The organism is Rhodococcus sp. NPDC019050, from assembly GCF_055664235.1.
Map to the genome: position 1 here is coordinate 1 of NZ_JBVOON010000010.1, position 57,450 is coordinate 57,450.

53 protein-coding genes, 2 pseudogenes and 1 riboswitch (1 of these 56 only partly in view) are annotated in these 57,450 nt (G+C 68.3%); of the genes and pseudogenes, 27 read left to right on the forward strand and 28 right to left on the reverse strand.

Translation table 11 applies throughout. From position 1 onward, the window contains the following. Positions 1 to 125: 125 nt before the first annotated feature. Positions 126 to 489, forward strand: a pseudogene (locus tag AC0B44_RS12250) (VOC family protein). An 8-nt stretch (positions 490 to 497) separates the two neighbouring features. Here the strand turns inward: AC0B44_RS12250 and AC0B44_RS12255 are convergent. Both AC0B44_RS12255 and AC0B44_RS12260 read right to left on the reverse strand, forming a co-directional pair. Then, the gene (locus AC0B44_RS12255) at positions 498 to 893 is read right to left on the reverse strand and encodes an MmcQ/YjbR family DNA-binding protein (RefSeq protein ID WP_471903154.1); all 396 of its coding nucleotides are present in this window, start codon (positions 891 to 893) and stop codon (positions 498 to 500) included. Positions 894 to 988: 95 nt separating this feature from the next. Further along, positions 989 to 2,011 (reverse strand): phosphotransferase family protein, encoded by a 1,023-nt coding sequence (locus AC0B44_RS12260; RefSeq protein ID WP_471903155.1) that lies wholly within the window; start codon positions 2,009 to 2,011, stop codon positions 989 to 991. A gap of 191 nt (positions 2,012 to 2,202) precedes the next feature. On the opposite strand from AC0B44_RS12260, the gene AC0B44_RS12265 reads away from it, so the two are divergent. From AC0B44_RS12265 to gcvP, 11 genes are all read left to right on the forward strand, one after another. After that, on the forward strand, positions 2,203 to 2,820 hold the full coding sequence (locus AC0B44_RS12265; RefSeq protein ID WP_471903156.1) for an NUDIX hydrolase: 618 nt from the start codon (positions 2,203 to 2,205) through the stop codon (positions 2,818 to 2,820). Between the two features lie 90 nt (positions 2,821 to 2,910). Next, positions 2,911 to 3,522 (forward strand): CDP-alcohol phosphatidyltransferase family protein, encoded by a 612-nt coding sequence (locus AC0B44_RS12270; RefSeq protein WP_471903157.1) that lies wholly within the window; start codon positions 2,911 to 2,913, stop codon positions 3,520 to 3,522. Then, positions 3,519 to 4,385: a DUF881 domain-containing protein gene (locus AC0B44_RS12275; protein ID WP_471903158.1), complete on the forward strand. Its 867-nt coding sequence runs from the start codon at positions 3,519 to 3,521 to the stop codon at positions 4,383 to 4,385. Before AC0B44_RS12270 ends, AC0B44_RS12275 begins: the two co-directional genes overlap by 4 nt. Then, the gene (locus AC0B44_RS12280) at positions 4,382 to 4,741 is read left to right on the forward strand and encodes a small basic family protein (protein ID WP_471903159.1); all 360 of its coding nucleotides are present in this window, start codon (positions 4,382 to 4,384) and stop codon (positions 4,739 to 4,741) included. The genes AC0B44_RS12275 and AC0B44_RS12280 overlap by 4 nt, the downstream gene beginning before the upstream one ends. A gap of 3 nt (positions 4,742 to 4,744) precedes the next feature. Beyond that, a complete protein-coding gene (locus AC0B44_RS12285) occupies positions 4,745 to 5,563 on the forward strand; it encodes a DUF881 domain-containing protein (RefSeq protein WP_471903160.1) in 819 nt (272 codons plus the stop codon). 42 nt (positions 5,564 to 5,605) lie between these two features. After that, complete coding sequence (gcvH, locus tag AC0B44_RS12290; protein ID WP_471903161.1) at positions 5,606 to 6,010, forward strand: glycine cleavage system protein GcvH; 405 nt, start codon at positions 5,606 to 5,608, stop codon at positions 6,008 to 6,010. Between the two features lie 154 nt (positions 6,011 to 6,164). Next, entirely contained in the window at positions 6,165 to 6,632 is a 468-nt protein-coding gene (gene garA / locus AC0B44_RS12295; RefSeq protein WP_471903162.1) for a glycogen accumulation regulator GarA, read from the forward strand. After that, positions 6,632 to 7,369, forward strand: coding sequence for a transcriptional regulator FtsR (gene ftsR / locus AC0B44_RS12300; protein WP_471903163.1), 738 nt, complete (start codon positions 6,632 to 6,634; stop codon positions 7,367 to 7,369). Before garA ends, ftsR begins: the two co-directional genes overlap by 1 nt. A 115-nt stretch (positions 7,370 to 7,484) precedes the next feature. Further along, positions 7,485 to 7,958 carry a bifunctional nuclease family protein gene (locus AC0B44_RS12305; protein WP_471903164.1) on the forward strand — a complete coding sequence of 158 codons (474 nt, stop codon included), beginning with the start codon at positions 7,485 to 7,487 and terminating at the stop codon, positions 7,956 to 7,958. 252 nt (positions 7,959 to 8,210) lie between these two features. Then, positions 8,211 to 8,837, forward strand: coding sequence for a MerR family transcriptional regulator (locus AC0B44_RS12310; protein WP_471903165.1), 627 nt, complete (start codon positions 8,211 to 8,213; stop codon positions 8,835 to 8,837). Between the two features lie 75 nt (positions 8,838 to 8,912). Then, positions 8,913 to 9,007, forward strand: a riboswitch (glycine riboswitch). Positions 9,008 to 9,172: 165 nt separating this feature from the next. Next, positions 9,173 to 12,028 carry an aminomethyl-transferring glycine dehydrogenase gene (gcvP, locus tag AC0B44_RS12315; protein WP_471903166.1) on the forward strand — a complete coding sequence of 952 codons (2,856 nt, stop codon included), beginning with the start codon at positions 9,173 to 9,175 and terminating at the stop codon, positions 12,026 to 12,028. Positions 12,029 to 12,171: 143 nt separating this feature from the next. On the opposite strand, the gene AC0B44_RS12320 is transcribed toward gcvP, so the two are convergent. From AC0B44_RS12320 to AC0B44_RS12345, 6 genes are all read right to left on the reverse strand, one after another. Beyond that, the gene (locus AC0B44_RS12320) at positions 12,172 to 13,323 is read right to left on the reverse strand and encodes a metallophosphoesterase (protein WP_471903167.1); all 1,152 of its coding nucleotides are present in this window, start codon (positions 13,321 to 13,323) and stop codon (positions 12,172 to 12,174) included. 2 nt (positions 13,324 to 13,325) lie between these two features. Next, entirely contained in the window at positions 13,326 to 15,062 is a 1,737-nt protein-coding gene (locus AC0B44_RS12325) for a substrate-binding domain-containing protein (protein ID WP_471903168.1), read from the reverse strand. 188 nt (positions 15,063 to 15,250) lie between these two features. After that, a complete protein-coding gene (locus tag AC0B44_RS12330) occupies positions 15,251 to 17,434 on the reverse strand; it encodes a malate synthase G (RefSeq protein WP_471903169.1) in 2,184 nt (727 codons plus the stop codon). 76 nt (positions 17,435 to 17,510) lie between these two features. Beyond that, entirely contained in the window at positions 17,511 to 18,443 is a 933-nt protein-coding gene (locus AC0B44_RS12335; protein ID WP_471903170.1) for a 3-methyladenine DNA glycosylase, read from the reverse strand. Then, positions 18,440 to 19,531 (reverse strand): hemolysin family protein, encoded by a 1,092-nt coding sequence (locus AC0B44_RS12340; protein ID WP_471903171.1) that lies wholly within the window; start codon positions 19,529 to 19,531, stop codon positions 18,440 to 18,442. The genes AC0B44_RS12335 and AC0B44_RS12340 overlap by 4 nt, the downstream gene beginning before the upstream one ends. Further along, a complete protein-coding gene (locus AC0B44_RS12345; protein WP_471903172.1) occupies positions 19,528 to 20,943 on the reverse strand; it encodes a hemolysin family protein in 1,416 nt (471 codons plus the stop codon). The genes AC0B44_RS12340 and AC0B44_RS12345 overlap by 4 nt, the downstream gene beginning before the upstream one ends. Positions 20,944 to 21,294: 351 nt before the next feature. On the opposite strand from AC0B44_RS12345, the gene AC0B44_RS12350 reads away from it, so the two are divergent. Next, entirely contained in the window at positions 21,295 to 21,924 is a 630-nt protein-coding gene (locus AC0B44_RS12350) for a class I SAM-dependent methyltransferase (protein ID WP_471903173.1), read from the forward strand. Here the strand turns inward: AC0B44_RS12350 and AC0B44_RS12355 are convergent. The 7 genes from AC0B44_RS12355 to AC0B44_RS12385 form a co-directional block, all read right to left on the reverse strand. After that, positions 21,875 to 22,777, reverse strand: a complete 903-nt coding sequence (locus AC0B44_RS12355; protein ID WP_471903174.1) for a DMT family transporter — start codon at positions 22,775 to 22,777, stop codon at positions 21,875 to 21,877. The two genes, AC0B44_RS12350 and AC0B44_RS12355, sit on opposite strands and share 50 nt — an antisense overlap. A 7-nt stretch (positions 22,778 to 22,784) precedes the next feature. After that, a complete protein-coding gene (gene gndA / locus AC0B44_RS12360; protein WP_471903175.1) occupies positions 22,785 to 24,236 on the reverse strand; it encodes an NADP-dependent phosphogluconate dehydrogenase in 1,452 nt (483 codons plus the stop codon). Between the two features lie 49 nt (positions 24,237 to 24,285). After that, positions 24,286 to 25,236 carry a M56 family metallopeptidase gene (locus tag AC0B44_RS12365; RefSeq protein ID WP_471903176.1) on the reverse strand — a complete coding sequence of 317 codons (951 nt, stop codon included), beginning with the start codon at positions 25,234 to 25,236 and terminating at the stop codon, positions 24,286 to 24,288. A 13-nt stretch (positions 25,237 to 25,249) separates the two neighbouring features. Then, complete coding sequence (locus AC0B44_RS12370) at positions 25,250 to 25,669, reverse strand: BlaI/MecI/CopY family transcriptional regulator (protein WP_471903177.1); 420 nt, start codon at positions 25,667 to 25,669, stop codon at positions 25,250 to 25,252. A 70-nt stretch (positions 25,670 to 25,739) separates the two neighbouring features. After that, positions 25,740 to 26,627 carry an ABC transporter ATP-binding protein gene (locus tag AC0B44_RS12375; protein ID WP_471903178.1) on the reverse strand — a complete coding sequence of 296 codons (888 nt, stop codon included), beginning with the start codon at positions 26,625 to 26,627 and terminating at the stop codon, positions 25,740 to 25,742. Further along, the gene (locus tag AC0B44_RS12380) at positions 26,624 to 27,619 is read right to left on the reverse strand and encodes a FecCD family ABC transporter permease (RefSeq protein WP_471903253.1); all 996 of its coding nucleotides are present in this window, start codon (positions 27,617 to 27,619) and stop codon (positions 26,624 to 26,626) included. The genes AC0B44_RS12375 and AC0B44_RS12380 overlap by 4 nt, the downstream gene beginning before the upstream one ends. Positions 27,620 to 27,774: 155 nt before the next feature. Next, complete coding sequence (locus tag AC0B44_RS12385) at positions 27,775 to 29,196, reverse strand: FecCD family ABC transporter permease (protein WP_471903179.1); 1,422 nt, start codon at positions 29,194 to 29,196, stop codon at positions 27,775 to 27,777. Between the two features lie 183 nt (positions 29,197 to 29,379). On the opposite strand from AC0B44_RS12385, the gene AC0B44_RS12390 reads away from it, so the two are divergent. Further along, positions 29,380 to 30,087, forward strand: coding sequence for a hypothetical protein (locus AC0B44_RS12390; protein ID WP_471903180.1), 708 nt, complete (start codon positions 29,380 to 29,382; stop codon positions 30,085 to 30,087). Positions 30,088 to 30,373: 286 nt separating this feature from the next. Beyond that, positions 30,374 to 30,826, forward strand: a complete 453-nt coding sequence (locus AC0B44_RS12395; protein ID WP_471903181.1) for a PaaI family thioesterase — start codon at positions 30,374 to 30,376, stop codon at positions 30,824 to 30,826. 48 nt (positions 30,827 to 30,874) lie between these two features. Here the strand turns inward: AC0B44_RS12395 and AC0B44_RS12400 are convergent, their stop codons facing one another. Beyond that, a complete protein-coding gene (locus tag AC0B44_RS12400) occupies positions 30,875 to 31,846 on the reverse strand; it encodes a helix-turn-helix transcriptional regulator (protein WP_471903182.1) in 972 nt (323 codons plus the stop codon). Positions 31,847 to 31,979: 133 nt separating this feature from the next. Here AC0B44_RS12400 and AC0B44_RS12405 point away from each other — a divergent pair, with 133 nt between their 5' ends. Both AC0B44_RS12405 and AC0B44_RS12410 read left to right on the forward strand, forming a co-directional pair. Continuing rightward, positions 31,980 to 32,375 (forward strand): RidA family protein, encoded by a 396-nt coding sequence (locus AC0B44_RS12405; RefSeq protein ID WP_471903254.1) that lies wholly within the window; start codon positions 31,980 to 31,982, stop codon positions 32,373 to 32,375. 67 nt (positions 32,376 to 32,442) lie between these two features. Further along, the gene (locus tag AC0B44_RS12410; protein WP_471903183.1) at positions 32,443 to 32,928 is read left to right on the forward strand and encodes a DUF488 domain-containing protein; all 486 of its coding nucleotides are present in this window, start codon (positions 32,443 to 32,445) and stop codon (positions 32,926 to 32,928) included. A 14-nt stretch (positions 32,929 to 32,942) separates the two neighbouring features. Here AC0B44_RS12410 and AC0B44_RS12415 read toward each other — a convergent pair whose 3' ends face one another. Next, entirely contained in the window at positions 32,943 to 33,920 is a 978-nt protein-coding gene (locus tag AC0B44_RS12415; protein WP_471903184.1) for an NAD-dependent epimerase/dehydratase family protein, read from the reverse strand. 231 nt (positions 33,921 to 34,151) lie between these two features. Beyond that, entirely contained in the window at positions 34,152 to 35,480 is a 1,329-nt protein-coding gene (locus AC0B44_RS12420) for a DUF4185 domain-containing protein (RefSeq protein WP_471903185.1), read from the reverse strand. Between the two features lie 318 nt (positions 35,481 to 35,798). Here AC0B44_RS12420 and AC0B44_RS12425 point away from each other — a divergent pair, with 318 nt between their 5' ends. Further along, a complete protein-coding gene (locus AC0B44_RS12425) occupies positions 35,799 to 36,368 on the forward strand; it encodes an NUDIX domain-containing protein (protein ID WP_471903186.1) in 570 nt (189 codons plus the stop codon). Between the two features lie 346 nt (positions 36,369 to 36,714). Then, positions 36,715 to 37,275, forward strand: a complete 561-nt coding sequence (locus AC0B44_RS12430; RefSeq protein WP_471903187.1) for a TetR/AcrR family transcriptional regulator — start codon at positions 36,715 to 36,717, stop codon at positions 37,273 to 37,275. Between the two features lie 37 nt (positions 37,276 to 37,312). On the opposite strand, the gene AC0B44_RS12435 is transcribed toward AC0B44_RS12430, so the two are convergent. After that, complete coding sequence (locus AC0B44_RS12435) at positions 37,313 to 38,098, reverse strand: alpha/beta hydrolase (RefSeq protein ID WP_471903188.1); 786 nt, start codon at positions 38,096 to 38,098, stop codon at positions 37,313 to 37,315. A 492-nt stretch (positions 38,099 to 38,590) separates the two neighbouring features. On the opposite strand from AC0B44_RS12435, the gene AC0B44_RS12440 reads away from it, so the two are divergent. Next, complete coding sequence (locus AC0B44_RS12440) at positions 38,591 to 39,526, forward strand: ABC transporter ATP-binding protein (protein WP_471903189.1); 936 nt, start codon at positions 38,591 to 38,593, stop codon at positions 39,524 to 39,526. After that, positions 39,523 to 41,196 (forward strand): ABC transporter permease, encoded by a 1,674-nt coding sequence (locus tag AC0B44_RS12445; protein WP_471903190.1) that lies wholly within the window; start codon positions 39,523 to 39,525, stop codon positions 41,194 to 41,196. The genes AC0B44_RS12440 and AC0B44_RS12445 overlap by 4 nt, the downstream gene beginning before the upstream one ends. A gap of 49 nt (positions 41,197 to 41,245) precedes the next feature. Here AC0B44_RS12445 and AC0B44_RS12450 read toward each other — a convergent pair whose 3' ends face one another. Continuing rightward, positions 41,246 to 41,626, reverse strand: a complete 381-nt coding sequence (locus AC0B44_RS12450; RefSeq protein ID WP_471903191.1) for a DUF6223 family protein — start codon at positions 41,624 to 41,626, stop codon at positions 41,246 to 41,248. Between the two features lie 230 nt (positions 41,627 to 41,856). Here AC0B44_RS12450 and AC0B44_RS12455 point away from each other — a divergent pair, with 230 nt between their 5' ends. Together AC0B44_RS12455 and AC0B44_RS12460 are read left to right on the forward strand one after the other, a co-directional pair. After that, positions 41,857 to 43,119, forward strand: coding sequence for a sensor histidine kinase (locus AC0B44_RS12455; RefSeq protein ID WP_471903192.1), 1,263 nt, complete (start codon positions 41,857 to 41,859; stop codon positions 43,117 to 43,119). After that, entirely contained in the window at positions 43,116 to 43,823 is a 708-nt protein-coding gene (locus tag AC0B44_RS12460) for a response regulator (protein WP_471903193.1), read from the forward strand. The genes AC0B44_RS12455 and AC0B44_RS12460 overlap by 4 nt, the downstream gene beginning before the upstream one ends. A 22-nt stretch (positions 43,824 to 43,845) precedes the next feature. Here the strand turns inward: AC0B44_RS12460 and AC0B44_RS12465 are convergent, their stop codons facing one another. From AC0B44_RS12465 to AC0B44_RS12485, 5 genes are all read right to left on the reverse strand, one after another. Next, positions 43,846 to 45,234: an NAD(P)/FAD-dependent oxidoreductase gene (locus AC0B44_RS12465; protein ID WP_471903194.1), complete on the reverse strand. Its 1,389-nt coding sequence runs from the start codon at positions 45,232 to 45,234 to the stop codon at positions 43,846 to 43,848. 137 nt (positions 45,235 to 45,371) lie between these two features. After that, complete coding sequence (locus AC0B44_RS12470) at positions 45,372 to 46,412, reverse strand: tyrosine-type recombinase/integrase (RefSeq protein WP_471903195.1); 1,041 nt, start codon at positions 46,410 to 46,412, stop codon at positions 45,372 to 45,374. A gap of 118 nt (positions 46,413 to 46,530) precedes the next feature. Then, the gene (locus tag AC0B44_RS12475; RefSeq protein ID WP_471903196.1) at positions 46,531 to 47,868 is read right to left on the reverse strand and encodes a glycosyltransferase 87 family protein; all 1,338 of its coding nucleotides are present in this window, start codon (positions 47,866 to 47,868) and stop codon (positions 46,531 to 46,533) included. Between the two features lie 181 nt (positions 47,869 to 48,049). Beyond that, a complete protein-coding gene (soxR, locus tag AC0B44_RS12480) occupies positions 48,050 to 48,499 on the reverse strand; it encodes a redox-sensitive transcriptional activator SoxR (protein ID WP_471903197.1) in 450 nt (149 codons plus the stop codon). 145 nt (positions 48,500 to 48,644) lie between these two features. After that, the gene (locus AC0B44_RS12485; protein WP_471903198.1) at positions 48,645 to 49,286 is read right to left on the reverse strand and encodes a dihydrofolate reductase family protein; all 642 of its coding nucleotides are present in this window, start codon (positions 49,284 to 49,286) and stop codon (positions 48,645 to 48,647) included. 1,268 nt (positions 49,287 to 50,554) lie between these two features. Here AC0B44_RS12485 and AC0B44_RS12490 point away from each other — a divergent pair. After that, positions 50,555 to 50,887 carry a VOC family protein gene (locus tag AC0B44_RS12490; RefSeq protein ID WP_471903255.1) on the forward strand — a complete coding sequence of 111 codons (333 nt, stop codon included), beginning with the start codon at positions 50,555 to 50,557 and terminating at the stop codon, positions 50,885 to 50,887. Between the two features lie 76 nt (positions 50,888 to 50,963). Here the strand turns inward: AC0B44_RS12490 and AC0B44_RS12495 are convergent. Together AC0B44_RS12495 and AC0B44_RS12500 are read right to left on the reverse strand one after the other, a co-directional pair. Next, a pseudogene (locus AC0B44_RS12495) lies at positions 50,964 to 52,310 on the reverse strand (CocE/NonD family hydrolase); the annotation flags it as partial. A gap of 391 nt (positions 52,311 to 52,701) precedes the next feature. Next, a complete protein-coding gene (locus AC0B44_RS12500) occupies positions 52,702 to 53,079 on the reverse strand; it encodes a VOC family protein (RefSeq protein ID WP_471903199.1) in 378 nt (125 codons plus the stop codon). A gap of 110 nt (positions 53,080 to 53,189) precedes the next feature. Between AC0B44_RS12500 and AC0B44_RS12505 the strand changes: the two genes are divergently transcribed. Genes AC0B44_RS12505 through AC0B44_RS12515 form a run of 3 tightly spaced genes read left to right on the forward strand, consistent with a single transcriptional unit; the run spans position 53,190 to position 54,950 of the window. After that, positions 53,190 to 53,939 (forward strand): TetR/AcrR family transcriptional regulator, encoded by a 750-nt coding sequence (locus tag AC0B44_RS12505; RefSeq protein WP_471903200.1) that lies wholly within the window; start codon positions 53,190 to 53,192, stop codon positions 53,937 to 53,939. 52 nt (positions 53,940 to 53,991) lie between these two features. Further along, positions 53,992 to 54,369, forward strand: coding sequence for a TA system antitoxin ParD family protein (locus tag AC0B44_RS12510; protein WP_169622305.1), 378 nt, complete (start codon positions 53,992 to 53,994; stop codon positions 54,367 to 54,369). Beyond that, positions 54,366 to 54,950: a zeta toxin family protein gene (locus AC0B44_RS12515; RefSeq protein ID WP_471903201.1), complete on the forward strand. Its 585-nt coding sequence runs from the start codon at positions 54,366 to 54,368 to the stop codon at positions 54,948 to 54,950. The genes AC0B44_RS12510 and AC0B44_RS12515 overlap by 4 nt, the downstream gene beginning before the upstream one ends. Positions 54,951 to 54,971: 21 nt before the next feature. Here the strand turns inward: AC0B44_RS12515 and AC0B44_RS12520 are convergent, their stop codons facing one another. Further along, positions 54,972 to 57,450: the 3' end of a non-ribosomal peptide synthase/polyketide synthase gene (locus AC0B44_RS12520; protein ID WP_471903202.1), read on the reverse strand. The gene runs 19,580 nt beyond the window's last position; the window shows 2,479 of its 22,059 coding nt (coding positions 19,581-22,059); its start codon lies off the right edge, out of view — the gene reads right to left on this strand; its stop codon occupies positions 54,972 to 54,974.

A 57,450-nucleotide genomic window follows, 5' to 3' on the forward strand; every position in this document is an offset into this window, starting at 1 on the left:
TCGGGTAGTCGATCGTGGCCGCACACCGGATCCGCGGTTTCCACACCCAGTCCGAACTGCTCAGGCCGGCGCGTCACCCGCACGAAAGATCGAGGCTAGGCTTCCGTGACACCGCGCGCCCCGCGATGGAGTTCTACCGAGACGTGTTCGGAGGTGAACTCACGATCTCCACGTTCGGAGAGATGCAGGCGAGCGAGGACCCTGCCGAGAAAGACAAGGTCATGCACTCGATGCTCACCACCGCCGAAGGCTTCGTGCTCATGGGTTCCGATACCCCGGCGGCGATGGAGTACATCCCGGGAACGAATCACTCGGTCTCGCTCAGCGGCGACGACGAGGCCGAACTCCGCGGCTACTGGGACGGTTTGATCGAAGGCGGCCGAATCGACGTGCCGCTCGAGCGGGCGCCGTGGGGGGGATTCCTTCGGGATGTGCACCGATCGATTCGGCGTCAACTGGATGGTCAACATCTCCGGAGCCTCCGCGTAGGAGACCGGCTACTTCGGTCGGGCGTCGAGCTCGTGGACCAGGCGCGCGGGGGCGGTGACGCGGAAGGACATATCCAGCAGCTCGGCGACCTCGTCCCAGTCCACCGTGGCGCTCTCGAGGTCGAACCCGATCCAACCCGACGGGCCCATGTAGGCGGGGTGGTAGGTGCGCGCGTCCTGAAGCAGCGCTTCCCGCTCGGAGGCGTCCGGCTTGAGGATGAGCGAGCGCGGGTAGCTTCGTCCGGTCTCTTTCACGGTTCCGCCGTACACCGCGAACGCCGTCTTCGTGTGGAAGAACGGACGGCCGTGTGAGATCTTCTCCCCGGCGCCGGGAAACGCCAATGCCAGCTCGCGCACCCGCGCGAGCAGCGGATCTTTCTCGTCGAACATGATCGGGTGCGACATGCGGGCAGCGTACCGCCGAGTTCGGGGTGGCAGCGGCGTTCCGCGGCAGGTCGAACGCTCGTCGTGTGGCCGGCGCCGGGGACAGCTGTGTCCGTTCAGCGGAGCACGGCGATGCCCTCGCGGAGGAGCGGGGTGACTCCGTCGCCGATCTTGTCGAAGCCTTCACCGACCGTCTTGCCCTGCCGGTAGCGGAAGTAGATCCCCTCGAGGATCACCGCGAGTTTGTAGTACGCCAACGCCAGATGGAATGCCATGTCGGACACGTCACGTCCGCCGGCCGCGTCGTAGCGGGCGAGCAGTTCGTCGTCGCTCAGGAAGCCCGGCGCCTGCGAGACCGTGGAGACGGGGAACCCGGCGTCGAGCCGCGCGAGACGCTGGTAGACGAGCAGCAGCGCCACGTCGGTCAGTGGGTCGCCGAGCGTTGCCATCTCCCAGTCGAGGACCGCGGTCACCTCGTCGTGGTCGTCGACGAGGAGATTGTCGAGCCGGAAATCCCCGTGCACGATGCCTGCGGCACCGTCGCGGGGGAATCGTGCGACGAGCAGCCGATGTAGTTCGTCGGCTTCGGGCAGGTCCCGGCTGCGGGAGTTCTCGAGCTGGGTGGTCCAGCGTCGCACCTGCCGGCCGAGGAATCCTTCCGGACGGCCGAAATCTCCCAGTCCGACCGCGTCCGGGTCGACTGCGTGCAGGGCTGCGAGGGTGTCGATCATGCGTTCCGAGATGGACCGTGCCCGTTCGGGTCCGAGGGGGAGGAGTTGTTCGACGGTGCGGTAGGGCGTTCCCTCCACGAGGTCCATCAGATAGAAGGGCGCGCCGATCACGTCGGGATCCTCGCAGAGGTGATGCGTCCGGGGGACAGGCACTGCCGTACCCGCGAGGGCGGTGAGCACGCGGTGTTCGCGCGCCATGTCGTGTGCTGTCGCGAGGACGTGACCGAGCGGGGGGCGGCGCAGGACGAGCCGGTGGGATCCGTCCGTCAGCTCGTAGGTGAGATTGGAACGTCCACCGCTGATGAGCCGGGCGGAGAGGGGACCGTCGAACTGCCCGAATCCCACGGTGCTCAGGTGGGCGGCGAGCTTGCCGAGGTCGAGACCTGCGGGTGCGGCTGTGTCCGTCATCCGGATCCTTTCTGTTTCGACACACTATGGCGTGCAGCGGATCTCGGTGTGGGCGGAACGACTGTCAATCCTGGAAGAAATCCGGGTTAGACGGAAATCAAAGATTTACCGAATCGTGTGCCGCCGGAACACCCGCCTCGCCCCGCCACGCTGTAACGCGACCACACCGACCCACCTACTACTGTCATCGCATGAGCGCCCCACACCCTCTCGATCGCAACCACCTCACCGCGGCACTCGCCGCGTTCGAGTCACGCCGGTTGCCCCTCGAGGGCAGGCGCCATGCCGCCGTGGTCGTCGCCGTCCTTGACGACGGCACCGGAAACCCCGTGATGCCGCTCACCAAGCGACCCGCACGACTGCGCGCGCACCCGGGACAGTTCGCCCTCCCGGGCGGGCGCCTCGACGACGGTGAAACCTCCGAGGACGCCGCGCTTCGTGAACTCCACGAAGAACTCGGCCTCGCGCTCGGCTGCGACGCGATCATCGGCCGCCTCGACGATTACGTGACCCGGTCCGGATATGTGATGTCGCCGTTCGTGGTCTGGTCCGACACCGCTATGGACGACCTCGTCCCGAGTCCGGACGAGGTGGACATCCTCTATGCCGTCACCGCCTCCGAACTCGACGTCGAGCCACGCTTCGTCGCGATCCCCGAGTCCGACAAGCCCGTGATCCAATGGCCGTTCCGGGGACATCTCATCCATGCCCCGACAGCGGCGGTCGTCTACCAGTTCCGGGAAGTGGCACTGCACGGCCGGCACACCCGCATCGAGGGTCTCGAACAACCCGTATTCGCCTGGCGCTGAGGCCACAGGGGAGGGGAGGGACAAATGTGGAAAGGTATGAGAGACCGACGTGACGCCGGGCCGACTCCGAAGCAAAGGGATGACGTAACGATGACCGATGCGAGCACCGGCGCGAGCACACGCAGTGCCGACCGCATCCTCACCGTTCCCAATGCCCTGAGCTTCCTCCGGCTTCTCGGTGTCCCGCTGTTCCTCTATCTCGTGCTCGTCGTCCACGCGGACGCCTGGGCGTTGATCCTGCTGATCGTCAGCAGCCTGACCGACTGGGCAGACGGCAAGCTCGCACGCCTGCTCGACCAGACGTCGCGCCTCGGTGCGCTCCTGGATCCGTTCGTCGACCGTCTCTACGTCGTCACCACGCTGTTCGCGCTCGTCGCCCGCGACATCCTGCCGTGGTGGATCGCCGCCGTCCTCATCGGACGGGAAGTAGTTCTCGCACCCACCCTCGCCGTCTACCGGCGACGGGGACTGCCCCCACCGGAAGTGCTGTACCTCGGCAAGGGCGCCACCTTCCTGCTGATGTTCGCGCTCCCACTCCTGCTCGCCGAAGTTGCCGTCCCCGGGTCGGCGTCGATCACCGGCCCGCTCGGCTGGGCAGCGTTGATCTGGGGCACCGTGCTGTACGTGTGGACCGCGATCCTGTACATAGCTCAGGCCGTCGCCATTGCGCGAAGGGTGCCGGTGACGGGCCGCTCCGGATGAGCCGGGACTGGGAACGCGTGCGCCGCAATCCGGTGCCGTCGCTGCTCAAATCCCTTCTCGAGGACCATCTCGACCCCGGCTACGCCGCCGCCGCCGCCGATCGGGCCGCCGGACGACGCCGGACCTCGCCCGCGATCGCCCGGGTCTGGCTCGTCGTGGGTGTCGTGCTCGCCGGGCTGGTCCTGGGAAGCGCATATGCCCAGAACGACGCCGGCGAGGCAGGCACCGACGAGGCGCGAGCCGAAATCCTCGCATCGTTGCGTTCCGGCGACGAGCGCGTCGCCGCCCTCATCGCCCAGCGCGACGAGCTGACCCGGACCATCGAGGACCGCCGCGATGCTCTGTTCGCCGGGGACGCCGAAGGAGGCACCGTGCTGGATCAACTGCGGGCCGCCGAGGACGCCGCCGCGGCGCTGCCCGTCCACGGTCCCGGACTGACCGTCACCCTCACCGACCCCGCGGTCCGCCCGAACCTGTCGGACTCCTCCCAGCAGACGGACACGCGGAGCACCGCCGCCGTTCTGGACCGTGATCTGCAGGCGGTGGTCAATGCGCTCTGGGCGGCAGGCGCCGAGGCCGTTTCCGTCGGCGGGGTCCGCATCGGTCCCGGGGTGACGGTCCGGCAGGCCGGCGGCGCGATGCTCGTGGACAACCAACCGGTCTTCTCGCCGTACGCCGTCTCCGCAGTGGGCCCGCCGGGACGATTGCAGACTTCGTTCGTCGTGAGCGACGCCTACCTCAGGATCGCGGGAATCGCACAGCTGTACGGGGTAGGTTTCACCCTCACCGAGGAAGACGACCTCGAACTGCCGGCTGCGCCGGTACGCACAATCGGATCAGCAGGGGAAGTGGGGAACCGGTGAATCGGGTCAGTCATGGTCAGGCGCTGTACGCAGCCCTGGCACTCGCGATCGGAATCGCAGCCGGGATCGTGTTCAGCCCGCAGGTTCCCGACGTCGTGCAGCCGTACCTCCCCATCGCCGTCGTTGCCGCCCTCGATACGGTGTTCGGCGGTTTGCGCGCCTACCTGGACGACATCTTCGACGCGAAAGTCTTCGTTGTCTCGTTCGTGTTCAACGTCCTCGTCGCCGCGCTCATCGTCTGGCTGGGCGATCAGCTCGGGGTCGGCACACAGCTCTCTACAGCAGTGATCGTGGTTCTCGGCATCCGGATCTTCGGCAACGCCTCGGCTCTGCGCCGCCGACTGTTCGGAGCGTGACGTATGTCCGACTACCCGACCGACGACCAGGACGAACGGGAACCGCGCGGCGGTCCCGAAGCGAACCACCCTGACACCGCCCGGGAAGCGGGAGATCCGGAACCGGCCGACGCGCCCCCGCCCGCCCGGCGCAACCGGACCACACCGGTCTTTGCGGTGCTGGCCGCTCTGCTCGTCTTCCTGCTCGGCACGGCCATCGCCACGCAGGTCAGGAACATCGGCACGGGCGACACCCTCGATTCGGCACGACCCGCCGACCTGCTGGTGCTGCTCGACAACCTCAACCGCAGAGAGGCCGCACTGCGCCAGGAGATCACGTCACTCGAGCGCACACTCTCGAGTCTCGAGCGGGACGGATCGGAGGCAGCCCTCGCCGAGGCACGCGCGCGGCTCGACGACCTGAACGTCCAACTCGGCACCGCGCCGGCGAGCGGACCGGGAGTGGTTCTCACGGTGAACGATCCGCGCGGCGCGGTCGGCGCGGAAGTCATCCTCGACATGATCCAGGAACTACGGGCGGCGGGTGCCGACACGATGCAGATCGCCGGTGCCGGTGGCGAAGCCGTTCGCATCGGCGTGGATTCCTGGGTGACCGGCTCGGCCGGGGCGATCACCGTCGACGACACTGCGCTGCGCGCCCCGTACACGGTCACCGCGATAGGTGACGGACCCACTCTCGCGGCGGCACTGAACATCCCGGGCGGCGTGGTCGACGCGGTGGCACGCTCGGGTGGAAGTCTGACCATCGAACAGTTTCCGCAGGTCGACGTACCCGCCTTGCGAGAGATCGAGCCGCGCCAATACGCTCAGCCCGGATACTGAATCCGACGTTCGCCCGGAACGTCGCCCCCGAAAGGATCTGCCTTGAGTGAGTTCGAGACGCCCGACGAGTTGCGCTACACGGCGGAGCACGAATGGGTGCAGAGGACCGGAGCGACAACTGCGCGGATCGGGATCACGGACTACGCCCAGTCTCAGCTCGGCGACGTCGTCTTCGTCCAGTTGCCCGAACCGGACGCCGACGTGACCGGAGGCGACTCCTTCGGTGAGGTCGAATCGACGAAGAGCGTCTCCGATGTGTACGCGCCTTTCAGCGCGAAGGTCACCACGGTCAACTCCGACCTGGAGACCAATCCGGAACTGGTCAACAGCGCTCCCTACGGCGCCGGATGGCTGGTCGAGGTGGAGGTGGAAAGCGAGGGCGATCTCGACGGCGCCCTCGGAAAAACGATGGACGCGGCAGGCTACCGCGCCATCACGGAAAGCTGACGGTACCGACAGGTAACGTGGCCGCGACTACCTGCACCGGTGCCGTTGCACAGGGTACGGTCAGGTATGGCGTGTGCCGTGTCGATTTGATCGGGGCGAACGACTCAACGATCGCCCGGGTTTCCCGGGCGATCGAACGGATAAAGGAGAAACGGTGAGCGAGAACGGCAACGCGGGCTACGAAGAGACTCCTGTGGAGACCACTTCGGTGTTTCGCGCCGATTTCCTGAACGAAGTGGAGAACGCGGGCGCCGGAACGGCTACCGCCGACGCGCCCGTCTCAGGTGTCGAAGGGCTCCCTGCCGGATCGGCGCTACTCGTGGTCAAGCGCGGACCGAACGCGGGTTCGCGCTTCCTGCTGGACCAGCCGACGACCTCGGCGGGGCGGCACCCCGACAGCGACATCTTCCTCGACGACGTGACCGTCAGCCGGCGGCACGCGGAGTTCCGTCAGGACGAGGGCGAGTTCCAGGTCGTCGACGTCGGAAGCCTCAACGGCACGTACGTCAACCGCGAGCCCGTCGACTCCGCGGTGCTGGCCAACGGCGACGAGGTGCAGATCGGCAAGTTCCGGTTGGTGTTCCTGACCGGTCCTCGCGGTTCGCAGGGCGCGAGTAGCTGATGACCGCAGCCCACCAGTCGGCGCCGGCCGGCATGTCGATCGGGTCCGTACTCGATCGACTGCGGCCCGAGTTCCCGGACGTCACGATCTCGAAGATCAGATTCCTCGAGGCCGAGGGGCTGATCAGCCCGGAGCGCACTCCGTCGGGCTATCGCCGGTTCTCCATCGCGGACTGCGAGCGGCTGCGCTATGTGCTCACGGCACAACGCGATCAATACCTTCCGCTGAAGGTGATCAAGGAACAGCTCGAGGCGATCGATCGCGGTGCCGCGACGGTCGGGTCCGTCGAGACCCGGCCCAAGCGGCCCCGGCCGCTGGCAGTGGCCCGCGGTGAGGTCTCGCCGGAGGATCTGCGCACCGACCGGGAGATCCGCGTCAGCCGCGACGATCTGTGCGAGCGTGCCGGCGTGGACACCGCGTTCCTTGCCGAACTGGTGGGCGCGGGACTGGTGACACCCGGTCCCGCAGGTTTCTTCGACGACGATGCGGTGTTGCTTGCGCGCACCGCGAAGGCAATGGCCGAGTTCGGCCTCGAGGTACGGCACCTGCGCGCGTTCAAGCTCGCCGCCGACCGCGAGGCCGGGCTCGTCGCCCAGATCGCCGGTCCGGTCGCGAAGGGACGCGATGCGGGTGCGCGGCAGCGAGCAGAAGAGATGGTGCGCGAACTCGCCGCCCTGTCGTTGACGCTGCACACCTGCCTCGTGAAGGCTGCCGTACAGGGCGCTCTCGATCGCTGATCGCCCTCGGCGGCTCCGACCGGCACCTGACGGATGTGCAGGAGCGCACTAGAATTCAGGAAATATCCGGTCAGGGTTTTTCGCCACTGACGAGCAGCAGGACGGAGGCGCCGCGATGAGCGAGATGCGAGTAGTGGGGATCCGAGTGGAGCAACCACAGAATCAGCCCGTCCTGTTGCTTCGTGAGGTCGACGGTGAACGGTATCTGCCCATCTGGATCGGTCAGAACGAAGCGACCGCGATCGCCCTCGAGCAGCAGGGCGTCGAACCGGCCCGGCCCCTGACTCACGATCTGATCAAAAATCTTCTCGACGCCTTCGGGCACAACCTCCTCGAAGTGCGCATCGTCGATCTTCAAGAGGGCACCTTCTTCGCCGATCTTGTTTTCGACGGTGAGATGCGCGTGTCGTGCCGGCCGTCCGATGCCGTCGCTGTAGCCTTGCGCATCGGTGCGCCGGTGTTCGTCGACGAAGCGGTGCTCACCGAAGCAGGACTGGTCATGCCGGACGAGCGTGAAGACGAGGTCGAGAAGTTCAAGGAATTCCTCGACAACATCTCTCCGGACGACTTCAAGGCGACGGACGGCTGAGAAGGCCGTTCGTCGGCGGCGCCGGATGCGGTGCGGTCCCGAGGACCGATACCGGCCGGCGTGAGCAGGATCGAACGTTGCCTTTCCGGTGGGCGTGTTGCTGCCCCACGCCCGTTGCCGGAGCGTACGCTGGGTAAATCCGAATATGGACTACTTGGTGAGCCTGAGAGCGCTCGACGATCGGATGCGGTGGGGGATCCGCCCGTCGGTCGTTGCAAGGTACAACAGGGCGCGCGAGAGGAAGTCACAACAGTGCGAGATCGGCCGCAGGGACAGCATTTCAACGTTGACGCCGGCGACCGCTCGAGTTCGTCACCCACGTCGCACGAGGCCGACGAGATGCAACCCGGGCTGTTCCCCGACGATTCGGTGCCCGACGAACTCGTCGGCTACCGGGTGCCCATCGCCTGCCAGATCGCGGGAATCAGCTATCGCCAGTTGGACTATTGGGCGCGCACCAATCTGGTTGTCCCGTCGATCCGGGGCGCCGCAGGATCGGGAAGCCAGCGGCTCTACTCGTTCAAGGACATCCTCGTTCTCAAGATCGTCAAACGACTGCTCGACACCGGCGTCTCCCTCCAGAACATCAGGGTCGCCGTCGATCATCTGCGCAGCCGCGGTGTCCGCGACCTCGCCAAGATCACCCTGTTCTCCGACGGCACCACCGTCTACGAATGCACCTCACCCGAGGAAGTCGTCGATCTTCTCCAGGGCGGGCAGGGAGTCTTCGGGATCGCCGTCAGCGGAGCGATGCGCGAATTGACCGGAAGCATCGCCGACTTCCCCGCCGAGCGCGCCGACGGCGGTGACGTCGAGGAGCGGCCGGAAGACGAACTGGCGTCGCGGCGCCGCAGCCGCATCAACCGGCGGATCGGCTAGACGAAGATCACTACGGGGGGTCGTGCGCCGACGTCGCTGTCGGAGTACCGCCGTGTTCTAGACTTGGACTCGCGTCGCCGTCGTGCGGGAGAGTTCCGGACCTGATCCGGGCGCCGAAGGAGCAGCACCTCCCCGTCAATCTCTCAGGCATACAGGACCGTGCGAGCTACGACGTCTCTGGAAAGCGGTGGGAGCACCCACCCGCCCACGGGGAAACGCCCTCCACGGGCCGAATCTCTCAGGCGCTCGCACCGCGAGCTCACGACAGAGGGGGAGGAAACGCCCCGTGCGCCCACGCGCGGTGGTGGACCTCTCCGATCAGCCTGGGAGCTGCGATGTCAGAAGATGTCACCTCGAACTTCGCCGACCGTCACATCGGTCCCGACACCGCGGGCCTGCGCCGCATCCTCGAGGTGATCGGCGTCGACTCGCTCGACGCACTCGCCGCGCGGGCCGTTCCGGCGACTATTCTCGACGAGCGCGACGGTGCCGTCTCCGACGGGCTCGACGTCCTCGACGCTCCGAAGTCCGAACACGAGGTTCTCGCCGAGCTGACTGCTCTCGCCCGGAAGAACACCGTCGCGACCTCGATGATCGGGCAGGGTTACTACGACACGCTCACGCCGCCGGTACTGCTCCGCAACATCATCGAGAACCCCGCCTGGTACACCGCGTACACGCCGTATCAGCCCGAAATCAGCCAGGGCCGCCTCGAAGCCCTGCTGAACTTCCAGACCATGGTCGCGGACCTGACCGGCATGGAGGTTGCGAACTCGTCGATGCTCGACGAGGCCACCGCAGCAGCCGAGGCCATGACACTGCTGCGCCGCGCGAACCGCAAGTCGAAGAGCAACCGGATCGCTGTCGACACCGATCTGTTCCCGCAGACCGCCGCCGTCCTCGCGACCCGCGCAGAGCCCCTCGGCATCGAGATCGTCACGACGAACCTCGTCGACGAAGGCCTTCCCGAGGGCGACTTCTTCGGGATCATCCTGCAGGTACCCGGAGCGTCGGGACGGGTGTACGACGTCGCCCCGATCATCGACGCCGCCCACGCACGCGGCGCGCTCGTCGCGGTGGGCGCCGACCTGCTGGCACTGACCTTGATCACGCCGCCCGGAGAACAGGGCGCAGACGCCTGCTTCGGCACCACACAGCGTTTCGGTGTCCCGATGGGATTCGGTGGGCCGCACGCCGGTTACCTGGCCGTCAACGCGGCGAACACCCGCACCTTGCCGGGGCGCCTCGTCGGATTGTCGGTGGATGCGGACGGCGACCCCGCGTACCGGCTCGCGCTGCAGACCCGCGAACAGCACATCCGCCGGGAGAAGGCCACCAGCAACATCTGCACCGCGCAGGTGCTGCTCGCCGTGCTGGCGGCGATGTACGCGTCGTACCACGGTGCGGAGGGGCTGACCGCGATCGCGCGCCGTGTCGCGGGCCGTGCGGGCCACCTCGCGTCGGCGCTGCGCACGGGCGGCGTCGAGATCGTGCACGACACCTTCTTCGACACCGTCCTCGCCCGGACACCCGGTCGCGCCGACGAGGTGATCGCCGCCGCCGCTGCCGCCGGGATCAACCTGTACCGGGTCGACGACGACCACGTCTCGGTGTCGTGCGACGAGGCGACCACGCCGGCGCACGTCACTGCGGTTCTGGGCGCATTCGGCGTCTCCGACGAGTCTGCGGCCGCCGGGGAGAACGCGCTGTCCTCGGCACCGGCACGTACGAGCGGGTTCCTCGAACACGAGGCCTTCACCCGGTATCGCACCGAGACCGCGATGATGCGTTACCTGCGGCGTCTGTCCGACAAGGACCTCGCACTCGACCGCACCATGATCCCGCTGGGCTCGTGCACCATGAAGCTCAACGCCGCTGCCGAGATGGAAGCGATCACCTGGCCCGAGTTCGCCGGATTGCACCCGTTCGCGCCGGCGGAGCAGACAGCCGGCATCCGCGGGCTCATCGCGGACCTCGAGGGCTGGCTGGCCGCGGTCACCGGTTACGACGCGGTGAGTCTGCAGCCGAACGCCGGCAGCCAGGGCGAATACGCGGGTCTGCTCGCGATCCGGCAGTACCACCTCGACCGGGGCGACGCCCAGCGCGACACCTGCCTGATCCCGTCCAGTGCCCACGGCACCAATGCCGCCTCGGCCGTGATGGCCGGGATGCGGGTCGAGGTCGTGGCGTGCCGGTCCAACGGTGACGTCGACCTCGACGACCTGCGCGCCAAGATCGCCGATCACGCGGAGCGCCTGGCCGCGATCATGATCACGTATCCGTCGACGCACGGCGTGTACGAGGAGGACATCGCCGAGATCTGTGGTGCGGTCCACGACGCCGGTGGGCAGGTCTACATCGACGGCGCGAACCTCAACGCGCTGGTCGGGCTGGCTCGTCCCGGCAAGTTCGGTGGCGATGTCAGCCATCTGAACCTGCACAAGACGTTCTGCATCCCGCACGGCGGCGGCGGCCCGGGTGTGGGACCGATCGGTGTGCGTGCCCATCTCGCCCCGTACCTGCCGGGCCATCCGTTGGAGCCCGGCCTCGGCGGTGGCGGACCGGTCTCGGCAGCGCCGTTCGGCTCTACCTCGATCCTGCCGATCACCTGGACGTACATCAAGATGATGGGTGCCGAAGGGTTGCGACGGGCATCGCTCACCGCGATCGCCTCGGCGAACTACATCGCGCGTCGGCTCGACGAGTACTTCCCGGTTCTGTTCACCGGGGAGAACGGCATGGTGGCGCACGAGTGCATCCTCGATCTGAGGGGGATCACGAAGGCTACGGGCGTGACGGTCGACGACGTCGCGAAGCGACTGGCGGACTACGGGTTCCATGCGCCGACGATGAGCTTCCCGGTGGCCGGCACCTTGATGGTCGAGCCCACCGAGAGCGAGGACATCGCCGAACTCGACGCTTTCATCGACGCCATGATCTCGATCCGACGCGAGATCGATCGGGTCGGGGCAGGGGAGTGGCCCGCCGACGACAACCCGCTTCGCGGCGCTCCGCACACCGCGGAATGCCTGGTGGGAGAGTGGAACCACCCGTATCCCCGTGCGACCGCGGTCTTCCCGATGGGGAAGGCCCGCGCGAAGGTGTGGCCTGCGGTCCGGCGTATCGACGGTGCGCACGGCGACCGGAATCTGGTGTGCTCGTGCCCGCCGCTGGAGGCGTACAGCAGCTGAGCAGTAGGGGGCCGGCGGTTCTCCCGCCGGCCCCTCGCTCGTGTAGCAATATTCTGGACCGTACGGAACAGCGAGATAAACAGAAACCCCGGCCCCACAAGCACGGACCTCACCCTCACACAGAGCGGGAGGGTGCTACTTCTTCAGGATTCCGTGGTGAGTTCGAGAATCGTGATCTCGGGGGGAGTGCCGACGCGTACCGGCGGCCCCCACGCTCCGGTGCCCTGCGAGGTGTAGATGAGCGTGTCTCCGAACCGGTCGAGACCGGTCACCGTGGGGTTCGCGAGCGAGACGAAGGGGCGGAGCGGCCACATCTGACCGCCGTGCGTGTGCCCCGAAAGTTGCAGGTCGACGCCGTGGTCACGTGCTTCCAGGACGTGCCTGGGCTGGTGCGCCGCGAGCAACACGAAGGTCCCCGGATCGACATCGGCAACCGCAGCGCCGAGGTCCGCGGCATGCGGTTCCGGCGCGGTGTAGTCGTGGACGCCGGCAAGGGCGATGGTGTCGCCGCCGCGGGAGAGGACGACGTGTTCGTTGCGCAGAGTGCGTACCCCGAGGGTTTCCCAGTGGTCGAGCCAGGACATCGCGTCGTCCGAGTAGTACTCGTGGTTGCCGCTGACACCGAACACGCCCATGGGGGCGTGTAGGTCACGCAGCGACTCGAGGTCGGTGCCGACGAGAGCCACGGTACCGTCGGCCAGGTCGCCGCCGAGGACGACCAGATCGGGTTGCTGTTCGTTGACCAGGTCGACGACGCGGCCCACGAAGTCGGCCCCGCGCGCCGGCCCGGCATGCAGGTCGGTCACCAGCGCGACGCGCATTCCCTCGAACCCGGCCGGGAGTCGGCGGAGAGGTACGCGCACATCCACCACGCGTGGACGTGCGGCCTCGACCGCGCCGTACGCGACTGCGCCGACCGACGCGACTACGAGTGTTGCGGTGGCGATCCGGAGCGCACGTCGCCTGGACGGGTCGGCGGGTTCTCCGGAGGCACCTCGTACACGCCGGACGAGCCGCGCGCCGAGCGCGACGAGACCGATGAGCAGCACCCCGATTCCCAGGTACAGGAGCACGGCCAGCCAGGTCCAGCCGATGAACCCGATGGGCCGGGCCCACGCCGGGTCGAGTGCGGTGCCCACCGAACCGGCGGCAATGGCCGAGATCGCAAGGGCGATCAGGGCGGCGTCGGCGGCCCATGCGGCGCGACCGGTCAGGCCGGGCGCTCGCACGAGTCGGCGGTGCAGCCAGTAGGTGAGGAGGGCGAAGAAGATCGCCATGACAAGCAGTCTGAGCACGGTCAGGACGCCAGCTTCCGGATGATGTCGACGAGGGCGTCGCCCTGCGTGGAGGGGACGGTCTCGAGTGTTCCGCCGGTGCGATCGGCGACGGTCTGCAGGGTGGAGAGATCGGTGACGGCGTCGCCCAGCACGACCAGGTCGATCCGGACCGGCTTGCCGGGGGTGGCCAGTTCGTCGATGGTGGCGAGCAACCCGGCCACATCGGTGTCGTCGCTGTCGATGACGGCGAGGACGGAGTTCGGGCGGGTGGGGTCGTACTTGTCCACCGCGTCGCGGTAGGCAGCAGCGAGAGTTGCGCCTACGGGTTCGTCGTCGGTGGGCGTGACGGTGTCGAGTGCCGTGCCGAGCGCCGCTCGTTTCGCTGCGGTCAGTCCGTCGCGTTCCACGGCGATCCGGTAGCCCGGCGCCGTGTCGGAGAAGACGTACATGCCGATCACCGACGTGTCGGGGGAGCGGCGGACGAGGAGGTCGAGCGCGTCGGCGGTGTGGGTCAGGCGGGTGCCGTCACCGTTCGCCGTGGACATCGACTGCGACGTGTCGACGACCATGGTGATCTTGCTGGGGGGCACCGGTTCGATGCGGGTGCGGAGCAGTGCGGCGGCGACCGCGCCGGGGGCGGGAACGAGGGTGGAGTCGACGCGGGGGAGGCGGATGTCGCCCACCGGTGCGGGCACTGCGTCGCCGACCCGGAAGCCGTTGTCGACGAGCACCTCTGTCTGTTCTGGTTTGCGGAGGTAGTCGACGAACTCGGCCGCGGCGCGTGCGAGTGTCTCGTCGACCCACGGCGCGTCCACGACGGCAGCGGGGAAGTCGGTGACCGGGGCGGCGCCGAAGGGCAGATAACCCGACAGGCCGCTCAGCTCGCCGTCGTCGAGCGCGGTGTACAGCTGTTGTTCGATGACGGGCACCGCGTGCACCGGCGCCGCGACGTCGGGCTGGGCGCCGAGCGCGGAGAGCGCGTCGGTGGTGGTCGGTCCGGCGGTGGGTCCGAGTGCGTTGGCGCCGAGCGCCAGTTCGGTGACTGCGGTGACGGCAGCGGGCGACTCGGCCTGTTCCACAGTGAGTGGCCCTGCGCCGGCGCCGGTGACCGCGGCAGCCACGCCCTCGAGGGTGAGGGTTGTTGCGTCGGTGTGTGCGCCGGTGGGCAGCGCGAGCGCCAGCCGGCCCCAGGCCTCGAGTCCGGCCGCGCGCAGGGCCACCGGGTCGCGTTGGAGTGCGGGCAGGTCGTCCCAACCCACAGCTGAACCGGTCAGGGCCCGACCCAGGTCGTCCGGCACGGCGAGGACGACGGGGGAGATGGCCAGGGAACGGGCTTGTCCGTCGACGGCTGCGGCCGCTTTTTCGACGAAACGGGTATCGAGGGGCACCCACAGGGCGGGCTCGGCTCCGAGTTCGGCGTTCCATTCGCCGGCGCCGAGAGCTGCGGCGGCCGGGGCGGAGTCCGTGGGGACGACCTGTGCGCTGATGCAGTGGTCACGGATGACGGGCGCGACGTCGGTGGCCCACCGGTCGGCGAGGGCGATCAGGCTCGGTGCGATGAGCGGGTCGGCAGCGATGTGCAGCACGGCGTCGCCCTCGACGCAAGCGGCGGCTGCGTCGGCGCCCTGCCGGTCGATGCGGTCGCGGAGACGGAACCAGCCGAATACGGCGACGACGAGCAGGACGATTGCCACGACCATCACGATCAAGCTTCTGCTGATGCCGCGCGCGCCGCCGCCGCGATGTCTGCCGCTCACGTCTGGGTCCGCCTCGTTTTCGTCGTGGATCCGGTCTTTTCGGACCTTCTGCACCAGTCTAGTGTCGACCGATTCGGCGTCGTACCCGCCGCGGGTCTGTACGGGGCAGGGCCCCGGTCCGGATCGGATCGGGGCCCTGCGTGCACGTGGGGCGCCGGAGTCGGTACTCCGCGAACGTGGCGTGCGGATCAGGCGAACTTGGCCTTGTACTCCCGGCGACGGCGGTGCAGGATCGGCTCGGTGTAGCCGCTGGGCTGCGTGGTGCCTTCGAGGATGAGTTCCTTGGCTGCCTGGAACGCGATGTTGCTGTCGAAGTCCGGTCCCATCGGCCGGTAGGTGGCGTCGCCTTCGTTCTGGCGGTCGACGACGGGAGCCATGCGCTCGAGCGAGGCGATGACCTCGGCTTCGTCGACGACGCCGTGGCGGATCCAGTTGGCGAGCAGTTGGCTGGAGATGCGCAGGGTGGCGCGGTCTTCCATCAGTGCCACGTCGTGGATGTCGGGGACCTTGGAGCAGCCGACACCGTGGTCGATCCAGCGCACCACGTACCCGAGGATCGACTGGCAGTTGTTGTCGAGTTCTTCGCGCTTCTCGGCGTCGGTCCAGTTCGGGTTCTCGGCGAGCGGGATGGTGAGGATGTCGTCGAGGGTGGCCCGGGTCTTGCCCTTGAGCTCGTCCTGAACGGCGAAGACGTCGACCTCGTGGTAGTGGGTGGCGTGCAGGGTCGCGCCGGTGGGGGACGGAACCCAGGCGGTGTTGGCGCCGGCCTTGGGCTGGCCGATCTTCTGCACGAGCATGTCGTGCATCAGGTCGGTCATGGCCCACATGCCCTTGCCGATCTGGGCCTTGCCCTGGAGGCCGGCTGCGAGGCCGGTGTCGACGTTCCAGTCCTCGTAGGCGGCGATCCACTTCTGCTGCTTCATCGCGGCCTTGCGGACGACAGGGCCTGCCTCCATGGAGGTGTGGATCTCGTCGCCGGTGCGGTCGAGGAAGCCGGTGTTGATGAAGGCGACGCGGTCGGATGCGGCCTGGATGCAGGCGGCGAGGTTGACCGTGGTGCGGCGCTCCTCGTCCATGATCCCGACCTTGAGGGTGTTGGTGGGCAGTCCGAGGATCTCTTCGACGCGGCCGAACAGTTCGGTCGTGAAGGCGGACTCTTCGGGGCCGTGCTGCTTGGGCTTGACGATGTAGATCGAACCGGTGCGGCTGTTGAGCAGCGGGCCGTGCTCGTCGTCGCCGTGGAGGCCGTGGGTGGCGCACAGGCTGGTGACGAGCGCGTCGAGGATGCCCTCGGGCACCTCGTTGCCGTCGCGGTCGAGGATCGCGGGGTTGGTCATGAGGTGTCCGACGTTGCGGACGAACAGCAGGGAACGGCCGTGCAGTTCGAGGTCGCTGCCGTCGAGCGCGGTGTACACCCGGTTGGGGTTGAGCGTGCGGGTGAGGGTCTTGCCGCCCTTGGCGAACGATTCGGACAGGTCGCCGCGGTTGAGGCCGAGCCAGTTGCGGTAGCCGATGACCTTGTCTTCGGCGTCGACGGCGGCGACGGAGTCCTCGAAGTCCATGATCGTGGTGACGGCGGACTCGAGCACGACGTCCTTGACGCCGGCGGCGTCGGTGCTGCCGATCGGCGACTCGGGATCGATCTGGATCTCGATGTGCAGGCCGTTGTTGCGCAGCAGGACGGACGTGGGGGCGCTCTTGTCGCCGAGGTAGCCGACGAGCTTCTCCGGCTGTGCGAGTTCGGTGACGGTGCCGTCGGCGAGGGTGACCTTCAGTGCGTCGCCGTCGATGACGTAGGCGGTCGAGCCCGTGTGGGATCCGGAGGCGAGGGGTGCGGCCTTGTCGAGGAAGTCGCGGGCCCAGGCGATGACCTTGTCGCCGCGGACCTTGTTGTATCCGGTGCCCTTCTCGGCGCCGTCGTCCTCGGGGATCGCGTCGGTGCCGTAGAGCGCGTCGTAGAGCGAACCCCATCGGGCGTTGGAGGCGTTGAGGGCGAAACGGGCGTTGAGGACGGGAACGACGAGCTGAGGTCCGGCCGTGGTGGCGATCTCGCTGTCGATGTTCGCCGTGGTGATCTCGAACGGTTCGGGGGCGGGGACGAGGTACCCGATCTCCTCGAGGAACGCCTTGTAGGCGGCGGCGTCGTGGGGCTGTCCGGCCCGGTCGCGGTGCCAGGTGTCGATGCGGCTCTGAAGGTCGTCGCGCTTGGCGAGCAGTTCGCGGTTCTTGGGAGCGAGATCGTGGATGATCTTGTCTGCACCGTCCCAGAACGCGGCTGCATCTATCCCCGTGCCGGGGATCGCTTCGTCGTTGACGAAGTCGTAGAGAACCTTGGCGATGTGGAGTCCACCGATTTGCACGCGCTCTGTCATTAGCCTCACTCTTTCCGGTTGCGGTGCGTCCGCGGCGGCAGCGCCGCGGATGCTTGCACGAAAAACTCCAGTTATGTTACCCGCCGGTAGCAAATGAGGTGTCGGGTCGACACGCGCGCAGGGCGGTGCATCGATTCAGCAGGTCCTCTCGGAGGGCTGCGGCGCGAGTGGTGAGCGCCGACTGCTCGCGGACGTACTGTGCGCGTCCGGCGGCAGTCTCGATGGCGACGGGCGTGTAGCCGTAGTCGCTCAGATCATACGGGCTGGCTCGCATGTCCAGTTCACGCGCCGCCGAGGCCAGTCGGAAGCACTCGAGCACCAGGTCGGAATCGACGAGTGGGGAGAGCTTGAAGGACCACTTGTAGAGGTCCATGCCGGCGTGGAGGCAGCCGGGTTGCTCGCGGGCGAGTCGGCTGTCCGGGGTGAGGGCCGAGGCGTTGCGCGGTGCCGCGTCGGGGGTGAAGAACCGGAACGCGTCGTAATGGGTGCATCGCAACTGCATTGATTCCACCACGAGATCCGTACCCTCGCGGCCGAGCCGCAACGGCACCGACGAATGCCGCACTCCGTCGTCGTCCGTGCGGTACACCATCGCCCATTCGTGCAGGCCGAAGCAGCCGAGCTGCGCCGGACGGGACGCCGTGGCCGCGAGCAGGCCGTGCACGAAATCGACGGTGCCCGACCGCTGGGCGAGCACCGCGTCGGTCACCCGCACCCCGCGTTCACCGTCCACCACGATGCTCTCGTAGTGGGGATGGTCGCGGTAATCACGGGTCGCGGACCCGAGCAGGATCGTCCCGTAACCAGGATGCCAGAACCGCAACTTGCTGGGCCGGTAGTTGTAGTAGGTGAACAGGAAGTCGTGCACCGGATGGGTCTCGTGCGCCGCGCGCCGGCGCAGGTGGCCGGCGAGCAGGGCGTCCACCGCGGCGTGGTGCCGATCGCGGCGACCGGTCCACTCCGCCTCGGTGAGGATCGTCGCGGGTGCCTCGGAGCGGGCCCCGCTCATGGGGTACGGCGCTCCGGGGACGGGTCCGCGACGCGGTGGGTGGCGTCGCGCACGGTGCCGACGAATTCCTCGACGAGATCTTCGAGCGCGACGATCCCGATCACGGTGCCGGCGGCGTCGACGACCCTGCCGAGGTGCGAGCTGGTGCGGCGGAGCACGGACAGCGCTTCGTCGAGTGCCACCCCGGGTCGGAGCGAGGGCAGTGGCCGGACGGTGTCGGCGGCGATGACCGCGTCGGGCCCGGAATTCGGGTCCCCGACCAGATCGAGAACATCCTTGATGTGGACGTACCCGTTGATCTTGCCGGACGGGGTGCGCGCCGGATAGCGCGAGAACCCGGTGGCGATGACCGCCTGCTCGACCGCGCCGAGCGTGGTGGTGCCGTTCGCGGTCACCGGGACGGTCCGCACGGACGCGAGCGGAATCATGACGTCGGCGACGGTGCGGTTGCTCGTGCTCAGTGCCCGGGTGAGGCGGCGGTGCTGTTCCTCGTCGAGCAGACCTTCCGACCGGGACTCGCCGATCATCTCGGACAGTTCGAGTGCAGTGACGGTGACTTCGAGTTCGTCCTTGGGTTCGACGCGCATCAACCGCAGCGCACCGTTGGCACACACGTTGTAGAACGCGATGAGCAACCGGGCGGGTCGCATGAACATCAGGTGGATCGGGACGAGCAGCATGGCGGTGCGTTCCGGACCGGCGATGGCGATGTTCTTGGGCACCATCTCGCCGAGCAGGATGTGCAGTACCACCACCAGGCTCAGTGCGATTGTGAATGCGATGGGGTGCAGCCACGCGTCGGGGAGCCCGACGAGGTGGAGCGGCGATTCGATCAGGTGCGCGATCGCCGGTTCGCCGATGCGGCCGAGCAGGATCGAGCAGATGGTGATGCCGAGTTGGGATCCGGCGAGCATCAGCGACAGGTGTTCCCCGGCGTCGACGACGGTCTGGGCTCGTCGCTTGCCTTGCGCGACGAGTGTTTCGAGCCGGTCGCGGCGGGCGCTGATGAGGGAGAATTCGGCGCCGACGAAGAAGGCGTTGCCGGCGAGCAGGGCGACGGTGAGGGCGACGGCGATCCAGTCGTTCATCGGGTTTCTCCGTCCGGTGTCGTCCGGTCGGGGTCCGTGGTCGCGTCGGGGTCGTGTTCGTCGGGGTCGTGGTCGGTGGCCTCGGACAGTTCGCCGGGGACGAGCAGCACCCGGTCGATGCGATGGCCGTCCATTTCCAGGATCTGTGCGTACCAGGGCCGGTGTTCTTCCCCGGGGCGGGCGGGCAGGACGATCTCGTCGCCCACGTCCGGGATCCGTCCCAGTTCGGTGAGGAACAGTCCGGCCAGCGTCTCGTAGTCCCCCTCGGGGGCCTGGTAGCCGGTCAGGCGGGCGAGTTCGTCGGTGCGGAGCAGACCCGCGCACGACCAGCCGTCGCCGTGCAGATGCGCGTCCAGTTCCGGCTCGTCGTGTTCGTCCCGGACGTCGCCGACGATTTCTTCGATGAGGTCCTCCATGGTGACCAGCCCGGCGGTGCCGCCGTATTCGTCGACGACGAGCGCGACCTGCATGCCGTCGGAGCGGACCCGTTCCATCACCGCGTCGCCGTCGAGCGTGGACGGGACGATGGGCACCTTGCGGGCCAGGGCGCGGACCGCGGTGGTGGGGCGCGCCGCGGCCGGGACGGTGAACGCGTGTTTGACGTGGACGACACCGACGGTGTCGTCGAGGTCGCCGTCGACGACCGGGAACCGGGAGTATCCGGTGCGATCGGACAGGTCGATCAGGTCCAGGACGGTGTCGTCGAGGTCGAGCGACTCGATGGTCACGCGCGGAGTCATCAGGTCCGCGGCGGTGCGCTCACCGAACTGCAACGACCGGTCGACGAGTTGCGCGGTGCTTTCGTCCAGCGCACCGCTGACGGCGGACGCGCGGACGAGCGAACCCAGTTCCTGCGGCGAACGCGCCGAGGGCAGTTCGTCGGCCGGTTCGATGCCCAGGCGCCGCACGATGCGGTTCGCGCTGCCGTTGAGTCCGTTGATGGCCCACTTGAAGACGAGGGAGAACCCGGCTTGCAGCCCGGCGGTGGCGCGGGCGGTGGCCAGGGGGCGGGCGATAGCGAGGTTTTTGGGGACGAGTTCGCCGAAGATCATCGAGAACGAGGTGGCGATGATCAGCGCGAGGATCAGCGACACGGTCCCGGCGGTCGACTCGCTCAGTCCGATCGCGTTCATCACCGGGTTGAGGAACCGGGCGAGGACGGGTTCGGCGAGGTAGCCGGTGATCAGGGTGGTGATGGTGATGCCGAGTTGTGCCCCGGAGAGCTGGAACGACAGGGTGCGGTGCGCGTGCTGCACCTGCCGGGCGCGGAGGTCGCCGTCCCGGGCTTCGGCATCGACGGTGCTGCGTTCGAGGGCGGTGAGGGAGAATTCGGCCGCGACGAACAGTGCGGTCCCGGCGGTCAAGGCGACAAAGCCGACCAGGCTGAGGACGGACACGATCACGGATGTCACATCCGCTCCCGTGGGTGGTGGGTTGCGCCGGGGTGGTCACCCGGCTCGGTAGGGGAGCCCTCCGGTCCGGCGGAGTCGGGCTCCGCTGTGGCTTCGGGTTCTGAACTGCGGGAAGAGGGTGCCGCGGGCACCGGGTTCCTTTCGTCTGGTCCGGGGCGGGCAGCGAACCTCGGTGCCCGGACGTCGTATGAAAGTCCTCATTCTACTGAGCGGGTGCGGTGTTGTCGCCGCGGCGCCGAAGCGGGACCCGTCCGGTGGTGGGTGCGCCGCTCAGGGGAGCTTCGGCTTACGGTGTGGGCAGGACCGCGGAACGGATCCGTACCGCCCCTCTCGGACGAAGGAGTATCTACGATGACTGCAGGCACCCCGGGTGAACGTATTCCGAGCAAGTGGGAAGAAATCACCGCGGCAGACCCGTCGCATTCGGCCTGGTACGTGCAACGGTTCCGGGACCTGGCGGCGCAGGGGCGCGACACCTCCGGTGAGGCCCGGCTCGTCGACGCGATGGTCGAGCGCGGGGCCCGGGTGCTCGACGCCGGGTGTGGTCCGGGCCGGGTGGGCGGATACCTGCACCGCGCCGGGCACCAGGTGGTCGGGGTGGATGTGGATCCGGTGCTGATCGCCGCGGCGGAAGAGGACCATCCCGGACCGCAGTGGCTCGTCGGCGATCTCGCCGAACTGGATCTGCCGGCGCGGGGAGTGGCAGGCGAGTTCGACCTGATCGTGTGCGCGGGCAATGTGATGACGTTCGTGGCGCCGGTGACGCGCGAGGCGGTCCTGGCCGGCTTCGTCCGGCATCTCGCTCCGGCCGGGCGCGTCGTGATCGGGTTCGGCGCCGGGCGGGACTACGAGTTCGCGGAGTTCTTCGCGGACGCCGAGCGCGCCGGCCTGGCGGTGGATCTGACGCTGGGGACGTGGGATCTGCGTCCGTTCACCGACGAGTCGGATTTTCTGGTGGCGGTGCTGTCGCGGGCTTCGTGACGGTCTCCGTCGGTGCCTCGACACGGGACAGTGCGACGGTGGTGGCGATCATGACGAGCACCGCGGCGCCGACGAGGATCAGCGCGGGCCCGCCGGCCTGGAGTCGTTCGCCGAGCACCACCATCCCGAGGAACACCGCGCCGAGCGGTTCACCGATGGTGAGGGCGGGCAGGGACGCGGACAGCGGCCCGACCTGGAAGGCACGTTGCTGGAGGTAGTAGCCGCCGATCCCGGCGGCGGCGAGCACCCAGACCTGCCAGGAGGTGAGCACCGCGCCGAGTCCGTTCTCGAACAGGTCGGTGACGTGTCTGGTGAAGGCCGCCACCACCCCGTACAGGAGACCGCCGGCAGCGCCGAGCAGGCCGGCGCGCACACCGGGGGTGAGCCGGGCCGTGGAGCCGAGCGCCACGGCCACCGCGGTGGCGGCGAGGACGGCGCCGAGGGGCACCGCCCAACGGGTCGCCGCCGCGTCGACGGTGCCCGCGGCGGGATTGCCGACGAGCAGGAAGACCGCGAGCGACACGCAGAGCGCGGCGGCGAGTATCCAGGTGCGGCGGGTGAGGCGGTACCCCCCGAAGTAGGCGGCCAGCGGCAGCGCGAACAACAGTGAGCTCACCAGAAGGGGTTGCACGACGAGCACCGAGCCGAGGGCGAGTGCCGCGATCTGCAGCCCATAGCCGGCGGTGTCGCTGACCGCGCCGCCCCACCAGCGGGGATTGCGCAGCAACCTGGCGACGAGATTGCCGCCTTCGGGGACGGCAGCGGCGGATTGCTGCTGGGTGACTCCGGAGATCGCGAACAGCACCGCGGCGCCGAGCGCGCAGGCCACGGATGCTGCCGCGATGCCGTTCACGGCGAGGTCAGGCGCTGACTTCGCTGTGGTCGCCGCTCCACAGTGTGTGGAACTTGCCCGGCTTGTCGATCCGCTCGTAGGTGTGCGCCCCGAAGTAGTCGCGCTGTCCCTGGGTCAGGGCGGCGGGGAGCCGTTCGGCACGCAACCCGTCGTAGTACGACAGCGACGACGCGAACGCGGGAATCGGGATACCCAGCGTGGTCGCGGTGACCACCACCCGGCGCCAGCTGTCGATGCCGGCTTCGATCGCGTCCCGGAAGTACGGGGCGAGGATCAGGCTGGGCAGGTCGGGGTCCGCGTCGTAGGCCTCTTTGATGCGGTTGAGGAATTGGGCGCGGATGATGCAGCCGCCGCGCCAGATGGTGGCGAGTGCGGCGCGGTCGACGTTCCAGCCGTATTCGGCGCTACCGGCGGCGATCTGATCGAATCCCTGCGCGTAAGCGACGATCTTCGATGCATACAGTGCCGCGCGGATGTCCTCGGTGAACTGGGCGGCGTCGGTGGGGGCGGCGCCGAGGGTGCCGCCGGTCAGGCCGCGGGCAGCGGCGCGCTGGTCGCGGGAGCCGGACAGGGCCCGCGCGAACACCGCTTCGGCGATGCCGGTGACGGGGACACCGAGGTCGAGGGCCGACTTGACGGTCCAGCGGCCGGTGCCCTTCTGCTCGGCGGCGTCGACGATGACATCGACGAGGGGCTTGCCGGTCTCGGCGTCGGTCTGACGCAGCACCTCGGCGGTGATCTCGATGAGGTACGACTCGAGGGTGCCGGTGTTCCATTCGGAGAACACGTCGGCGATGGCCGCGGCGTCGTGACCGAGCGCGTCGCGCAGCAGTTGGTAGGCCTCGCCGATGAGCTGCATGTCGGCGTATTCGATGCCGTTGTGCACCATCTTCACGAAGTGGCCGGCGCCGTCCGGGCCGATGTGCGTGCAGCAGGGGGTGCCGTCGACGTGGGCGGCGACCGTTTCGAGCATCGGGCCGACTGCGGCGTAGGACTCGGCGGGGCCGCCGGGCATGATCGACGGGCCGTTGAGGGCGCCTTCTTCACCGCCGGAGATGCCTGCGCCGATGAAGTGCAGGCCGCGTTCACGCAGGGCGGCTTCGCGGCGGATGGTGTCGGTGTAGAGGGCGTTGCCGCCGTCGATGATGATGTCGCCCGGTTCCATCGCGTCGGCGAGTTCGCCGATGACCGCGTCGGTGGCGTCGCCGGCTTTGACCATGATGAGGACGCGGCGGGGCTTTTCGAGGGCGGCGACGAACTCTTCGACGGTTTCGGTGCGCACGAAGTTGCCGTCCGTGCCGTGCTCGGCGAGCAGCGCGTCGGTTCTCCCGATGCTGCGGTTGTGCAGGGCGACGGTGTAACCGTTGCGGGCGAAGTTGCGGGCGATGTTCGACCCCATGACGGCCAGGCCGGTCACGCCGATCTGGGCTTGGGCTGTCGCGGTGTGTTCGACGGTCATGCTTACAGCTTCCCCCGAAACGGGGTGGGATCGAAATCGGACGCGCGAGTCAGTGGGTGAGCAGGCGGCTCAGCTCGGTCAGCCACGGCACGGCGACCGCGACGGTGGGGACCACGAGGATCGCGGCGGCGGCAATGTATGCGGCGACGGCGATGTGCAGGTCGGGTCCCGGATCGGCGAGGCGGCGCACCCGCAGCACGGTGCTCGGCCCGCCGGCGGCGAGAGCTCCGTTGGGAGTGTTGGTGCCGGCGCAGGCCACCAATGCTCGCGCGAGGGGGGTCGGCCCGGTGACCTTGACGGCGGAGTCGTCGGCGAGCATTTCGACCAGGGTCTGCACGGAGCCGAGCGCGGAACCGGAGCGCACCCACCGGGGGAACGCCTCGTACACGGCGGTGAAGGCTTCGAGGACGAGGTCGTGGCGGGCCCGGAGGTGGGAGTGCTCGTGGCAGAGGACGGCGCGCAGTTCGGCGTCGCTGAGGTTGTCGAGGGTGCCGGCGCTGAGGACCACCCGGTGACGCAGGCCGGGCAGGCAGTACGCGATCGGGTCGGCGGAGTCGAGGATCCGGATGTGCGGGTGCCGGCGGACGACGTCGCGGGTGCCGCTGCTGTCGAGCAGGTCGACGAGCATCCGGTGCCGGGACCGGCGGCGTCGGGTGCGCACCGCGACGCGCAGCATCGAGTAGATCAGCCGCGCGCCGATGAGCAGGGTCAGGGCCAGCACCACGACGTAGGTCAGCCACAGCGGCAAGCCGAGGGCTTCGATCTCGCGGAGCGGTTCGGTGGTGGGCCGGCCGTCGGCTCCGGGAACGAGTAGTCGGCTGGCGATCGCCAGACCGGCACTGAACGCGGACAGGACGGCCGCCAGCGCGATCGCTTGCCACAGCACGAGCGCCGCCCGCGGGTTGCGGTGCGGCCACGTGGCACGGGCCAGCAGCCGGGGCACCGGGCCCACGAGGAGGAGCGCGAGTGTTCCGAAGAACAGCGCGGTAAGGGCGTTCACGGCACCGAGTGTGTCAGCTTGCGCGTCCGGCGCCGTGTTCGCCCAGGTCGGCGGCGTTTCCCGCCTGCTGGGATTCGAGTTCGGCGAGCGCGGCGCGGAGAGCTTCGGCTTCGTCGGCGCCGACGCGGCCGACGAAGTGGACCAGGGCTGCGGCGCGGCCGGCGGTTTCGTCGGCCTGGTCGAGGGCGTCGACCATGAGGCTGGCGACGAGTTCGTCGCGGCCGTGGACGGGCACGTAGCGGTGGGCGCGGTCGTCACGCTGCTGGACGACCAGGTTTTTCTTCGCGAGGCGTTGCAGCACGGTCATGACGGTGGTGTATGCCAGGTTGCGGCGGGTGGACAGGGCTTCGTGGACCTGCCGGACCGTCTGGGGTTCGGTGGCGGACCACAGGTGGTCCATCACTGCTCGTTCGAGTTCGCCTAGTGCTGCCATGGTCCGATTCTACGGAATTCTCCGACGTTTGTGCGTACTACCCGTGGTCGTAGCCCTGTGTGGGGTGTGATCAGGGGTTTTCGGTGGGGGCGACGGGACCCCCGACGGCGCCGTACACGTGCCGGGTACCGATAGGGATGATCAACGGCCGCCCGGAGACCGGATCCTCGATCACCGACGCGTCGAGGTCGAACACCTCGGCGAGCAGTTCGGCGGAGATCACCTCCGACGGTGGGCCGGAGCGCACGATGCGCCCGTTCTTCATCACGACGAGGTGGTCGCTGTAGCGGACGGCCAGATTCAGGTCGTGCAGGACCATCACGACGGTGCGGCCGAGTTCGCTGTGCAACCGGTCGACGAGGTCGAGCACTTCCACCGAGTGGGCGAGGTCGAGGTAGGTGGTCGGTTCGTCGAGCAGCAGGATGTCGGTGCCCTGCGCGAGTGCCATGGAGATCCAGGCGCGTTGGCGCTGACCACCGGACAGTTCGTCGACCGGCCGGTCGGCGAGGTCGGCGATGCCGGTCTGGGCCAGGGCGGTGGCGACTTCGCCCTCGTCGTCGGAGGACCACTGGCGCAGCCACGACTGGTGGGGGTGCCGGCCGCGGGCGACGAGGTCGGCGACGGTCAGCCCTTCGGGTGCGATCGGCGCCTGCGGCAGCATGCCCAGGACGCGGGCGACGTCGCGGGTGCGCATCGTGGTGATGTTGTGCCCGTCGAGCAGGATCTGCCCGGTGCGGGGCTTGAGCAGCCGGCTCAGGGAGCGCAACAGGGTCGATTTGCCGCAGCCGTTGGGTCCGATGATCGTTGTCACGACGCCGGTGGGGATCTCGAGGTCGAGATCGTCGATGATCAGCCGGTCCCCGTAGCCGAGCCCGACGTGTTCGGCGACCAGACGGGTCGCCGGGGTGGCCTCGGGGTGTTCGGCGCCCGGGGTGGCGGGGGTGTGGGTGTCGGTCACGCGGAGACCTTCCGGTTGGAGCGCACGAGCAGGTACAGCAGGAACGGGCCGCCGAGCGCGGAGGTCACCAACCCGACCGGCAACGGCACCGGCAGGATGGTACGGGCGATGAGGTCGGCCCCGACGACGAGCAGCGCGCCGGTCAGCGCGGAGGCGATGATCGGTGGTCCGGCGGATTTGACCAGCCGCACCGCGATCTGGGGTGCAGCGAGGGCGACGAAGCCGACGGGTCCGGCGGCGGCCGTCGCCACAGCCGCGAGGGTGCAGGCGATGATCAGCAGCAGGGCCTGCTGGGTTTGCAGCGGCACACCGAGGGAGCGGGCGGTGTCGTCGCCGAGACGCATCGCGCCGACCGTGAACGAGGCGACGGTGGCCCACGCGCCGAGCACCAGCAGGACGAGGGCGGCAGGGACCACCTGGTTCCAGGAGATGCCGTTCAGGGAGCCGGTGAGCCACACCTGGGCGCGGGAGACGTCGTTGATGTCGGCGGAGACCAGCATCCAGTTGGTGAGGGCGAGCAGCATCGCGTTGATGCCGATGCCGATAAGGACGAGGCGGAATCCTTCGACGCCGTTGCGCCAGGCCAGCACGTAGATGACCGCGGCGGTCAGCAGTGCGCCGGCGAGGGCGGCGAGCGGCAACCCGAGCGCGGCGAGCAGGCCCACGACCGAACCGCCGCCGGTGAGGACGATCAGGGCGACCGCGGCAGCGCCCGCTCCGGCCGTGATGCCGAGGATGTCGGGGCTGGCCAGGGCGTTGCGGGAGAGCGATTGGGTGATCGCGCCGGCGACGGCGAGTGCCGCACCGACGACCAGGGCGCCGACCGCACGGGGCAATCGCAGGTCGAAGACGATGAACCGGTCGAGGCGGGCGCCGCCGCCGAACAGCACCTCGATGACCTGCGGAACGGACAGCGGGTAGTCGCCGCGCCCGAGGGACACGCAGGTGAGCAGAAAGGTGACCGCGGCGATGAGCGCACACACCAGCACCATGCGGCCACGCCAGACCACCGAGAAACGTCCGACGCGGAATGCGTGCCGGCCGGGTACCGCGGTGGAGATCCGGATGGGGGAGCGGCGCCGGGGTGCGGGGTGCTGCGGCGGGTCGGCTGCGGTGTCGGCGCCGGTGGTGGTGGGCGGTGTCGAGGTCACAGGGCCACCAGCTTCCGGCGGCGCACCAGGGCGATGAAGAACGGGGCACCGATGAGGGCGAGCACGATCCCGACCTGCAGTTCGCCGGGCCGCACGACGATGCGGCCGAGCACGTCGGCGAGCACGAGCAGCACCCCGCCGAGGAGCCCGGCGTAGGGGAGCAGCCACCGGTAGTCCGGTCCGGTGATCGCGCGAGCGATGTGCGGGACGATCAGGCCGACGAAGGCGATCGGGCCGCAGGCTGCGGTGGCGGCGCCGGTGAGGATGGTGATGGCGACGATGCCGACGACGCGGGTGAGCACGACGTTGGTGCCGAGCGAGCGGGCCACGTCGTCGCCGAGGCTGAGCGCGTTGAGCGCGGGTGTCCCGGCGATCGCGATGACCAGGCCGAGGATCAGGAACGGCAGGACCTGCCAGAGCACGTCCATGCCGCGTCCGGCGACGGACCCGACCACCCAGAACCGGTAGCCGTCGAGGCTGGTCTGGTCGAGCAGCACGATGGTCTGGATCATCGCCTGCAGGAAGAAGGCGACGGCGGCGCCGGCGAGGGCCAGGCTCAGGGGGCTCGAGCGGCCGTTGCCGATGGAGGCGAACCCGAACACGACGATGCTCGAGAGCATCGAACCGGCGAACGCGAACCACAGGTATTGGGCGGGAGTGGTCACGCCGAACAGATAGATGGCGAGCACGACCATGAACGCGGCGCCGGCGTTGATGCCGAGCAGTCCGGCGTCGGCGAGGGGGTTGCGGGTGTGGCCCTGGATGAGGGCACCGGCGACGCCGAGCGCGATGCCGACGATCAGCGCCAGCAGGGTGCGGGGGATGCGCAGCGAGTGCACGATCAGGTCGGTTTCGGTGCCGTCGTTGACGGCTATCGCGTGGTACACCTCGGCGAAGGACATCGGCCGCGCGCCGACGGCGACACTGGCGAACACGACGAGCACGAGCAGGACCGCGAGCACGGCGAGCCCGAGGAGTCGTCGTCGGCGCATCGCGGGCAGGCTGGTGTCGGCGGGCCGGGGTGCGAAACCGTCGTGGATGGCGGCCTTGACGGTGACGGTTTCGGTACCGCGCCGCAGGAGTGCGGCCCGCGCGCCGGCCGGTGCGGCGGTGACCGCGTCGCGGGTGACCAGGCCGAGCCACTGTTTGCCCAGGCTCTGTCCGGTACGGCCTTCGCGCAGACCACGGTTCCACCACAGCACCGTCGCGGCGATGAGCACGGCGGCGGTCCCGAAGACGAGGCGATCGGCCTGCCCTCCTCCGTAGGCGTCACCGAGGGTGTCGACCACCAAGGCGCCGACGGCGAGCGGCAGAGCGACGAGGGCGAGGTCGAGGAGGTCGGCGGCGATGCGTCGTGCCCGGCTGGGTGGGGCGGTGGGTGATGCCGGTGCGGCGACATCACGGGGGGAAGTGGTCACGTGCGCGGGGTGCTCCTCGGGAGGGATCGCGAGTGGGACTGCGGATCTAGGAGTTAGGTTACGGAATCCTATGTGGCGGCGGGAGGGTGCCCGGTATCGGAACGGGGAGAGGTTGCGCCCGGTCGCCCCGTGGTGACATGGTTAGCCTTACCTAAGAAACATCCCCGTCGATCAGGAGGTCGGATGACGACCCTGCTGCTGCCGTCGCCCGCGGCCACCCCCACCCCCGTCCGCGCATTCGACGACACGCGCCGCCGACTCGAATCACTCACCCCGGGAACGCCGCGCGTGTACGCGGTGGCGTGCGTGGACGAGGAACCGCGGCGACGCTGGTGGTACCTCGGAGGCATGGAGCGCACGCACCGCATCGAGTTGCTCCACACCCGCGCGCTCGAAGACGTCGGGGATTCTCGCATCGCTGCGGAACAGGTTGCCGCGGCGCTCATCCATGCGGTGACCGGACGCGTGCTCGCGCCGTACGTACTGGAAGGCCGCGTGTGGGATTCGGGACTGGACAATCTGTGGCTGCATCAGGACAGCGACGGCTGCATCGACTGGGCGGGCGTCGCCGACGACACGCTGCGGGTCCTTCCGGACGACCGCGCCGCCGAGGCGGACGAAGTGGTGGTGCTGCCGTGCGAGGAGGCGATGGCCGTGTGGACCGCGCATCGGGCGGTCACTGCCCTGACGGCGGTACATAGCGCCGTCTGCCGGTGCGCACCCCTCGGCGGCCGGCGATTCTGGGCGATGGTGGGACGGTCTGTGGTGACCGGTGCGGCGCAACTGCCACTCCTCGGTGGCGGATCCCGGCGGGTCGCCGCGCGCAGGGGGCAGATTCTTCTCGACGCGTTCGTCGCGGCCGGGTATCCGGTCCGAAGTCTTGTGAAATAAGGGCAGGCTTGCCTATAGTGGGGGTGTTCGCGCAGTAACGGACCGCGCCGGAGTCCTGAGGGCTGCAGTGATTCCCGGGTCCAGCCGACGGCGGGTCCCACGAGTCATCGTGGGACCCGCCGTTGTGCGTATTCGAATGTGCGTATATCCAGGGATGGCTGCCGGCGAGACGCACCGCGCACCGAAACACGGAACGTGACCGAAAACCGCGATGCCCTACCATCACTCGGTGGCCACCGGCGCCCGGATCCCCCGGGCGCGGCCTCGCACGCAACGGAGAGACCGCATGACCGATCAGCCCCGGCTCGACCCCACCTCGCTGCACGACCCGGCCGCCGCCACCGCACTCAACGGCACCGGGTTCGGCACCGCCCTCGGCCTCGAATTCCTCGAGATCGGCCCCGACCGGGTGGCGGCGCGCTGGACGGTCACTCCGAACCAGCACCAGCCGTTCGGAATCGTCCACGGTGGCGTGTACTGCGCGGTGATCGAGACGCTCGCGAGCGTGGGTGGCTCCGCGTGGTTCGCCGACCGCGGCACCGTCGTCGGTGTCAACAACAACACCGATTTTCTCCGTGCCACCCGCGAGGGTGTTCTCACCGCGACCGGTACCCCCGTGCATCGCGGCCGCACCCAGCAACTCTGGAAGGTCACCATCTCCGACGAGCAGGATCGCCTCGTCGCTCAGGGCCAGGTGCGACTCGCGAACATCACCGACGCCGCGCATCTCGGCAACTGACCACGCAGCCGGCCGGCCCGGGTACCTGCTCGGGTCGCTCGCGCCGGTTCACGCAGGATCCCGGTAGCGATCCGCAACCCACTGTGCGCGGGTACGTAAACAGGCGCGGAGTTCCGGCGGTGCGAGCGCCTCGGCGCCGGTGCCGAGTTGCCACAGCGCCCACTCCGCGTGCCGGAGGTCTTGAAACGTGACTTCCAAGAGCAACCGGCCCTCGGCTTCGGCTTCCTCGGTGCGGACGGCTTCTGCCATGTCCAGCAGGTCGTCCCGTCGCGCCGGGTCGACTCGTACAGCAACGGTGATGTGGTCTTCGGACAGGAACCGGGCGCAGCGTTCCGCCCAGATGCGTGCCAGGTCGACCCGATCCGGACGCTCCGCCGGTTCCGGCATCTCGTGGGCAGCGAGGATCCGTGAGATCCACAGCGTCCTGTCGGAGCCGGACTCGGTGGCCAGCAGGTAGGCCTTGTCCCGCACCGTGACCAGACCGATCGGGTCCACCGTGCGCCACCGCGGTGCCCGGGCCCCGGAGGCGTAGTGCAGGCGCAGTTTCTGTCCGCCGAGGACTGCATTCCGGACCGCGACCAGGATGGGGCCCGCAACCTCGTCGCCGGCCGTGCGGCGGGAGAGCAGGTCGGTCTCGGGGTCGACGAGCAATCGTCGGGCGGCATTGCTCGCGGCGATCCGGTGGCTTTCGGGGAGTGCATCGACGATTTTCCGCACCGCCGACGCACGAGCGGTTCCGAGTCCGAAAATCTGCCCGCCCTGACCGGAACCGGAAGCGAGCAGAGACAGAGCCTCGTCGTGGTTCAGCCCGGTGAGCTGGGTCCGGAACCCGGGAAGCAACGAGAACCCGCCGTGCCGGCCCCGCTCGGAATACACGGGGACACCCGCGGTGGAGAGCGCCTCGATGTCGCGCAGGACGGTGCGGACCGACACCTCGAGTTCATCGGCGAGGACGTCTGCCGTCAGCCGTCCGCGCTGACGCAGCAGCAGCACCAGAGACACCAACCGGTCGGCCCGCACGAATCGGGACGTTACCGAATACCTGACACAAGGTGTCGTGATTCAGCGGAAGGCTCCATGAGCGACGCCGCGTCGGCGGTGTCGAGGAATCGGGGGACGCGCCCCGCAGGATCCGAATGGAGCCGAAGTGACAATCGAACGAACGGTCCTCAACCCGGTGACGTGGTCGGTGGAGATGGGGTTCAATCAGGGTGAGGTGGTCAGCGGGCACACACGGACGCTGTACTGCTCCGGGCAGACGGCAATGAACGCCGACGGCGCTCCGCAGCACGAGGGAGACATGGCGGCACAGATCGCGTTGAGTCTGGACAATCTCGAGGGCGTGCTTGCCGAAGCGGGCATGTCGCTCTCCGACCTCGTCCGGCTGAACGTCTACACCACCGACGTCGACCTGCTCTTCCAGCACTACGGCGTGCTCGCCTCAGGGCTCGCGGCCGCCCAGGCAGCACCGGCCACCACGATGCTCGGCGTGGTGCGGCTGGCGATACCCGGCCAGATGATCGAACTCGAAGGTACCGCTGTCGCCTGACGCAACCACGGTTCCGCCCGCGCCGGGCACCGACGGTGCGGGCAGCAACCGAGAGGGGTGAGTGCAGATGCCCGATCTGTGGACGATCGGCGTCTACGGCTTCGACGTGACGTCGTTCCTGGAACGTCTGCGCCGAGCAGAAGTGAGCATGCTGCTCGACCTGCGTCAACGCCGCGGGGTCCGCGGACCCGACTACGCCTGGGCGAACTCGCTGCGACTACAGACCTCGCTCGCCGCGATCGGGATCGCATATCGGCATCACCTCGAGCTGGCGCCGACCACCGAGCTGCGGCAGCTTCAGTACGCCGAGGACGCCCGCCAGGGCGTCGGCAAACGCACCCGCCGCGAACTCGCCACCGGGTACGTCAGCCGCTACACCGCCGAGATCCTCGATCCGGCCGACCTCGAGGCGATCGTGTCGGTGCTGCCGAGCACCGGACCAGCCGCATTGTTCTGCGTCGAAGGCGATCCCGAAGCCTGCCATCGTTCCTTGGTCGCGCGGCGGCTCGTCGAGGAGCACGGCTTCACGATCGAGCACCTGCGGCCGTCGTGAGTGCCGCCTCCGGGTCAGACGGGGCCGAGCGCATCCTCGTCCACCCGTGAGTCCTCGGCGGACCAACTGTTCGCCGGTGGATTGTCGAGGTGCCACCGCACCGATTCGGCCACCCGTTGCCGTGGATCACCAGGAGACCAGGCGAGAAGTTTCTCCGCCCGGCTCACCGAGGCAAGGAAGTGCTGCGCCGGTGCTCCCATGATCTCCAGATCGGCGGGCAGTACCGACTCCGGTACCCGTACCGGCTCCAGCGCGGAGCCGGCCGCCTCGATGATCTGTTCCAGCCACGCGATCATCGGCACGGTCGTGGGCTCGCCCAGATTCACTGCCATGCCGTCCGCGGCCCGGGTATCGAGAGCGGCCAGTACGCCCGTGGCAGCGTCGTCGACGTGCACGCGGGTCCACAGCAGGTTTCCGGCGCCGACCGGGATGTGCTGCCGTCCGGCGCGGATACGGCGCAGCACCGGTTCCTCCCGGCGCTGCTGATCGTGTGGTCCGTAGACCATGGGCAGACGCAACACCACGGCGCCTCGGGGGAGCCACCGCTCCTCTACATCGAGCTTGTCGTAGGCGTCCGGCATGCCCGGCCTCCGGCTCCCACGATAGGGATAGCGTTCCCGGCGCAATTCCGAGTCCTCGGTCAGCGGCACCGGAGATTCGCAACGCCCGGAGTTGAAACCTGTGAACGCCTGGTACACGTCCATGCTGGAGAGCACGACAGTCGGTACCTCGGGCAGCACCGGCAGAACGGCCTCGACGTGCTCGGCTGTCAGGGCATAGGTGTCGACGACCGCATCCGGGCCGAAGCGGCGGACATCGTCGGTGTGGCGACCCAGGGTGAGGCGATCGACCCGCAGGTGATCGACCGGAACCCACGGGGACGGTTCGTGGGTGCCGCGATGGACCACGAGCACCTGATCGCCGCGCTCATGGAGTCGTTCCACGACGCGCCGGCCGATGAATGTCGTCCCGCCGAGAACCAGAACCCTCATGTGCTGCCGTCCCTTCGACACTCCTGGTAACCGCCGGAATTCGGAAGCAATTGTGTCGAAGATAGACAGATCGGCGCGCCTCCGCCGACATCCGCGTGAACCCATGGCGGAAAACGCCGGTGGGTCGCGCCCAGAGAAGGTGCGGCCCACCGGCATTCATATCCGCTCGGTGCTGGTGTGCGTCGACGGGTTCGCGAACGACTTTCCGGTCAGCGGGAGAACCGGGTCATGTCAGATCCCCGCCGTGCCGGCGCCCACGGCGGTGGCCACTCGCCGCAACGCCGTGGTGGTCTGCAGCGCCGCGTCCAAGGTGGCCGCCGCCGGAGTGGTGGGGAGGTCCGATACGTTCCCGCCCACCTTGGCGAGAACGGCTCGCGACAGGAGGTAGTTCTGGTCCACAACCTCATCCAGCGTCGGTACCGGCGCGGGACGCGGTATGGCGGCGTGCACCGTGTGCCGGTAGAGATTGACCCGGTACGGCCAGTTGTCACGGGTATCCCACTGGGAGACAAGAACATAGAGTTCGTCCAGCGTGGATCCCGCGAGGACGTACCCGCCGTAGCACTGCGCCAGTGTGTTGTTCGGATCCTGGGGCTCGTCGTCGTGTGGCACGTGACGGACGACGGTCGTGGTCGGAGCATCCCCGATATGGGACGTCGGCCCGTTGCGAAGGCCCTTCACGTTCACCCGGATGTCCGGGGCGGTCTGGGTGTAGGTGAGGAGCCATTGGCCCTGGACCTGGCGCAGATTCATCTCCCGGACCTTCGTTCCCGCCGGGAAGATGTCCGAACACGCCCGGTTCCATCCCCAGTCCGTCCCGTTCCATCCCCAGCCGGACCACTTGGAGCGATCGGCTACTTCGGTGGGGCGGCAGCGGTACAGATGGACGTTGGAGCCGCCGTCCACCAACCACTTGTTGCCCATGATGTAGACCCAGCCGTCGGTGCCCAGGTCCCAGGTGATGCCCATCTGGAATGCGCCCTCGTGATGCCACTCGCGTTGTCCGGCGGGGCCTGCGTGAACCCAGGTCTGGCCGTTGTCGTCGGAATACTGGATCTCCGTCCAGAGGACTTCCGAGAGAGAACGGCAGATCGTCACGAAAAGGTAGATACGGGAGCCGATGACCAGGAGGTCAGACGGCAGGACCGTGGCGAACCCGCCATTGGTCCACGGGGCCCTGTCGTGGGTGTACGGCCACAACTGGCGGGCGTACGAGCCGCCGATGGACCCGTGGAACGTCAGCCCGTTGGCGTATGCCGCCGCAGACGTTTCGTCCGTGAGCAGCATTACCGGCGACCGCCAGCCTGGACCGCCGACGCCGGCCTGGTCGAAGGTGTCACCCAGGACGACAGCCTGGCGTCCGTTGGGGAGGGTGCGGGCTATGCCCAGGTCCGTACCGCCGACGCCGAACTGGGTCGACGAGGTGTTCGGCCCGGTGACCGGCCCGATCTTGGTGCTCGTTCCGGGAACTGCGTTCTGTAGCGAGGGAGACGGGATCGGCTCCGCTATCGCGCCCGGCGACAGTGTGACCGCAGGAAAACTGCCCGATGAAGGTTGCACAGAAGTTGCTTCTCGCATGGTGGGTGCCTCAATTCGGTGACCGAATGGATGGGGAACCCCGACTCAGAAGATGTCGCAGGGACGTGGGTCTGCGTTAACACGTCCGGGCGTCGAGACCGACCCGACGCAATTCCGACACCGTGCTGTGTCCTCCCTCGCCGTGCCGAACGCCCGGTTTCGTAATACCGGTGCGGCGGAGTCCCTTTCGTCCTCGGTGCCTGTACCCCGGGACTGGCGCGCGGAAGGCCTGCTCCATCCGGGCCGCCTCGACGAGTTCAGCGACGAGGAAGAGCGTGTCGGTGCCTCCTGCAACGATCGGTGAATGAGACCTGCGGTTCGCTCCGTCCACGACGTGTCTCCACCATCGACCCACTCGACGACCTCGAGCGCGCGCACATCGCGGATTCGCTCGCCTGGATCGGAACCACTTCTGACATCTTTCGCCGTATCAAGCCGGCGACGCCACCACGTCACCTGGTGTCCTACTCGGTCGTCGTGGACCCGCCCGAGAGCGTGTTTCTCGTCGACCACATCAAATCCGGGTTGCACCTCCCCACCGGCGGACATGTCGAGCCCGGCGAACACTCTCTTGCTGCAACCAGGCGGGGGACACGGGAAGAACTCGGTATCGACGCCGAGTTCACGATCACCGGGACCGACCCACTATTCCTCACGGTCACGGAAACCGTCGGCCCTGACACCCATGTCGATGTCAGCCTCTGGTTCGTCGTCGCCGCGCGCCCGGACACCCGGTTCACCCTCGATCCCAGCGAGTTTCGCGGTGGGCGGTGGTGGACGGTGAGCGAAATACGGGAGAGCGACCCCCGCCGGTTCGATCCGCACTTCTTGCGATTCATCGACAAGTGGCGTTGCTGCGCCCCGGGCTAGATCTGACGTCCGCGCCACGTACTCCCGTCCGGAGTGAACCTCCGATCATGGCCTCGCACAACAAGATGCGGAGCCGATGAGGTGTCGGCGAGAACACTGCCGGATACGCGGTTTTCCGGGGCCGGCACCGAGCAACCTCGATTCGGCTGTCGCATCCACCTGGCTACCACCCTGCGGCGCTCAACATCCGCTCAGTCGTCAGCTGAGGAAAACTGCCCCGTGGTCGCGACTGTCCTTTCGTGTACGCCGGAGCGTGCCCGCCGCAGGTCGACCGTGGAGTTTGCCGAGGCCGTTCTTGGGAGCCGACCAAGATAGCATCGGGGCGGGAACTAGGTCAGGACTGGAGATGCCTCGCAACAGACGTCCGCAGGATCGGGAAGAGAAGCGTGCGGAGATCGTGGTAGCTGCCTGGCGGTTGTTCGTCGAAGAAGGGTACGACGCGGCATCGATGACGCGCATCGCTCGTGACGCCGGGGTCGTGTCGAACACGCTGTACTGGTACTTCCAGGACAAGGACTCGATATTGATCGCGGTCCTGGATGCGGTCCTGGCCGACTCGATGGCCGCCTACAGCGAAATGCTGGGATCGGGGCTGGCTGACCGGCTGTTGTGGCTGGTGGGCGAATTGGAGCAGCTGGGGCGGTTGGTGAGCACGGTGCACACGCGCGCCGAGAAGTCCGCGTCTGTTCAGGAATGGCACGAGCAGTTCCACGTGCTGGCCGAGGGATTGTTCCGGGCAGAGCTGATCGAGCTCGGCGTGCCCGCTGACGAAGTCGATCCGCTGGTCGCGATCGGCGTTTTCGTTGTCGAGGGCTTGCTGATGCATCCGACGGATCAGGCGCAGCGGCGCGCGGTGATCGAGACGTTGCTGAACAGCGCTCGCAGTCTTGCCGCAGCCGCCGGCTGAGCACCTCGCCTACGCACGTTCACGAGCGCGGGGTGACCTACTGTTTGGTGCGTGCGGTGTCGTCGAATTGTTCTTCCAGGAAATTGAGTTGGTCACGCACGGCGCATTCGAAGTGTTCGCCGACGTAGATATCGAAGTGGTCGCACGGGTAGGCATGGACCTGCACGTGCGCCAGGCCCTGTGCGTGCCGCTTCGTGGTCTTTGCGGGCGCGGCCGCGTCGTTGTCGCACACGCACAGCAGCGTCGGAGTGCTCGAGCGAGCCAGCGCGCGACCGGGCCGATCGAGCGGAAGGCGCAGCACCAGCCGTGCGGCAAGGGCGTTGGCGGCCTCGAATTCACCGTCCGGGCCGCGCAGTGCACCCCATATGCTGTCGCGGCCGGCACCGGTTTCGGCTTCTTCCCCACCGTCGATCTCGGTCAGCTCGATGTTCTTCGACAACTGGGCCCGCACGGATGGCAGCCGTGTCAACAATGAGCTGGTGCGGCGCGAGAGTCGGGTTCCCGCGGGCAGGAGCGCGGAAGCGCCGGCGAGGGCGTCGGGTGAGGCCACGAACGCGGGCATCCAGGACGTCCCCGCCATCGGCAGCAGGATCGGCTTCGCGCCGAACCACGATCCGATCGTGTCGAGGATGCCCGCCCCTGTCAGCGCTATCGCGCTCAGTGGGCCGGTCCGGAGGCGCGAGCGCAACGACGCCGGACCGTCGGTGAAGGGGCACTGAGCTACGACTGCCGCGATGCGGGTGTCTTCGGAGGCGACCTGGATGACATGTCCGCCTCCGAAGGAGCTGCCCCACAGGGCGAACGCGAGGCCGAGGCCGCTCACTGCGGGGGTGCGGGCACCCGTCGACTCACAGCAAGCAGGCGGACCATCCCAACAGGTGTCCCTCGTCAGACTGGTTGCAGTCGAATTCGACGTGCGGATGCCGGATTCGGTAGACCGCCCACAACGCTTCCCAGATCCGCGATTACTTCCTCGACCGTCAGTTGTGATCCTCAGCAACAGAGCGCAGTTGCCCCATCACCGGGCGCGGAGCAAAACCGGACTCCCGAATCTCGAGTGCACAGGAACGCCGTGTCCAGGGAACATCTGCATCCGGACATCGCTGAACGCGGACTACGCGGCTGCAGCGGCATCAGTCGATTCGGCATCGGTTCTGGCCTGCGGGCTCACGAAAGCATATTTGCACACCGTCGCCGCCAGTCATCACAGCGAACCACGCCCCGCGGATCCGATCGACGTTGCTGCAGGAGACACGGGTAGCACACTGCAACGTGATGAGCTGTCGACCCCCGAGCCCGGCGTACGATCCCAACCATGGCGGTGATCGCGGTCGAGCACCTGGTCAAAACGTTCGGGTCGACCCGCGCGCTCGACGGTCTCGACCTGACCGTGGAGCCAGGGGAGATCCACGGGTTCCTCGGCCCCAACGGCGCAGGCAAATCGACGGCCATCCGGGTGCTGCTCGGCCTACTGCGCGCCGACTCGGGACAAGTCCGGTTGCTGGACGGTGATCCGTGGCGCGACTCGGTGTCGCTGCACCGGCGTCTCGCCTACGTGCCCGGCGACGTGAATCTGTGGCCCACCCTCACCGGCGGGGAGGCGATCGACCTGCTCGCCGGGTTGCGGGGCGGACTGGACGAGACCCGTCGCGCGGAGCTTCTCGACCGCTTCGAACTCGACCCGACGAAGAAGGCCCGCACCTACTCCAAGGGCAACCGTCAGAAAGTCGCGCTGGTCGCCGCGTTCGCCTCGGATGTCGAGTTGTTCATCCTCGACGAGCCCACGTCGGGTCTTGACCCGCTGATGGAATCGGTGTTCCAGGACTGCCTCGGTGAGATGTCCGACGCGGGGAAGACGGTGCTGTTGTCGAGCCACCTGCTCGCCGAAGTCGAAGCGGTGTGCGACCGGGTCAGCATCATCCGGGAGGGCCGCGCCGTCGAGACCGGCACGCTCACCGAACTGCGGCACCTCACCCGCACGTCGATCACCGCCGAAACCACCCGCCCCGTCACCGGACTGGCCGAACTGGCCGGAGTACACGATGTCCGCATCGGCGGGGTGCACGCCCGTTGCGAGGTCGACACCACCGCACTCGACGCGGTGCTGCGGCACCTGCTGACCTTCGGAATCATCTCGCTGACCTCCACGCCGCCGACCCTCGAGGAACTGTTCCTGCGTCATTACGGCGACGAACGGGTGCGCGAAACCGAACGCCACCGCCGCGCCGAATCCGGTGCGGCCCCACGATGACCACCGCGGCCGCCCCTGCACCACCGGCAACCATGCGTGCCGAACGCTTCGCCGGCACCGGCCGACTCGTACGGCTCGCGCTGCGCCGCGACCGGATCCGGCTCCCGGTGTGGCTGCTCGCCCTCACCGCGTTGCTGGCCGTCTCGGCATCGAGCGTGGCCGGGCTGTACACCACCACCGCCGAGCTACGCGCGTTCGCGACCGCGTCGGCGGCGTCCCCCGTCGGGCTGGCTACCAACGGTCTGGTATCCGGCTACAGCACGGGAGCGGTACTCGCCAGCCAGATCGTCATGCCGCTGGCGCTGGCCGCCGGGTTGATGACCATTCTGCTGGTGGTGCGGCACACCCGCCAGAACGAGGAAACCGGCTCCGCCGAACTGATCGGCGCCGCGGTCGTCGGCCGGCAGGCGCTGCTCGCCGCCGCGGTGCTCGTCGCCGTCGGTGCCAACCTGGTTCTCGGTGTCCTCAGTGTGCTCGTGCTGGTGGTGCAGGGATTGCCGGTCGTCGGGTCGGTGGCACTGGGGGCAGCGGTCGCGTTCGCCGGCCTCGCCTTCGGCGCAGTGGCCGCGGTCGCTGCCCAGATCACCGACGGCGCCCGTACCGCCAACGGTATCGCCGGTGCGGCCCTCGGTGTGGCGTTCCTGCTGCGGGCGGTCGGGGACATGACCGGGACGGTCACCGGGGACGGCACCCGGGTGGAGGCCGGTTGGCCCAGTTCGCTCTCGCCGATCGGGTGGGCCGAGCAGGTCCGGCCCTACGACGACAATGCCTGGTGGGTTCTGCTGCTGCCGGTCGTGTTCTCCCTGGCCTGCGGGGCGGCCGCTGTCGCGCTCACCGGACGCCGGGACATCGGGTCCGGGCTCGTCCCGAGCCGCCCCGGCCCCGCTCGCGCATCTCGCGGACTACCGACAGCGCTCGGATCCGCATGGCGGATCCAGCGCACGATCTGGTTCTGGTGGGCATTCGGGATCGTCATCCTGTCCCTGGTGTACGGGGCGATCGCCGACCAGATCGAAGACCTCCTCGGCGACGGCGAGCAAGGCGGCGACATTCTCACCGACCTCGGCGGCGGTGTCACCGACCTGGTCGGCGCCTACTTCGCGGCGATCCTCGCGCTGATCGCGATCGCGGTCGCGGGTTACGCCGTGCAGGCGCTGCTGCGGATGCGCGGGGAGGAAACCGCCGGCCGACTCGAACCGGTCCTGGCCACCGCCTTGTCGCGGCCCCGGTGGATGCTCGCGCACGTCGGTCTCCTCACCGCAGGAATCGCGGCCCTGCAAGTGCTCACCGGAGCGGCGATGGGCCTGGCGTACGGCGTGATCATCGGAGACGTGTCCGGACAGGTTGTGCGGCTGACCGGGGCGGCGCTGGTGTTCGTGCCCGCGATCCTGGTGGTCGCGGGCGCCGTGGTCTTCTTCGTCGGGGGCGTGCCCACGTGGTCGATCGCGTTGTCGTGGGCGGTGCTCGCCGTGTGCCTCGTGATCGGGCTGTTCGGACCCCTCTTCGGCGTGCCCGAGTCCGTCCGCGACGTGTCACCGTTCACCCACATCCCCGCCGTCCCGGCCGTCGAGGTGACGAGCGGACCGCTGGTCGTCCTCACCGTGATTGCGATCGCGCTCTGTGCGGCCGGGGTGATGCTGTTCCGCCGCCGCGATCTCACCATGTCGTGACCACCCGCAAGCGCATCCGACACGACGTGGCCCAGGTCAGCATGCGAGGTCAGGAGTCGGACAGCACCGCAGTGGCACGCTCGGTGCGGCGGTAGCGGGCCAGAGTCAGACCGCCCAGCACGACGGCGACGACACCCAGGACCACGGCGAAGACGGCGCCGACGGCACCGTTGCCGGTGTTGGGACCACCGGCGGCGTTCGCGCCGTGCATCCCACCGACGAGCATGCCGATCGCTCCCGTCGCCAACGCGACGACGATCCACGAGAGGCCGGGAGGCGGGCCGGAGCGGCGGGAGCGCCTCAGCGCGACCGCGCCGGCGACGACACCGACCAGCGCGAGCAGGGCCGCGGTGGTGGGCACCGTCCGGCCGACACCGAGTTCGTACCCGGCGGCAATGACGGAGGTGGCGGATACCTCGAAGACAGACATGACGATCCTTTCGGCCGGACGGAGCGCGGGTGCTCTTTGCGCGTCCCGGTCTCCGTCGCAGATGGGGCACCTTCGATCGTCGTGCCCCGAACCCGGCGCGTCATGGGCCGACGGGCGGCGACCACTACGACATTCGGCGTACGCCGCGCGCACCGATCCGCAACCACCGACGTAGGCGACCGCGCCCCAGACCCCGGGTGCTCCGGGCGCGCGAAACCTATGATCACTGCATGCAGGATCGCGCTGCGTCGTTCCGCCTGCCTGCCCGCGTTCAGGACCTGCTGTTGGCGCTGTTCGTCACCGTGATGCAGGTCCAGGGCACCGTGGTGCGCAACAGCGGGCAACCCGAAGTCGTTCTGCGTCCCCTGTCCGACCTCGGCAACCTCGGTTACATCCTGTTGATCGTCTCCGGCGCGGCTCTCGTGGTGCGCCGTCGTCATCCGATCGCGGTGTTCGCCGTCGCCGCGCTCACCAGCGTCGTCTACTACGGTCTCGATTTCCCGGACGGTCCCGGCTGGCTCGCACTGTTCGTCGCCCTCTACACCCTCACCGCGTACGGCGACGGGCATCGCTCGCTGCAACTGGCCGCCGGGGGCATCGTCGTCCTGGCCGTGGTGTGGTTGGCAGCCGCCGCCGGCATCGAACCGCCGGCCGCGGTCGGCTGGGTCTACTTCCGCATCGGTGCCTCCGTGATGAGCGCGGCGCTCGGGGAGAGTGTGCGCGCGAGAAAACACCTCGCGGCGCAGGCGCTCGAACGTGCGGCCCTCGCCGAACGCGCCCGCGACGAGGAGGCCCGCGCACGGGTGGACGCGGAACGGCTTCGGATCGCCCGCGAGGTGCACGACACGGTGGCGCACGCCATCGCCGTCATCAACATCCAATCCGGTGTCACCGCACATGTTCTCGACAAGCGACCCGAACACGTCCGCGAGAGCCTCGAAGCCATCGAACACACCAGCGCGCAAGCTTTGGCGGAGATGCGGGCGATCCTGGACGTCCTGCGGGACGAGAGACCCGGGGACGGCGGGGAAGCAGACGACCGCGACTCCGGGGCGCCGCGCGCGGCCGTAGCGCAACTCGACGACCTCGCCGCGATGGCCCGTGAGGCGGGCCTCGACGTCACCCTCGACGCGCCCGAACCCCCGCGCCCGATGCCCGCGACGGTCGGTAACGCGGTGTACCGGATCGTGCAGGAGTCGATCACCAACGTCATCCGGCACGTCGGCGCGACCCGCGTGACGATCACGTTGCAGTACGGCCCCGGCACCGTGGAGGTGCGCGTCATCGACGAAGGCGGGAGTGCACCGTCGCCCAGCACGCGCCCGCCGGGCGACGGTCAGGACGACAAGAACAGGGCAGGTCACGGTCTCACCGGGATGCGGGAGCGCTGTCAGCTTCTCGGCGGGCATCTCGACGCGGGCCCGCTCCCGGAGGGCGGTTTCGCCGTCACCGCCCGGTTGCCGGTCGCACCGACGGAAGCGACGACGGTATGAGCGGGGGGACCGGTACCTCGGACGGCGGCACCTCGGAGGCCGAGGCGCCGATCCGGGTGCTGCTCGCCGACGACGAACAACTCGTCCGGTCGGGGTTCCGGCTCCTGCTCGACACCGAGGACGGAATAACGGTGGTCGGGGAGGCCACCACCGGCACCGATGCGGTCACGCAGGCCTACGCGCTGCGCCCGGATGTCGTGCTCATGGACATCCGCATGCCACACCTGGACGGCATCGACGCCACCCGGCAGATCGCCGGGGCTCCCGGCCTCGCCGATGTACGCATCCTCATTCTGACGACCTACGACACCGACGCCTATGTCTTCGAGGCGCTCCAGGCGGGCGCGAGCGGTTTTCTGCTCAAGGACGCCGGCCCAGCCGAACTCCTGCACGCGATCCGCGTGATAGCGGCGGGTGACGCGCTGCTCGCGCCGCGCATCACCCGCCGTCTCATCGGGCAGTTCACCGCCCGCCGGGAGGCCGATCAGGTTGCCGAAGACCAGCTCGATGTCCTTACCGAGCGCGAACGACAAGTCCTGGCACTGGTGGGACAGGGCATGAGCAACCACGAGATCGGCGCTGCACTGTTCCTCAGCCCGGCCACGGCCCGCACCCACGTCAGCCACACCATGGCCAAGCTCGGCGCCCGCGACCGCGCGCAACTCGTCGTTCTCGCCTACCGGACGGGACTCGTCACGCCGTAGGGAATCCCGCAGGAGGGCCGGGTCAGCCCACCTCTCGCTGTGGTTGCGCCTGTGCCACCTGCGCTTGTGCCTGCTCCGCCTCGGCGGTGCGCACCCGTTCCAGCGCAATGCGCGCGAACACCTGCTGTTCGGTTGCCGCCATCTGATTGCGCCCGGTGGAGAAGAACGCCTGAGCCCACGACAGCAGCGTCGACACCTTCGACGAGAACCCCACCAGGTACAGCAGATGCACGAACAACCAGGCGATCCAACCGAGGAACCCGGTGATCTCGAGTTTGCCGACCTTCGCGACCGCGCTGAACCGCGAGATGGTCGCCATGCTGCCCTTGTCGAAGTACCGGAACGGCGGACGTTGCGCCGGATCCTGCCCTTCCACAGTGGCGGCGATCTGCTTGGCCGCGTACTTGCCGCCCTGCATCGCGACCTGCGCGAGACCGGGCAACTTGTCGAGCGACATCATGTCGCCGATGACGAACACGTTCGGATAGCCCGGCAACGTCAGGTCGGGCAGTACCTCGACCCGTCCCGCCCGGTCGATCCCCGCACCGGATTGCTCGGCGAGCTGTTTACCGAGCGGGCTGGCCGCCACGCCGGCCGACCACACCTTGCACTGCGACTCGATGCGCCGCTCGGTGCCGTCCTTCTCCTTGACGGTCAATCCCTCCGCGTCGACGCCGGTCACCATCGCGTTGAGCTGGATCTGCACGCCCAGGCGCTCGAGGGTCTGGCGGGTCTTGCGGCTGAGTTTGCCCCCGTAGACCGGGAGTACGTCCTGGGCGCCGTCGAGCAGCACGACCCGCGCGTCGGTGGAGTCGATGTGCCGGAAGGCGTCGCGGAGGGTGCGCCGCGACAGTTCGGCGATCTGCCCGGCCAGTTCCACCCCCGTCGGACCGGCGCCCACGACCACGAAGGTGAGCAGTCGTGCTCGTTCCTCCGGATCGTTCGACAACTCCGCCTGCTCGAATGCCCCGAGGATCCGGCCGCGCAATTCGAGTGCGTCGTCGATCGTTTTCATTCCCGGAGCGAACTCCGCGAAGTGATCGTTGCCGAAGTACGACTGCCCGGCGCCGGCAGCCACGACGAGACTGTCGAACGGGGTCACGGTGCGCCGCTCGAGGAGTTGCGAGGTCACGGTCTTGTTCTCGAGATCGATGGTCTCGACCTCACCGAGCAGCACCTGCGCGTTCTTCTGCTTGCGCAACACCATGCGCGTTGCCGGTGCGATATCGCCCACCGACAGGATGCCTGTGGCCACCTGGTAGAGCAGCGGCTGGAACAGATGATGGGTGGTGCGCCCGATCAACGTGACATCGACGTCGGCCTTCTTGAGGGCTTGGGTGCTGAACAACCCACCGAACCCGGATCCGATGACGACGACACGATGACGAGACTCACCCGACTGGACACTCATGCATGCTCCTTCACTGTTCTCGGCAGGGCCAGTGATGTGGGTACCCCCACGGAGGGCCGCCGACGCGGGTGGGACAGCATCCAGTCTTGCAGTTGCCACGCGGCAGCACAGGACGATCGCGCCCAGGACTCGGCGCGTCAGTGCGGGCCGGACGCCGCGTCGCCGAGCAGGCCGTACACCGGGTTGTGCTGCGCGGCGTGCCGGACCGCGTCTCCGGTCGCCGATGTGTAGATCTGCACCGTCTGCAACGACCGATGTCCGAGCAACTGCTGCAACTCCACCATGGTGGCGCCGCTGTCGGCGAGACTCGTCGCGAACGTGTGCCGCAGCGCGTGCGCGAGTGCTCCGCGTTTGCGTTCGGATTCGATGCCGGCGCGCCGGTAGATACGGCGCACCCTGTACTGCAGGGTGCCGCGGGTGATGCGGTGCCCGTCGCTGCCGACGAACAACGGGTCGGTGCCCGGGTACTGCTCCCAGACCGCCAGGCCGTCGCGTTCACCGCGGACCTGCCGGCGCGCGGGGAAGCGCGCATAGCGTTCCTCGAGGTAACCCGAGACGATCGCCGTCCAACTGTTCTCGAGCGGAATCTCACGTTCGATGGCCCCTTTGCCGAGCACCCGCAGTACCGGGGAGGCGACACCGCCGAGAATGCTGCCGACATCGAGCCGGATCAACTCGTCGGACCGGATGCCGGTGAGCAACAGCGTTGCGATCAGCGCGAGGTCGCGCTGCGGCCAGTCCCGCGCCGATTCCGCGGGCCTCTGCGCCTCGACGGTGACGGTCTCGACGAGCTGATTGATTGCAGTGGGGGAGAAGGACTTCGGGGTGTGCTGTGGTTTCTTCGGCTGGGTGATCGACGCCATCGGGTTGCCTTCCGACACCCCTTCGGACACCAGGAAGTTGCAGAAGTTGTTCCACACCGACCACGCGCGGCGTACCGACGCGGGCTGACGCTCGGCCGCGAACCCGGCGAACGCGGATCGCATCGCCCGGATGGAGATGTCGTCGAGAGACAATTCTTCGACGGGTAGACCCCGCACCTGCGCGAGATGCGCGCACACCCCGTGCAGATCCAACCGGTACGCCTTGAAGGTGTGTGGGGAGCGTTTCGCCGTCTGCAACGTTTCCAGGTACGACGCGACCCACTCGAGCAGACCCGGAACGTCCCGGCTCGTCATTCCCACGACCTCCTTCGGTCACCCTGTCGTACGCATGTGCGATCCCAGTGTGACAGGAGGGGGTGACGTGACTTGTGGGCGCCGAGGACAGCGCGCATCCGGCCGACACCCGAGCGCTTCACACTCGTGGAGTGGCGGAGTCCTTGTTTCCGTCGCGAAACTTCCCGGACGCGGTGGTTCCGCCGTCGAAGACGGACTGTTCGATCACGATCGGCGCCACCGAGATCGGACTCCGGTCGACGTCGGGGACCTCGTGGTCGTCCGCCGTGGCAGCACGTGTCGGCGTGTGACGTCCGTAGGCGATCAGCACGACGGCGACCAGCACCGCGAAGACGATGGCGTACGCGCATTGGAACAGCGTGCGCACCGGTTCGCCCGGAATCATGAAGGTCCCGATCGCGACGACACCGTCCGGGTACGAGCGATACCACGCGCACAGCGGCGCCGCCGCGACGACGGGAAGCAGATAACCCCACCATCGTCCCCAGCGTGCGGCCTGGTCCAGGCACACCACCAGCAGCGGCACCACCCACACCCAGTGGTGTCCCCACGAGAACGGAGACACCATCGGCGCGGTCAGCCCGCACACCGTCAGGCTCATCAACACCCGGCCGTGCCGATACGCCGCCCGGGCAGCCCACAATCCGACGATGCCGACCGCCGCGGCGCAGAGCAGCCACAGCCAGGTGGGTGGTTCCCCTCCGGGCAGCGCCCGCGCCAGCATCCCGCGCACCGACTGGTTCGCTGGCGACGACACCAAGCCGATCCGGTCGGACCGGATGATCGCCGAGGTCCAGAACTGCCACGCATCGGTGAAGATCAACACGAACCCGACCGCGATCGTCGCGGCGAACGTCACCGACGCGACCACGGCGGCACGCCACTGCCGCACCACCACCAGGTAAGCGATGAAGAACGCCGGGGTGAGTTTGAGACCCGCGGCCAGCCCGACACCCAGACCGCGCAGACGGCTCTGTTCCGAACGGGACAGATCCCAGAGCACCAGCACCAGCAGAACCAGGTTGATCTGCCCGAGCCACAGTGTCATGCGCACCGGTTCGATCCAGGTGAGCGCGACTGCCGAGGCGACGCTGACGATCCGCATCCGCACCGAGTCCTCGTAGCCGAGTGCGCGCCAACTCAGCCGCACCGCCAGATACAGCAGCACCAGATTCACGAGGTTCACCGCGAGCGCGGTCCCCGGAACGGACAGCAGCGACAAGGGCACGAACATCAATGCCGCGAACGGCGGGTACGTGAAGGGCAACGACTCGAACAGAACGAAGGAATACAGCGGCTCAGGGCTCCGCGCCGTCATGCCGCCGTGCCGGTACACCAGCGCATCGACCCCGTTGCCGAACAACCCGTAGTAGTCGGTGAACCCGAGTAACCGGTCGTGCGCAAGGAAGGCTGCCCCAGCAACGACCACGGCGACCACCGGCCACCACGTCGGCACTCTCGATTCCGATTTCTCTACATCACCTCTGTCCGTACTCCCCATGCCTCCGAACCTAGGGGGCACCGCAGGCCAGGTTGGGTACCGACACAGCAGGGAAGGGGAGGTGTTTCCGGTATCACCGGCCCGGCCTACCGAGAGTCCCCACGGCGGCGCGTGGTCGCGACCCGACGGAAATGCGTCAGTCGCCGCGCACCGGCAACCGCCGTGGCCCCGGACCTTCCTTGGCCAGCACGTCGCCCGGGTTCGCCAGCGGACAGACCTTCAGACTCAGGCATCCACACCCGATGCATCCCGCGAAATCGTCCCGCAATTCGGTCAACGCGTCGATACGGCGGGTCAGCTCGTCGTGCCACAGCGCGGACATCCGTGCCCAATCCTCTGTGGTCGGTACGCGACTGTCCGGCAACGAATCCAGTGCTGCCTTGATGTCTTCGAGCGACACCCCGACACCCTGAGCGATCCGGATGAACGCCACCCGCCGCAGCGTGTCTCGGCGGTACCGGCGCTGGTTTCCCGTCGTCCGGCGACTGTCGATGAGCCCTCGCGACTCGTAATAATGCAACGCCGACACAGCTACACCCGAGCGCGCGGCCAACTCGCCGGGGGTGAGCCAGACGGCAGGGGACATCGGGACCCTTCCAGTACTCGGATGACGTGCGGGGCGATCTGCGGTGCACAGTACCCAAATATGAGGCGGGACGGCAGCGCTCGGCTGACACGCCAACGGCGCACCTGCGGCGATGTCAGGGGAGCGGGTGTGCGGATTGTGTGGGCTACTTACGCCAGAACAGGTGGTGGGTGACCCCGCTCGGGCTGGGCACCACCTCGTGGTGGAACCTGTCGTCCAGTTCGTCCGGCGATTCCCACAGGTGCAGGCCAGACCCGAACTCGAACGGTGCCACCGCGATATGCAGTGTGTCGACCAGGTCGGCGTCGAGGAATTGCCGGATCGTGGTGACACCGCCACCGAGTCGGACGTCCTTGCCGTCTGCGGCGTCGCGAGCACGGTCGAGAACGTCGGCCGGCTCACCGCCGACGAAGTGGAAGGTGGTGTCGGAAAGCGTGAGCGAGGGGCGAGGGCGATGGGTGAGGACGAACACCGGCGTGTGGAAGGGCGGTTCGTCGCCCCACCATCCCTGCCATTCGTCGTCGGGCCACGCTCCCAGCTTGGGAGCGAACTTGTGGCGCCCCATGATCTCGGCGCCGATGTTGTGGGAGAAGTCGCGGGTGAAGTAGTCGTCGATGCCGCGAGTGCCGCCGGGGTCGGTTCGGTTGGGCCAGCTGGCGGTGGCCCCGGCCCACTCGAACATGCCGCTGTGGTCGAGACCGAAGGGGTTGTCGAGGGTCTGATTCTCTCCTGCTGCGATTCCGTCGCTCGAGACGGTGAAGTTCTGCACACGCAGTAGCTGGGTCACGTCGTTCTCCTTGCATCATCGCGGCCGGTACCAGGTACTGACCGGGCGGAGCGTCCGAACTCATCGGGGGACAGGCCCGAATCCGGCGGGCTAGGGGGAGTGAAGGCAGAAGGCGGGTGCTCGACGGGAGACGGGAAGAGTCGGGGAGGGCGCTGGCGACGGGTCGGGCGCGTGGGCGGCGGCGTCCGGGTGTGGAGGTGTCGCGGCGCGTCGCGCGAACTGTGTCGACGCGAGCTGGAAGCGTATTGCAGTTGAAAGACGTTGCGAGGCAGTAGAGTTAGTGGATAACGGTGATTATCCATCAAATGGAATCGGGGGTGTGGTGCAGGTGTGGCCGGCCTGCGCGTGCGGGGGACGGGGTGTCGTGCACGAGATGGCACCGCAGCGCTTGGCCGGACGCGTCGCCGAAATGTGCACGGATGAGTGACGGACGTGCGCGCCGCAACGTTGCCGAAGCGCCGCACCGATTCGCACGCGCAATGCGGCGAACCCGACGGTGACCCGAACCGGGATCCAGGCCGCGAAGCAGGGTGGGCGGGAGGTCGGCCGACCCGATCACGGCTGACACGCGGCAGTGCATCGTGGGCGGGCCGAAAGTGCTCGACTGGGCCGCCTGTTCCCTCCGGGGGCGGGTCAAATCCACGCTACTTTACATAATGTAGATTATCGGCAAAACGCCCACCTGCGAAAACGTGGGGTTCCTGCCTGCGGCAGCCGCCAGCCATGTTGCGTATCGCTACGTGCTTCCTGCGGCAACACCGCGAGCTGACTCGCCGTCCGCACCGCAACACAACTCGGTACGCCGGTGCTCACCCGATCTTCCTGCCGCCGGCGGGCTGTACCGATCATCGGACCGGAACTACTCGGGTCGCCTCGGCGGCCGTCTGGCTGCCTGTCCGGTTTCGGCTCCCGCCTGCCTGTTCGATTCGAACAGACGTTTCGAACCCCGACGACCCTCCCCGCCCCTGTCCCGCTCGTAGGCATCAAAACGTCACAGTGACGCTTTGATGCCCAGCCGCGGGGCCTTCCGGGCTCCAGTGAGGTTTCGCTCTACAGGATCTCAATCTCCATGCACCGAAACTCGATTCGGATCCGACTGCCTATGGCTATCCGATCCAATTCGCGGTCGAAATGTCACGTGACGCCACGAAGAAGGGAAGTAGTTCAGCGGCGCAGCGAGTGACAATCGGCCCTCGTCAGCTCTGGATCGACGGCCATAAGCTTGGGTAACTTTCACCCGAGGAGAAGCCGTGAGCCACGAAGTGAAGATGATCGTCCTCTCGACCGATGATCTCGACGAGTCGATCAAGTTCTACAGCGAGGGCCTGGGGATGAGCCTGAAGTTCCGCGACGGCACGCATTTCGCCGCGCTGGACGGCGGAGGGATCACGCTCGCACTCGCGACATCGGTTGATCATCCGATCCACGGACAGGTCGTCGTGGGCATCAAGACCGACGACGTGGATGCCGCCGCGCGCGCGACCGAAGCGGCCGGCGGCGGCATCGTGCAGGGGCCGTACGACGACGCGCATGAGCGACGCGCGGTGGTGTACGACAACAAGGGCAACGGACTGGTGTTCTACAGCCCTCTGAAACGTTGATCGTGGGTTGACCGGTCGAACCCGCTGCGGCCGGGTGCTCGTCGGAGCGCCCGGCCGCAGCGGTTCGTTCCCGCTCCTACTCCCCTGTCGTGCGTGTCGTGAACGGCAGCACGAGCCGGGAGTGGTGCGCGGCGTCCCGGTAGATCTTGTGGGTCACCGGGTGGCCGACCGGCAGGTGGAAGGCGTCCGGCGGGAGCAACGCGTTGTGCTCGTCGGCGAGCCGGTTCCCCGTTGGACAGTTCCACCGTCAGCTTGCGGCCGGGCAGGAAGGTGTTCGCGAACGGATACAAACGCAACACGTACTCCTCGATTGCACCGGGCTCGACCGGCACCGCGCGGGTGTGCGGGTGGTATGGGTTGCCCTCGGTGGTGCGCTCAGCGTCGAGTTCGCGGTGCGACGCCTTCAGGTAGCCGGTGGTGATCAGCTGACGTTTCCCGTTGGGAGCGTAATCCCAGAGGCGCACAATGAAATTCGAGTCCGGTTGATCGAGTTCGGCGAAGATGTGCGCCGCGCCGGTGCCGATCATCTCCGTCGGTTCCTCGAAGACGGGGGTTTCCCATTTCAGGATCTCGACCTTGTCGGTGACTGTCAGCGGTGCCTGGTAGAAACCGTCCGGTGCGGCGTACTGCACGCCCATCGGTTCGGGTTCGGTGAACAGTTTGCCGCGCGGACGCAGGTACAGCGACCGGTATTCGACGTCCTTCGGGGGCCACTGGTCACCGGCGACCCGTTCGCGGGAGCCCTCGACGAAGACCTGGACCGCGGGTTCGTCCATGATTCCGTTGTCGATGCCCTTGATCCAGTAGTCGTACCACCGGAACATCTTGTCGTGTTCTTCGATGAAGGGCCGCGACTGCATGGGCGGGTACGGACCGATATCGAGTTTCTTCGGTCCGCGGAGCGCATCGAAGAGTTCGATCGTGCCGTCCATCGTCCACCCGCGTCCCTGGTCGATCTGCAGGTAGACGGGAATGTCGATGTTGGGGGCGAGCGTGATGGGGTTACGTTCCTCGTACCACTCACCGTCGAGTTCGTTCATCACGATGTCGAACCAGGCTTCGTGGTGCTTGGGGTAGTTCAGCACGTGGACCAGGTTCGGCCATGCGGCGACATCGGGGTCTTTCAGGCGCTGCGCGACGCGTTCGGCGATTTCCTCGGAGAGTAGGTCTCGAGCATCCGGGACTTGACACCGTCGGTGAATGCCCACCCGGAGTCGCCGCCGCGGCCTTCGCGCGCGGCACGCGGCATGAACCACATGATGCCGCCGTGATAGGTGGTCTCGTAGAAGTCGTAGTGTCCGCCGCTGACGAAGATCGCCTTGAGGTGCGGGGGCCGTTCCGCGGCGGCGAGGACCTGCATCGACCCGAAGTAGGAGATGCCGATCATGCCGACGTTGCCGTCGCACCACGGCTGGGCGGCGACCAGAACGACTCCTCGCCTGCATCATTAGAGACGACTACGACGAGGGCGAGTACGTGGCACGGCCCGAAGGTCTGGTCATCAAATGCTCGTCCAAGCCGCCCGAGCCGTCAATCGTGGCTACTACCCGCCGTGGCGGCGGTCGAGCTGGTCGAAGATTCCCTCGGTGATTGTGCGAGCAGCCGCGAGACCGACGGGCGTCCGGTCGAGTTCGCGGTCCCAGTAGAAGTCCGGGCCGAGCGGCTTGTGGAAGACGAAGAAGCCGACGTTCGCGACGTAGGTGTAGACGCGGGGTTCTCGGTGTCCACGTAGGCCAGCCTGATCCTGGCCGTGGTCGCTGGCAAGTTAAAGGCTCATTGGGTGCCTTTCCTCGGCTTCTCCTCGGTGGTGTCGCTCAGACCCACTGCACGAGTTGCCACACGAGACCGTTGGGGTCGGCGAACTGGCAGAACCGCTCGCCCCAGGGTTCGGTCTCGGGTGCGGTGACGACGGTGGCACCGGCGGCGGCGATGCGGGCGTATTCGGTGTCGAGGTCGTCGACGACGAAGGCGATCAGCATGCCTTGGCCGGCGGGACCGGCGATCGAGGCGGGTTTGAAGGTGCCGAGTCCGGTGCGCAGGAACACGACGTTGAATCCGGCGTCGGGGTGGTTCAGGGATACGAAGCCGTCGGCGGACATCGCTTCGGTGAAGCCGAAGTGGGTGGTGGAGAATGCGGCGGACGCTGCGGGGTCGGCCACGTTCAGGGACAGTGCGGTGTCGGTGATCTTCACGGGAACCTCCAGGTGGCAGAGAGGCGGTGGGCGTTCGGGAAGTGAAACCAAAACCCTGTGCAGTGTATAGAGTGTAGCTCGCATCCCGGATATGCGGAGGAGAGATTTCGATGGCGCGCGAACTGCTCGACCTGTTGTGGCGGGACCACCCTGCGGCACCTCGAGGCGGTGCGCGCGGCCCCCGGGCGAAGGTCACCACCTCTCAGGCCGTCGACGCCGCGATCGCCCTCGCCGACCGAGAGGGTCTCGGGCAGGTCACCGTGCGCCGACTGGCCACCGAACTCGGCATCTCCGGAATGGCGCTCTACACCCACGTCGGCTCCCGCGACGACCTGCTGGTGCTCATGGCCGACGCCGCGCACGACCGGCAACCGCGCGCGCCGTATCCCCCCGAGGACTGGCGGACGCGGGTGCGTCAGGTCACCGACGCCGACCTGGCCCTCTACGGCGAACACGACTGGCTCCTCGATATCGCGGACCAGCGAATGTCGTTGGGGCCGGGGACGATTGCGAAGTACGATCACGATCTGCACGCGTTCGACCACACCGGCCCGAGCGACCTCGAGCGCGACGCGGCGCTGACGTTCGTCTCGGACTTCACCCGCAGCGCGGCGCGCGCCCGCCGGCCGGACCCCCATGCCGCGGACATGGCGGAGGTGTGGTCCGCGTGGAGTGAGCGACTGGCGTCCTATGTCGGCGACGACTTCCCCCTCGCCCGGCGGGTCGGCGCTGCGGCCGGCGAGGCGCTGAACACCTCGTACAGTCCCGACGCGGCTTGGGAGTTCGGGCGCGAGCGCATCCTGGACGCGCTCGCCGCGCTCTTCCGAGTCGCCTCCGACGATCCCGCGCCATTGCTGTAGCAGATTGCTACACTGGAGGGAACGGTGTGACCGTCGCGCGAAGGAGTACGTCATGACGAACGTCGTCGACAAGGTGACCAGGTTCTCGTCGGAGCTCGTCGACGCCGCCGCGTCCGAAGGCGAACGGGAGAACCGCTCGGCCCGCCAGCAACTCGAACACTGGGCGCGAGTGGGCCGCGAGGTGTCCAACCAGCGGCAGGTCGCGCGGCGCCGCGTCGAGGCCGCGCTCGCCGGACGCCTGCCGCTGCGCGAACTCTCCGACGAAGAAGGCGTCGTGTTCAACGCCGAGATCGCCGCAGCACTCGAGGAATCCCTCGCCACCGGCCATCACGTCACCGACCGTGCCGCCCGGGGCCTCGCCTCGGTGGTGCTCGACGAGCAGGGCCGCGTCGTCAAGCATCTGCCTGACGGCACCCAGATCGTTCTGTGAGGCGACTCGATCTCGTCGTCGGACCCAACGGATCCGGAAAATCGACCTTCGTCGAGCAGCGCCTCGCTCCCCTGCTCCCCGGCAGCGCGTTCGTCAACGCCGACGTGATCGCCAAGCAGCGGTGGCCCGACAGCCCGGAGGAACACTCCTACGAGGCCGCGCAGATCGCCGCGACCATCCGTGACCTGCTGATCGAGCAGGGTGAGTCGTTCATCGCCGAGACGGTGTTCTCGCATCCGTCGAAACTCGATCTGATCGACCGGGCGCAGCGCGCCGGGTACGTGGTGGTGCTGCATGTGGTGCTCGTGCCCGTGGAGTTGTCCGTGGCCCGTGTCGCCGAACGCGTCGTGGAAGGCGGCCATCGCGTCCCCGAAGAGAAGATCCACTCCCGCTTCGACCGGCTGTGGCCGCTGGTGGCGGACGCGATCGGGCGGGCCGACCACGCGACCGTCTACGACAACACCGCCGCGGACGTCACCCGGATCGCGGCCCGGTTCGTCGACGGTGATGCGGTCGGCGAGGTCGCGTGGCCCGCGTGGACGCCCGCGGCATTGACCGGCGCACCCACCGTCTCGGGCTGACCGTATGCGAGCGGGCCCGGTTCACCGCCCGGATCCGCTGCCGATGCGCCGGTACCGGCGTCCGCGCCGCAGGTTCGCGTCGCTGTCCTCGAGTCGGGCCCGCAACACCGTGGCGATGGTGTCCACCGCGGGCGGCGCCACCATCTCGTGGTGTTCGACGTCGAGGCGGTACTGGTGCAGCATCCCGTCGATCAGGTCGTGCCACGCGGTGACTGCCGGCACCGAGGTCGACGACCGTCGAGCGCTGAAGAACAGGGCATCGCCGATGAAGGTGTCCGGTGAGTGCCGCCGCACCGCGCGGGTCGCGGCGGCCGAACCTGCGTGCAACCGCTCGAGATGCCGCGGTGTCAGCCCGGTGGGACCGCCCAGGCTGCGCTCGAGCAGGTCCAGTGCGTCGGCGTAGCTGGGGTCCGGTCCGCCGTTGGTGGCAACCCCGAGGTCGCGGAGCATGTCGTTGACCGCGATCGGGGTCGCACCGCCGGGAACGGAGAGGTGACTGTCGATCAGCGCGAGGGTGTCCACCGCGGCTCCGCCGCGCTGCAGTTCCACGGCGACGGCGTGCGCGACGACTCCACCGAGCGACCAGCCCAGCAGGTGATACGGCCCGTCGGGTTGGGCACGGCGGATCTCGTCGGCGTAGCGGCGCGCGAGCGCGGGGACCGATTTGACGATCTCTCCGGTGCTCAGGGCGGGCAGTTGCAGACCGTAGACGCCGCGCCCGCCGAGCCGTTCGGTCAGGCCGGCATAGGCCCAGGCCAGCCCCGCGGCCGGATGCACACAGAACAGCGCCGGTCCGCTGCCCGCGCGCAGCGGCACGAGCACCCGCAGCGCGTCGTCGATCGTCTCGTCCTCCCCCGGTTCCCGCAGGCGTGCGGCCAGGTCGGCGACGGTGGGATGGGTGAACAGCACCTGGATCGGGATCCGCCGGTCGAGGCGGCGCGACAGGTCCGGTACCAGCCGGGTGGCGAGCAAGGAGGTGCCGCCGAGGGCGAAGAAACTGTCGTCGACCGACACCGTCTCGAGACCGAGATGTGTGGCGAACACCGCGGCGACGGTGCGTTCGAGGTCGTCGGCCGGATCGCGGTGCTGCCCGCCCGCTCCGGCGAATTCGGGGGCCGGGAGCGCGCCGCGGTCGAGTTTGCCGGCGGCGGTGAGCGGGATGTCGGCGAGCGGAATCACGGCGGTGGGCACCATGTGCGCGGGCAGGTGGGCGGCGGCACGGTCGCGGAGCGCGCCCGGATCCGGGGCGGGCACCGCGGTGGTGCGCACGTAGCTGACCAGCACCGTCTCCCCCGAGGGTGCGGGATATCCGACAGTGTGCGCGAAGTCGACGTCGGGGTGGCCGGTGAGGACGGCGTCGACTTCTTCCGGTTCGATGCGGAAGCCGCGGACCTTGATCTGGAAGTCGGAGCGGCCCACGAAGTCGAGTCGGTGATCGGCGGTCCAGCGCACGACGTCGCCGGTGCGGTACATCCGGGCGCCGGGGCGGTCGCCGTACGGGTCGGCGACGAACCGGGCGGCGGTCAGATCGGGGCGTCGGTGGTAGCCGCGGGCCAGACCTGCACCGGCGACATAGAGTTCGCCGGGCACCCCGACCGGCACGGGCCGGAGTCGAGTGTCGAGGACGACGGCGGCGGCGCCGCGGGTGGGCCGGCCGATGGTGACGTGCTCACCGGCGGTGAGCGGGTCACCGAGTGAGCTCATGACGGTGGCTTCGGTGGGTCCGTACGCGTCGATCATGCGGTGGCCGTCGGCCCAGCGTGTCACCAGCGCCGGGGGCAGGGCCTCCCCCGCGACGAGCAGTACCCGCAGGTCCGGCACCTCGGTGGGATCGAGGGACGCCAGCGTGGTCGGCGTGACGAACGCGTGGGAGACCCGGTGGTGACGCAGCACCGCGGCGAGGTCTTCCCCGCCGTACACGTCGGGCGGCACGACCACCAGGGTGGCGCCGGCGCAGATCGCCATCAGCTGTTCGAAGATCGACGCATCGAAGCTCGGGGACGCCAGGTGGGAGACGCGGCTGCCGGGTTCGACTTGCAGATGCTCCCGCTCGGCGGCGGCGAGATCGCCGAGACCGCGATGGGTGACGGTCACGCCCTTGGGCCGTCCGGTCGAGCCGGAGGTGTAGATCAGGTAGGCCGGATGGTCCGGGCGCAGCGGGGCGGCGCGATCGGCGTCGGTGACCGGGCGGGTGTCCCGGTGCTCGAGGTCGTCGCGGATCTCGGTGTCGTCGAGCACGATCCAGGTGATCGAGCCGGGCAGGTGTTCGAGGTGGTCGGCGACGGTGATCCCGAGGCCGGCGCCGCTGTCACCGAGCATGTATTCGATCCGGTCCGGAGGGTAGGTCGGGTCCACGGGGACGAATACGGCGCCGGTGCGGGTGGTGGCCCACACCGCGGTGATCTCGTCGACGGACCGGGGCAGCGCGAGCGCGATGACGGTGTCCGGGGCGGCTCCCCGGGCGAGCAGCAGGCGGGCCAGCGCGGTGGAGCGGGCGTCG

Coding starts and splice junctions, on each gene's coding strand:
- AC0B44_RS12255 (WP_471903154.1), bottom strand. CDS start 893: ATGTCGCACCCGATCATGTTCGACGAGAAAGATCCGCTGCTCGCGCGG.
- AC0B44_RS12260 (WP_471903155.1), bottom strand. CDS start 2,011: ATGACGGACACAGCCGCACCCGCAGGTCTCGACCTCGGCAAGCTCGCC.
- AC0B44_RS12265 (WP_471903156.1), top strand. CDS start 2,203: ATGAGCGCCCCACACCCTCTCGATCGCAACCACCTCACCGCGGCACTC.
- AC0B44_RS12270 (WP_471903157.1), top strand. CDS start 2,911: ATGACCGATGCGAGCACCGGCGCGAGCACACGCAGTGCCGACCGCATC.
- AC0B44_RS12275 (WP_471903158.1), top strand. CDS start 3,519: ATGAGCCGGGACTGGGAACGCGTGCGCCGCAATCCGGTGCCGTCGCTG.
- AC0B44_RS12285 (WP_471903160.1), top strand. CDS start 4,745: ATGTCCGACTACCCGACCGACGACCAGGACGAACGGGAACCGCGCGGC.
- ftsR (WP_471903163.1), top strand. CDS start 6,632: ATGACCGCAGCCCACCAGTCGGCGCCGGCCGGCATGTCGATCGGGTCC.
- AC0B44_RS12305 (WP_471903164.1), top strand. CDS start 7,485: ATGAGCGAGATGCGAGTAGTGGGGATCCGAGTGGAGCAACCACAGAAT.
- gcvP (WP_471903166.1), top strand. CDS start 9,173: ATGTCAGAAGATGTCACCTCGAACTTCGCCGACCGTCACATCGGTCCC.
- AC0B44_RS12330 (WP_471903169.1), bottom strand. CDS start 17,434: ATGACAGAGCGCGTGCAAATCGGTGGACTCCACATCGCCAAGGTTCTC.
- AC0B44_RS12335 (WP_471903170.1), bottom strand. CDS start 18,443: ATGAGCGGGGCCCGCTCCGAGGCACCCGCGACGATCCTCACCGAGGCG.
- AC0B44_RS12340 (WP_471903171.1), bottom strand. CDS start 19,531: ATGAACGACTGGATCGCCGTCGCCCTCACCGTCGCCCTGCTCGCCGGC.
- AC0B44_RS12350 (WP_471903173.1), top strand. CDS start 21,295: ATGACTGCAGGCACCCCGGGTGAACGTATTCCGAGCAAGTGGGAAGAA.
- gndA (WP_471903175.1), bottom strand. CDS start 24,236: ATGACCGTCGAACACACCGCGACAGCCCAAGCCCAGATCGGCGTGACC.
- AC0B44_RS12370 (WP_471903177.1), bottom strand. CDS start 25,669: ATGGCAGCACTAGGCGAACTCGAACGAGCAGTGATGGACCACCTGTGG.
- AC0B44_RS12380 (WP_471903253.1), bottom strand. CDS start 27,619: ATGGTGCTGGTGTGTGCGCTCATCGCCGCGGTCACCTTTCTGCTCACC.
- AC0B44_RS12390 (WP_471903180.1), top strand. CDS start 29,380: ATGACGACCCTGCTGCTGCCGTCGCCCGCGGCCACCCCCACCCCCGTC.
- AC0B44_RS12395 (WP_471903181.1), top strand. CDS start 30,374: ATGACCGATCAGCCCCGGCTCGACCCCACCTCGCTGCACGACCCGGCC.
- AC0B44_RS12410 (WP_471903183.1), top strand. CDS start 32,443: ATGCCCGATCTGTGGACGATCGGCGTCTACGGCTTCGACGTGACGTCG.
- AC0B44_RS12415 (WP_471903184.1), bottom strand. CDS start 33,920: ATGAGGGTTCTGGTTCTCGGCGGGACGACATTCATCGGCCGGCGCGTC.
- AC0B44_RS12430 (WP_471903187.1), top strand. CDS start 36,715: ATGCCTCGCAACAGACGTCCGCAGGATCGGGAAGAGAAGCGTGCGGAG.
- AC0B44_RS12440 (WP_471903189.1), top strand. CDS start 38,591: ATGGCGGTGATCGCGGTCGAGCACCTGGTCAAAACGTTCGGGTCGACC.
- AC0B44_RS12445 (WP_471903190.1), top strand. CDS start 39,523: ATGACCACCGCGGCCGCCCCTGCACCACCGGCAACCATGCGTGCCGAA.
- AC0B44_RS12450 (WP_471903191.1), bottom strand. CDS start 41,626: ATGTCTGTCTTCGAGGTATCCGCCACCTCCGTCATTGCCGCCGGGTAC.
- AC0B44_RS12455 (WP_471903192.1), top strand. CDS start 41,857: ATGCAGGATCGCGCTGCGTCGTTCCGCCTGCCTGCCCGCGTTCAGGAC.
- AC0B44_RS12460 (WP_471903193.1), top strand. CDS start 43,116: ATGAGCGGGGGGACCGGTACCTCGGACGGCGGCACCTCGGAGGCCGAG.
- AC0B44_RS12465 (WP_471903194.1), bottom strand. CDS start 45,234: ATGAGTGTCCAGTCGGGTGAGTCTCGTCATCGTGTCGTCGTCATCGGA.
- AC0B44_RS12470 (WP_471903195.1), bottom strand. CDS start 46,412: ATGACGAGCCGGGACGTTCCGGGTCTGCTCGAGTGGGTCGCGTCGTAC.
- soxR (WP_471903197.1), bottom strand. CDS start 48,499: ATGTCCCCTGCCGTCTGGCTCACCCCCGGCGAGTTGGCCGCGCGCTCG.
- AC0B44_RS12490 (WP_471903255.1), top strand. CDS start 50,555: ATGATCGTCCTCTCGACCGATGATCTCGACGAGTCGATCAAGTTCTAC.
- AC0B44_RS12505 (WP_471903200.1), top strand. CDS start 53,190: ATGGCGCGCGAACTGCTCGACCTGTTGTGGCGGGACCACCCTGCGGCA.
- AC0B44_RS12510 (WP_169622305.1), top strand. CDS start 53,992: ATGACGAACGTCGTCGACAAGGTGACCAGGTTCTCGTCGGAGCTCGTC.